The 57,671-nt window shown below is 26.6% G+C and carries 64 protein-coding genes and 3 pseudogenes (2 of these 67 cut by a window edge); 27 read left to right on the top strand and 40 right to left on the bottom strand.

Annotated elements, in window-relative coordinates:
• A pseudogene (locus ACQH23_RS08190) lies at positions 1-979 on the top strand (IS30 family transposase) (it extends 6 nt beyond the left edge of the window).
• A 121-nt stretch (positions 980-1,100) separates the two neighbouring features.
• Here the strand turns inward: ACQH23_RS08190 and ACQH23_RS08185 are convergent.
• From ACQH23_RS08185 to ACQH23_RS08160, 6 genes are all read right to left on the bottom strand, one after another.
• Positions 1,101-1,547: a hypothetical protein gene (locus ACQH23_RS08185; RefSeq protein ID WP_425377948.1), complete on the bottom strand. Its 447-nt coding sequence runs from the start codon at positions 1,545-1,547 to the stop codon at positions 1,101-1,103.
• Between the two features lie 2 nt (positions 1,548-1,549).
• A complete protein-coding gene (locus ACQH23_RS08180) occupies positions 1,550-1,696 on the bottom strand; it encodes a hypothetical protein (protein ID WP_425377947.1) in 147 nt (48 codons plus the stop codon).
• Positions 1,689-1,979: a hypothetical protein gene (locus tag ACQH23_RS08175; RefSeq protein WP_425377946.1), complete on the bottom strand. Its 291-nt coding sequence runs from the start codon at positions 1,977-1,979 to the stop codon at positions 1,689-1,691. The genes ACQH23_RS08180 and ACQH23_RS08175 overlap by 8 nt, the downstream gene beginning before the upstream one ends.
• A 13-nt stretch (positions 1,980-1,992) precedes the next feature.
• The gene (locus tag ACQH23_RS08170; RefSeq protein WP_425377945.1) at positions 1,993-2,160 is read right to left on the bottom strand and encodes a hypothetical protein; all 168 of its coding nucleotides are present in this window, start codon (positions 2,158-2,160) and stop codon (positions 1,993-1,995) included.
• A gap of 9 nt (positions 2,161-2,169) precedes the next feature.
• Positions 2,170-2,490: a hypothetical protein gene (locus ACQH23_RS08165; protein ID WP_425377944.1), complete on the bottom strand. Its 321-nt coding sequence runs from the start codon at positions 2,488-2,490 to the stop codon at positions 2,170-2,172.
• A gap of 516 nt (positions 2,491-3,006) precedes the next feature.
• Complete coding sequence (locus tag ACQH23_RS08160; RefSeq protein WP_425377943.1) at positions 3,007-3,246, bottom strand: hypothetical protein; 240 nt, start codon at positions 3,244-3,246, stop codon at positions 3,007-3,009.
• 491 nt (positions 3,247-3,737) lie between these two features.
• Here ACQH23_RS08160 and ACQH23_RS08155 point away from each other — a divergent pair, with 491 nt between their 5' ends.
• Positions 3,738-4,034, top strand: a complete 297-nt coding sequence (locus ACQH23_RS08155; protein ID WP_425377942.1) for an IS1/IS1595 family N-terminal zinc-binding domain-containing protein — start codon at positions 3,738-3,740, stop codon at positions 4,032-4,034.
• Positions 4,035-4,042: 8 nt separating this feature from the next.
• Here the strand turns inward: ACQH23_RS08155 and ACQH23_RS08150 are convergent, their stop codons facing one another.
• Together ACQH23_RS08150 and ACQH23_RS08145 are read right to left on the bottom strand one after the other, a co-directional pair.
• Positions 4,043-4,150, bottom strand: coding sequence for an IS3 family transposase (locus ACQH23_RS08150; RefSeq protein WP_425379282.1), 108 nt, complete (start codon positions 4,148-4,150; stop codon positions 4,043-4,045).
• Between the two features lie 63 nt (positions 4,151-4,213).
• Positions 4,214-4,723 carry a DDE-type integrase/transposase/recombinase gene (locus ACQH23_RS08145; RefSeq protein WP_425377941.1) on the bottom strand — a complete coding sequence of 170 codons (510 nt, stop codon included), beginning with the start codon at positions 4,721-4,723 and terminating at the stop codon, positions 4,214-4,216.
• A gap of 79 nt (positions 4,724-4,802) precedes the next feature.
• On the opposite strand from ACQH23_RS08145, the gene ACQH23_RS08140 reads away from it, so the two are divergent.
• Complete coding sequence (locus ACQH23_RS08140; protein ID WP_425377838.1) at positions 4,803-4,928, top strand: hypothetical protein; 126 nt, start codon at positions 4,803-4,805, stop codon at positions 4,926-4,928.
• Between the two features lie 162 nt (positions 4,929-5,090).
• On the opposite strand, the gene ACQH23_RS08135 is transcribed toward ACQH23_RS08140, so the two are convergent.
• The 3 genes from ACQH23_RS08135 to ACQH23_RS08125 are packed head-to-tail and all read right to left on the bottom strand — an operon-like array spanning position 5,091 to position 6,500.
• Complete coding sequence (locus ACQH23_RS08135) at positions 5,091-5,324, bottom strand: hypothetical protein (protein ID WP_425377940.1); 234 nt, start codon at positions 5,322-5,324, stop codon at positions 5,091-5,093.
• Between the two features lie 48 nt (positions 5,325-5,372).
• The gene (locus ACQH23_RS08130) at positions 5,373-6,203 is read right to left on the bottom strand and encodes a UPF0236 family transposase-like protein (RefSeq protein ID WP_425377939.1); all 831 of its coding nucleotides are present in this window, start codon (positions 6,201-6,203) and stop codon (positions 5,373-5,375) included.
• Positions 6,204-6,209: 6 nt separating this feature from the next.
• Complete coding sequence (locus tag ACQH23_RS08125) at positions 6,210-6,500, bottom strand: hypothetical protein (RefSeq protein ID WP_425377938.1); 291 nt, start codon at positions 6,498-6,500, stop codon at positions 6,210-6,212.
• A gap of 200 nt (positions 6,501-6,700) precedes the next feature.
• Here ACQH23_RS08125 and ACQH23_RS08120 point away from each other — a divergent pair, with 200 nt between their 5' ends.
• From ACQH23_RS08120 to ACQH23_RS08110, 3 genes are all read left to right on the top strand, one after another.
• Entirely contained in the window at positions 6,701-7,861 is a 1,161-nt protein-coding gene (locus ACQH23_RS08120) for an MFS transporter (RefSeq protein WP_425377937.1), read from the top strand.
• Positions 7,862-8,162: 301 nt separating this feature from the next.
• Positions 8,163-8,852: a M48 family metallopeptidase gene (locus tag ACQH23_RS08115; protein WP_425377936.1), complete on the top strand. Its 690-nt coding sequence runs from the start codon at positions 8,163-8,165 to the stop codon at positions 8,850-8,852.
• 251 nt (positions 8,853-9,103) lie between these two features.
• On the top strand, positions 9,104-9,910 hold the full coding sequence (locus ACQH23_RS08110; RefSeq protein ID WP_425377935.1) for an IS3 family transposase: 807 nt from the start codon (positions 9,104-9,106) through the stop codon (positions 9,908-9,910).
• A 9-nt stretch (positions 9,911-9,919) separates the two neighbouring features.
• Here the strand turns inward: ACQH23_RS08110 and ACQH23_RS08105 are convergent, their stop codons facing one another.
• Together ACQH23_RS08105 and ACQH23_RS08100 are read right to left on the bottom strand one after the other, a co-directional pair.
• A complete protein-coding gene (locus tag ACQH23_RS08105) occupies positions 9,920-10,516 on the bottom strand; it encodes a DDE-type integrase/transposase/recombinase (protein WP_425377929.1) in 597 nt (198 codons plus the stop codon).
• A 263-nt stretch (positions 10,517-10,779) separates the two neighbouring features.
• A complete protein-coding gene (locus ACQH23_RS08100) occupies positions 10,780-11,043 on the bottom strand; it encodes a hypothetical protein (protein WP_425377850.1) in 264 nt (87 codons plus the stop codon).
• Positions 11,044-11,110: 67 nt separating this feature from the next.
• Here ACQH23_RS08100 and ACQH23_RS08095 point away from each other — a divergent pair.
• Positions 11,111-11,449 (top strand): annotated as a pseudogene (locus ACQH23_RS08095) (IS3 family transposase); the annotation flags it as partial.
• Positions 11,450-11,587: 138 nt separating this feature from the next.
• On the opposite strand, the gene tkt reads toward ACQH23_RS08095, so the two are convergent.
• The 5 genes from tkt to ACQH23_RS08070 form a co-directional block, all read right to left on the bottom strand.
• Positions 11,588-13,552, bottom strand: coding sequence for a transketolase (tkt, locus tag ACQH23_RS08090; protein ID WP_425377934.1), 1,965 nt, complete (start codon positions 13,550-13,552; stop codon positions 11,588-11,590).
• A 293-nt stretch (positions 13,553-13,845) separates the two neighbouring features.
• Complete coding sequence (locus ACQH23_RS08085; RefSeq protein WP_425377933.1) at positions 13,846-14,622, bottom strand: tRNA pseudouridine synthase A; 777 nt, start codon at positions 14,620-14,622, stop codon at positions 13,846-13,848.
• Entirely contained in the window at positions 14,622-15,587 is a 966-nt protein-coding gene (locus ACQH23_RS08080) for an energy-coupling factor transporter transmembrane component T family protein (protein WP_425377932.1), read from the bottom strand. The genes ACQH23_RS08085 and ACQH23_RS08080 overlap by 1 nt, the downstream gene beginning before the upstream one ends.
• Positions 15,588-15,591: 4 nt before the next feature.
• Positions 15,592-16,509, bottom strand: a complete 918-nt coding sequence (locus ACQH23_RS08075; protein ID WP_425377931.1) for an energy-coupling factor transporter ATPase — start codon at positions 16,507-16,509, stop codon at positions 15,592-15,594.
• A complete protein-coding gene (locus ACQH23_RS08070; RefSeq protein ID WP_425377930.1) occupies positions 16,497-17,363 on the bottom strand; it encodes an energy-coupling factor transporter ATPase in 867 nt (288 codons plus the stop codon). The genes ACQH23_RS08075 and ACQH23_RS08070 overlap by 13 nt, the downstream gene beginning before the upstream one ends.
• 185 nt (positions 17,364-17,548) lie before the next feature.
• On the opposite strand from ACQH23_RS08070, the gene ACQH23_RS08065 reads away from it, so the two are divergent.
• The 3 genes and pseudogenes from ACQH23_RS08065 to ACQH23_RS08055 all read left to right on the top strand — a co-directional run bounded on the left by ACQH23_RS08065 (position 17,549) and on the right by ACQH23_RS08055 (position 18,672).
• Positions 17,549-17,689 (top strand): transposase family protein, encoded by a 141-nt coding sequence (locus tag ACQH23_RS08065; RefSeq protein ID WP_425377833.1) that lies wholly within the window; start codon positions 17,549-17,551, stop codon positions 17,687-17,689.
• An 89-nt stretch (positions 17,690-17,778) separates the two neighbouring features.
• Positions 17,779-18,054, top strand: a pseudogene (locus ACQH23_RS08060) (hypothetical protein); the annotation flags it as partial.
• Positions 18,055-18,075: 21 nt separating this feature from the next.
• Positions 18,076-18,672, top strand: coding sequence for a DDE-type integrase/transposase/recombinase (locus tag ACQH23_RS08055; RefSeq protein WP_425377929.1), 597 nt, complete (start codon positions 18,076-18,078; stop codon positions 18,670-18,672).
• Between the two features lie 231 nt (positions 18,673-18,903).
• Here ACQH23_RS08055 and ACQH23_RS08050 read toward each other — a convergent pair whose 3' ends face one another.
• From ACQH23_RS08050 to ACQH23_RS08040, 3 genes are all read right to left on the bottom strand, one after another.
• Positions 18,904-19,113, bottom strand: coding sequence for a DNA translocase FtsK (locus tag ACQH23_RS08050; protein WP_425377928.1), 210 nt, complete (start codon positions 19,111-19,113; stop codon positions 18,904-18,906).
• A 75-nt stretch (positions 19,114-19,188) separates the two neighbouring features.
• Complete coding sequence (locus ACQH23_RS08045) at positions 19,189-21,888, bottom strand: DNA translocase FtsK (RefSeq protein ID WP_425377927.1); 2,700 nt, start codon at positions 21,886-21,888, stop codon at positions 19,189-19,191.
• A gap of 95 nt (positions 21,889-21,983) precedes the next feature.
• Positions 21,984-23,651, bottom strand: a complete 1,668-nt coding sequence (locus ACQH23_RS08040; protein WP_425377926.1) for a ribonuclease J — start codon at positions 23,649-23,651, stop codon at positions 21,984-21,986.
• 340 nt (positions 23,652-23,991) lie between these two features.
• Here ACQH23_RS08040 and coaD point away from each other — a divergent pair, with 340 nt between their 5' ends.
• The gene (gene coaD, locus ACQH23_RS08035; RefSeq protein WP_425377925.1) at positions 23,992-24,414 is read left to right on the top strand and encodes a pantetheine-phosphate adenylyltransferase; all 423 of its coding nucleotides are present in this window, start codon (positions 23,992-23,994) and stop codon (positions 24,412-24,414) included.
• A 230-nt stretch (positions 24,415-24,644) separates the two neighbouring features.
• Here coaD and ACQH23_RS08030 read toward each other — a convergent pair whose 3' ends face one another.
• The 5 genes from ACQH23_RS08030 to ACQH23_RS08010 form a co-directional block, all read right to left on the bottom strand.
• Complete coding sequence (locus ACQH23_RS08030) at positions 24,645-24,884, bottom strand: hypothetical protein (RefSeq protein ID WP_425377924.1); 240 nt, start codon at positions 24,882-24,884, stop codon at positions 24,645-24,647.
• 387 nt (positions 24,885-25,271) lie between these two features.
• Positions 25,272-25,946 carry a 5'-methylthioadenosine/S-adenosylhomocysteine nucleosidase gene (mtnN, locus tag ACQH23_RS08025; protein ID WP_425377923.1) on the bottom strand — a complete coding sequence of 225 codons (675 nt, stop codon included), beginning with the start codon at positions 25,944-25,946 and terminating at the stop codon, positions 25,272-25,274.
• A 4-nt stretch (positions 25,947-25,950) separates the two neighbouring features.
• The gene (locus ACQH23_RS08020; RefSeq protein WP_425377922.1) at positions 25,951-27,048 is read right to left on the bottom strand and encodes a nicotinate-nucleotide adenylyltransferase; all 1,098 of its coding nucleotides are present in this window, start codon (positions 27,046-27,048) and stop codon (positions 25,951-25,953) included.
• 51 nt (positions 27,049-27,099) lie between these two features.
• On the bottom strand, positions 27,100-27,822 hold the full coding sequence (locus tag ACQH23_RS08015) for a hypothetical protein (protein ID WP_425377921.1): 723 nt from the start codon (positions 27,820-27,822) through the stop codon (positions 27,100-27,102).
• Between the two features lie 165 nt (positions 27,823-27,987).
• Positions 27,988-28,374, bottom strand: a complete 387-nt coding sequence (locus ACQH23_RS08010; RefSeq protein ID WP_425377920.1) for a hypothetical protein — start codon at positions 28,372-28,374, stop codon at positions 27,988-27,990.
• Between the two features lie 350 nt (positions 28,375-28,724).
• Here ACQH23_RS08010 and ACQH23_RS08005 point away from each other — a divergent pair.
• A protein-coding gene (locus ACQH23_RS08005; protein WP_425379331.1) for an IS3 family transposase occupies positions 28,725-29,839 on the top strand; the annotation gives its coding sequence in 2 pieces (ribosomal slippage) (positions 28,725-28,971 and positions 28,971-29,839; 1,116 coding nt in all).
• Between the two features lie 18 nt (positions 29,840-29,857).
• A protein-coding gene (locus ACQH23_RS08000; protein WP_425377919.1) for an IS5 family transposase occupies positions 29,858-30,660 on the top strand; the annotation gives its coding sequence in 2 pieces (ribosomal slippage) (positions 29,858-30,227 and positions 30,227-30,660; 804 coding nt in all).
• A gap of 1,068 nt (positions 30,661-31,728) precedes the next feature.
• On the opposite strand, the gene ACQH23_RS07995 is transcribed toward ACQH23_RS08000, so the two are convergent.
• The 4 genes from ACQH23_RS07995 to ACQH23_RS07980 form a co-directional block, all read right to left on the bottom strand.
• Complete coding sequence (locus tag ACQH23_RS07995) at positions 31,729-33,147, bottom strand: NADP-dependent glyceraldehyde-3-phosphate dehydrogenase (protein WP_425377918.1); 1,419 nt, start codon at positions 33,145-33,147, stop codon at positions 31,729-31,731.
• A 313-nt stretch (positions 33,148-33,460) separates the two neighbouring features.
• The gene (locus ACQH23_RS07990; RefSeq protein WP_425377917.1) at positions 33,461-34,057 is read right to left on the bottom strand and encodes a DDE-type integrase/transposase/recombinase; all 597 of its coding nucleotides are present in this window, start codon (positions 34,055-34,057) and stop codon (positions 33,461-33,463) included.
• Between the two features lie 260 nt (positions 34,058-34,317).
• The gene (locus ACQH23_RS07985; RefSeq protein WP_425377916.1) at positions 34,318-34,581 is read right to left on the bottom strand and encodes a transposase family protein; all 264 of its coding nucleotides are present in this window, start codon (positions 34,579-34,581) and stop codon (positions 34,318-34,320) included.
• A 187-nt stretch (positions 34,582-34,768) separates the two neighbouring features.
• Entirely contained in the window at positions 34,769-36,223 is a 1,455-nt protein-coding gene (locus ACQH23_RS07980) for an Mbov_0401 family ICE element transposase-like protein (RefSeq protein WP_425377915.1), read from the bottom strand.
• Between the two features lie 350 nt (positions 36,224-36,573).
• On the opposite strand from ACQH23_RS07980, the gene miaA reads away from it, so the two are divergent.
• Positions 36,574-37,500, top strand: coding sequence for a tRNA (adenosine(37)-N6)-dimethylallyltransferase MiaA (gene miaA / locus ACQH23_RS07975; protein WP_425377914.1), 927 nt, complete (start codon positions 36,574-36,576; stop codon positions 37,498-37,500).
• Positions 37,501-37,803: 303 nt separating this feature from the next.
• Here miaA and ACQH23_RS07970 read toward each other — a convergent pair whose 3' ends face one another.
• From ACQH23_RS07970 to ACQH23_RS07955, 4 genes are all read right to left on the bottom strand, one after another.
• On the bottom strand, positions 37,804-38,754 hold the full coding sequence (locus tag ACQH23_RS07970; RefSeq protein ID WP_425377913.1) for an IS30 family transposase: 951 nt from the start codon (positions 38,752-38,754) through the stop codon (positions 37,804-37,806).
• A gap of 89 nt (positions 38,755-38,843) precedes the next feature.
• Positions 38,844-39,191 (bottom strand): hypothetical protein, encoded by a 348-nt coding sequence (locus tag ACQH23_RS07965; protein ID WP_425377912.1) that lies wholly within the window; start codon positions 39,189-39,191, stop codon positions 38,844-38,846.
• 268 nt (positions 39,192-39,459) lie between these two features.
• A complete protein-coding gene (pepF, locus tag ACQH23_RS07960; protein WP_425377911.1) occupies positions 39,460-41,256 on the bottom strand; it encodes an oligoendopeptidase F in 1,797 nt (598 codons plus the stop codon).
• A gap of 500 nt (positions 41,257-41,756) precedes the next feature.
• Positions 41,757-42,188, bottom strand: coding sequence for a transposase (locus tag ACQH23_RS07955; protein ID WP_425377910.1), 432 nt, complete (start codon positions 42,186-42,188; stop codon positions 41,757-41,759).
• Between the two features lie 67 nt (positions 42,189-42,255).
• On the opposite strand from ACQH23_RS07955, the gene ACQH23_RS07950 reads away from it, so the two are divergent.
• Positions 42,256-43,206 carry an IS30 family transposase gene (locus tag ACQH23_RS07950; RefSeq protein ID WP_425377909.1) on the top strand — a complete coding sequence of 317 codons (951 nt, stop codon included), beginning with the start codon at positions 42,256-42,258 and terminating at the stop codon, positions 43,204-43,206.
• Here ACQH23_RS07950 and ACQH23_RS07945 read toward each other — a convergent pair.
• The 4 genes from ACQH23_RS07945 to ffh all read right to left on the bottom strand — a co-directional run bounded on the left by ACQH23_RS07945 (position 43,203) and on the right by ffh (position 45,672).
• Entirely contained in the window at positions 43,203-43,691 is a 489-nt protein-coding gene (locus ACQH23_RS07945; protein ID WP_425377908.1) for an IS3 family transposase, read from the bottom strand. The two genes, ACQH23_RS07950 and ACQH23_RS07945, sit on opposite strands and share 4 nt — an antisense overlap.
• 135 nt (positions 43,692-43,826) lie before the next feature.
• Positions 43,827-44,060 (bottom strand): transposase, encoded by a 234-nt coding sequence (locus tag ACQH23_RS07940; RefSeq protein ID WP_425377907.1) that lies wholly within the window; start codon positions 44,058-44,060, stop codon positions 43,827-43,829.
• Positions 44,061-44,128: 68 nt separating this feature from the next.
• Positions 44,129-44,233: an IS3 family transposase gene (locus ACQH23_RS07935; protein WP_425379330.1), complete on the bottom strand. Its 105-nt coding sequence runs from the start codon at positions 44,231-44,233 to the stop codon at positions 44,129-44,131.
• Between the two features lie 80 nt (positions 44,234-44,313).
• Entirely contained in the window at positions 44,314-45,672 is a 1,359-nt protein-coding gene (gene ffh, locus ACQH23_RS07930; protein WP_425377906.1) for a signal recognition particle protein, read from the bottom strand.
• A 165-nt stretch (positions 45,673-45,837) separates the two neighbouring features.
• On the opposite strand from ffh, the gene ACQH23_RS07925 reads away from it, so the two are divergent.
• Together ACQH23_RS07925 and ACQH23_RS07920 are read left to right on the top strand one after the other, a co-directional pair.
• Positions 45,838-46,146, top strand: a complete 309-nt coding sequence (locus tag ACQH23_RS07925) for an IS1/IS1595 family N-terminal zinc-binding domain-containing protein (RefSeq protein WP_425377905.1) — start codon at positions 45,838-45,840, stop codon at positions 46,144-46,146.
• 120 nt (positions 46,147-46,266) lie between these two features.
• Positions 46,267-46,797 (top strand): transposase, encoded by a 531-nt coding sequence (locus tag ACQH23_RS07920; protein WP_425379329.1) that lies wholly within the window; start codon positions 46,267-46,269, stop codon positions 46,795-46,797.
• A gap of 94 nt (positions 46,798-46,891) precedes the next feature.
• Here ACQH23_RS07920 and ACQH23_RS07915 read toward each other — a convergent pair whose 3' ends face one another.
• The gene (locus ACQH23_RS07915; RefSeq protein ID WP_425377904.1) at positions 46,892-47,071 is read right to left on the bottom strand and encodes a hypothetical protein; all 180 of its coding nucleotides are present in this window, start codon (positions 47,069-47,071) and stop codon (positions 46,892-46,894) included.
• Positions 47,072-47,128: 57 nt separating this feature from the next.
• On the opposite strand from ACQH23_RS07915, the gene ACQH23_RS07910 reads away from it, so the two are divergent.
• The 4 genes from ACQH23_RS07910 to yihA all read left to right on the top strand — a co-directional run bounded on the left by ACQH23_RS07910 (position 47,129) and on the right by yihA (position 50,484).
• Positions 47,129-47,941 (top strand): IS30 family transposase, encoded by an 813-nt coding sequence (locus tag ACQH23_RS07910; protein WP_425377903.1) that lies wholly within the window; start codon positions 47,129-47,131, stop codon positions 47,939-47,941.
• Between the two features lie 418 nt (positions 47,942-48,359).
• On the top strand, positions 48,360-49,061 hold the full coding sequence (locus tag ACQH23_RS07905) for a hypothetical protein (RefSeq protein ID WP_425377902.1): 702 nt from the start codon (positions 48,360-48,362) through the stop codon (positions 49,059-49,061).
• A 20-nt stretch (positions 49,062-49,081) separates the two neighbouring features.
• Positions 49,082-49,864: a TrmH family RNA methyltransferase gene (locus ACQH23_RS07900; protein WP_425377901.1), complete on the top strand. Its 783-nt coding sequence runs from the start codon at positions 49,082-49,084 to the stop codon at positions 49,862-49,864.
• Complete coding sequence (gene yihA / locus ACQH23_RS07895; protein ID WP_425377900.1) at positions 49,864-50,484, top strand: ribosome biogenesis GTP-binding protein YihA/YsxC; 621 nt, start codon at positions 49,864-49,866, stop codon at positions 50,482-50,484. The genes ACQH23_RS07900 and yihA overlap by 1 nt, the downstream gene beginning before the upstream one ends.
• A 625-nt stretch (positions 50,485-51,109) precedes the next feature.
• Here yihA and ACQH23_RS07890 read toward each other — a convergent pair.
• Positions 51,110-52,093, bottom strand: a complete 984-nt coding sequence (locus tag ACQH23_RS07890; RefSeq protein ID WP_425377899.1) for an IS30 family transposase — start codon at positions 52,091-52,093, stop codon at positions 51,110-51,112.
• Positions 52,094-52,577: 484 nt separating this feature from the next.
• Here ACQH23_RS07890 and ACQH23_RS07885 point away from each other — a divergent pair, with 484 nt between their 5' ends.
• The 6 genes from ACQH23_RS07885 to ACQH23_RS07860 all read left to right on the top strand — a co-directional run.
• Positions 52,578-52,880: a hypothetical protein gene (locus ACQH23_RS07885; protein ID WP_425377898.1), complete on the top strand. Its 303-nt coding sequence runs from the start codon at positions 52,578-52,580 to the stop codon at positions 52,878-52,880.
• Complete coding sequence (locus ACQH23_RS07880; RefSeq protein ID WP_425377897.1) at positions 52,873-54,333, top strand: PBSX family phage terminase large subunit; 1,461 nt, start codon at positions 52,873-52,875, stop codon at positions 54,331-54,333. Before ACQH23_RS07885 ends, ACQH23_RS07880 begins: the two co-directional genes overlap by 8 nt.
• Positions 54,333-54,611, top strand: coding sequence for a hypothetical protein (locus ACQH23_RS07875; RefSeq protein ID WP_253301740.1), 279 nt, complete (start codon positions 54,333-54,335; stop codon positions 54,609-54,611). Before ACQH23_RS07880 ends, ACQH23_RS07875 begins: the two co-directional genes overlap by 1 nt.
• On the top strand, positions 54,604-55,995 hold the full coding sequence (locus ACQH23_RS07870) for a hypothetical protein (RefSeq protein ID WP_425377819.1): 1,392 nt from the start codon (positions 54,604-54,606) through the stop codon (positions 55,993-55,995). Before ACQH23_RS07875 ends, ACQH23_RS07870 begins: the two co-directional genes overlap by 8 nt.
• Before the next feature lie 102 nt (positions 55,996-56,097).
• The gene (locus ACQH23_RS07865) at positions 56,098-56,751 is read left to right on the top strand and encodes a hypothetical protein (protein WP_425377896.1); all 654 of its coding nucleotides are present in this window, start codon (positions 56,098-56,100) and stop codon (positions 56,749-56,751) included.
• Between the two features lie 225 nt (positions 56,752-56,976).
• Positions 56,977-57,671: the start of a hypothetical protein gene (locus ACQH23_RS07860; protein WP_425377895.1), read on the top strand. It continues 1,543 nt past the right edge of the window; the window shows 695 of its 2,238 coding nt (coding positions 1-695); its start codon is at positions 56,977-56,979; its stop codon lies beyond the right edge, outside the window.

The raw sequence follows: 57,671 nt of genomic DNA, 5'->3' as shown, positions 1-57,671 counted from the left end.
AAATATACACATGTAAAATTTGATGAACGAAATTTATTTAAAGATTTATTATTTTCTGATATTTGTAAAAAGAAAAATGATTCAATTAATTTATCAGAAATAGCACGGCAAATGAATCGTGGAATTAATACTGTTAAAAGAGAAATAAAGCGATTTAAAAAGGTAGAAGATTATATGCCAGTTGAAGCACAAAAAGATTATAAACAAAAGCGAAAAAGGTCTATTAAAAAACTACCTACATTTACAGAAGAGCAGCAAGAATTTTTAAATTTACGATTTAATATTTTTGGTGATTCGCCAGCGGAAATTATTCATCGATTTTTAATAAAGTTTGGTGTCAAATTTCCTTCCTGTCTTAAAACTTTTTATAAATGAATTTATTTAGGTCTTTTGGGTTTGTTAAAGAAAAATTTATTAAATGGTGGCAGAAGAAATATAACAAAGAAAAGACCTGATAATCGCGGAAAATTAGATGATAAATTCAAATCAATATGAGATATTGAAAATAAAAAATCTAATGTTGGTTTTTTTTGAAATGGATACCGTAGTTGGAAAAGACCATCAATCTAGTTGTTTGGTATTAGTTGAACAAAATAGTAAAAATTATTTTGCAATTAAATTAGGAGAACATACTGCTAATGAGGTTTTAGAAAAACTTGAAGAATTAGTTAAAATTAATGGTTTGGTTGGAAAAATTAAAGGAATAATAACTGATAGAGGAAAAGAATTTAGTAAGTTTGAAGAAATAGAAAATATTACTGGTTCTAATATTTATTTTTGTGATCCGGGTTCACCAAAACAAAAACCATTAATTGAAAGAATGAACCGTGAATTTAGAAAACGGTATATTAAGGGAACGGATTTTAATAATGTTACTCAACAAGAAATAGATTGAGTAGTTAATGTTATGAATGAAAAATTAAGGCCTTGTTTGAATTGAAGAACATCTAAAGAAGTATTTTTAAATAATTTTAGATAAGTTTATTTTAAAAATTTAATAAATTATTTTTCAGTGTGCTTAAATATGCTTAAAATAGACTAAATTTACAAATATTTTAATTTTTTTAAAAAAATAGTTGCATTTATTTTAAATGATGTTATTATCATACTAACAAGAGACAGAATTTGCTGCTTGAATTTACATAATACATTTGAATAAACTGTTGTTGTTTTAAGTATTGAACTTGTATTAGGCTATTTTTAATTTCAATTTTATTATTTTGAAGTACTTTTTCTAAATTAATAATATTAACTCTAATTCGATTTACTTCATCTTTAAAATCTTTTATTAATTCTAATGGTTCTCTAAAAACAAAATCAATTTTACTAATAGCACTGGGTATATCTTTTAAATGTATATCTTGATAACCATTTAATCCATAATGATTAAGATGACGATAGATAAACTCTGCTAATTCTTTACCGTGATTATCAATTCAATTTTTAATTGGTAATGCTTTTAAACTTAATTCTTTAAAATCATTACCTTTTAAATAAAATGGATAGGTAATATTTTTAATTTGATTATTCAACTTTAAATCTGCCATAATTAAATTTCCTCCAAATCCATTTCACTTATTAAATTATCAATATATTCGTAAGCACTCTCTTCTGAACAACATTCTTCTAATGCGATATTAAATAAATCTTCTTCGCTATAAACATAACCACTTTCATCTTTTCACATATTATTCATAATTTATCACTTCGTAGTCTGCTTCTTCATCTTCTAAATAATCATCTATTAAACCTTTAACCTCATCAATTTCATATCATTTTAAATTTAAATCAAAATCTTTTGGCAATGAAATATTACCTACATGTCGCTCTTCATTACCAAATTTAAGATATAAATTTAATTCTCAACTCTTATCATAGTCACTATCAATTTGTGCATAAATAATATCTTTATTACTAATTTTTAATGCGTTATTATTAATTCATTTTTCATTTAAGTAATCACTAATACAATATGACATTTTCTTATTCCTCCTAATTATTTTTATTGTTTAATGCTCAATGTTCATCAGTCATATCTTCAAATGAAACTGGATAACTTTTAAGCATTAATTCATTCAATTTATTTTCTTTATTGCATTCTTTATGAAAACAATAATCTCAATATCTTTGTTTAAGACAAATTTTATTTAACTTTTTCATATAAACCTCCTAAATTATTTGATTGATTTTTTTCTCAATTTGTAATATTTTTCAACCATCTGATGCTAAATCTAAAATATCGTTAATTTTGTAATGTTGCATATAAGAAGCAATAACATCTCATTTATCTTCAAATAAATTTAAGTACATTTTTGCTCATTCTAAACACTGTAAATCATAATGATTTTTATTATGAGAAATACGACAATTAACAGGTTGACAATTCACTCAATCAAATGATGTTGTTATTTCATTTCAAGTTTTATTAATATATTTACTTTTATATTCTGTCATTATATTTCCTCCTATTTTTAATTCGCTGGCACTCACTCCCAAGTGAAAGTGCCAAAGCGAGAATTAGTTATATAAGTATTTATCTATTTATTTACTACGCCATCCGCTTCACTGGGGGTGAGCGGTGGCGATAATATATTTAATATTTGTTTATTATTAGATAATAGACAGTTGTTTTTATGAGGTAAAGCCAGAGAATTCTCTCTCTTCATCCGCACCATTTCAAGTCAAAACGTTCAGTTTTTAAAATAAATTCACTTGCACCTTGAAGAGCCTGGTGCTGGCTTTGTGGTTTGTAGAACCGCTGCCATCCTCGATGGGACAATATCTATCGCAAATTTATTTATAAAGTGGCCATCTCTATGTTTATTGTCGTTTGATGTTGACCTTGCACTTATCACGACTATCGCTTAGTTTAAATATAACCAGCGCCGATTTACATTTTTCCTCATACACTATTTCAGTACTTGCCTCGGCTGGCTGTGGGAATGAGCTTAAACTCATGTTCTTATGGAAGCACTTAGTTATTTAAAATAACCGTCCCACACTGCATTAAGTTGTTTTATAAAATCAAAGTTTAAAAGAACCAGTTTCTCAATCAAAGATAATTTTTGAATTTTCTAATTTTTTATAAAACCGCTTTTGTTTTTTATCTTTTGTACGATTTAATAAATCTTTATGTTTTTCACAAGTTCATAAAACTTTATTTGATAAAAATTCTTCGGTAATTAATGATATTGCTTTATAGCAATTATCAACATCACAGATTGTTTGTTGCGTATTAATTTCCATTACTTACTCCTTCCTTTAATATTAAGTTTTTTTATTTATTAGCCAAATTAATTAACTAAAACAGAGAAAGGACAACACCTTAAAATTGGAGAAAAAAAGGTACACTTTGTAAAAATTTCTAAGATATTTAATAAATGTGTAATACAACTTTTTCGTTAACTTAAAGTTGCGATAAAAAGTTTCTATTTTAAGAATTTAAGATGCTGCCCTTTCTCTGAATTAATTAATAATTATGGGTTTACAAATAAAAAAACAACCCTTTTTATTTAACAAGAGTTGTTTTTTGCCGGTTCATCGTACATGATACATTTTAATTATATTTTATAGAAATATTCTTAATAAGAAAAACCGGTATCGCAAGAAGTCTATTATATCTTTTTCTTTTCGGTTTGAATATCATTTATTCTTTAATTTTGTCGAAAACTATTGATATTTATAAAAATATACCTGAAATTAGGTATATTTTTAATATAAAGAGAGGTAAATAATTGATGGAAAAAATACTTGCAGAATTAATGAATAGTTTAACAAATGATCAATTTTTAGAATTTTATGAAAAAGTTAAAAAAGAAGCAGAATTAATCAAAAAACAAAAACGCTTAAATGAAATTGATCAAAAATTTAGAGATAAAGGTATTAAATGCCCTAATTGCAAATCTTATCATTGTGTTAAAAATGGTCATAATCCCGAAGGAAAACAAAAATATTTATGCAAAAAATGTCGGGCTAGTTTTGATGCTTTTCGTCATCATTTTACTTATTGAAGTTGGATTGGCAACCATTTTTAGGACACTTTTTATATGGACTGTTGTTTTCTAAATTCAACAGGTGTTAAATAATTTAAACGACCATGAATTCGAATATTGTTATATCAATGCACAAAGTCAAATAATTTGTATTTTAATTGGGTTAAATTTATAAATTTTTGCCCCTTGATAAATTCCGTTTTAAAACTTTTGTAAGTTGTTTAAGCCACAGCATTATCGTATGGACAGCCTTTATTGCTTAATGATCGTTTGATGTTAAAAGTATTTAAGATATTATCAATGATTTTATTTTTAAATTCATTATCCCGGTCAGTATGAAATAACGTAATTTGATTTAATGGTCTTGTAATTGAATAAAAGGCTTCTTGTCCTAGTTGGGCTGTTTTGTTTGTCCCGGCACTATAGCCAATTATTTCACGATTAAACAAGTCAATTAATAAACAAATATAATTTCATTTAGCACCAATTTGAACATATGTTAAATAACTAACAACAACTTCATTTGGTTGTTTATTATTAAATTCACGGTTTAAAACGTTGCTAATTTCGTCGTTATTAACCATTGACTTATGATTACGATATTTTAATTTGTTGTATTTAGATACTAACTGATTTTTAATCATAATTTGGCGAATTTTTCTTCGCGATAAGATAATATCTTTTCTGGTTAATAGTGGATAGGTTACAATAAGTTCTACTTTATATGCCACTAAAACTAGGACAAATCCTGATGCCAGTTATCGAAAATTAAATAAAATTATTAAATTACAAGCAAGTCTTAAAGAAGCCTTGGTTCATTATCATGGTTTAGGTTTTACTAACATTCAAAATTATTTAAATCTCTGAAAATGAAAATACCAACACAAAGGTTTAACACCAAACCAACAAGCAACGGTATTATATTTTAACATCTAAAAAAGTTAAAGAACAATAATAATCTTCCATCAAATTTGTTTTCAAATTGTCATATTGATTATTTTTTTGACTTTATCAAGAATTTTCTACAAAGGTAGCGTGTAAAATGTTGGGGAAAAGTTTTCAGCATTAAGTTCTAATAATAATTAGAAACTATTTTCTTTAAAAGATTTTTAGTATTGATAATGTAGAAGCGGTGAATATTGGTAAGTTATATTGTTTAACTTCTGGATTATTCATCTTTTTAAATATTCATCTTCAAGTAATTTGTTCATTTTTTACTTGAAGATTTTTAATTTCTGTTAGTTCTTGAAAGGGATTAATCCCATTAGCTTTTAATAACATTACTTTGTAAATCGTTTTTTCATTAAATATTTTTGGTTTTGAACGAAACATTACTTTAATAATTCGAGCAATATAACTTTCAATGCGACAACCAATATTTTATTGATATTCTCATTTTTGAATTGCTCCATAGTATGTTCTTAAATAATTAGATATTTCTTGTAACTTTCCTTTCGCTTCTTCGGTTTTAACAAGCTGATAAGCTCATTCAAGGTATTTTGTAACCTTGTTTCAGTTTAATTTTAAAATTGCTTTTCTAATTTTATTAAATAAATAACGTTTATAATATCGTGGACCACGGAGACAATCTTTAATTTTTTTAATAACATGGAAACGATCAATGATAAATTCAACATTGATGTGTTTTTCAACCGTTGAAATATATTGTGCACCATCACCAAGCACAATAATTTTAGCTGTCTCGGGTGATTCATAATTTAAGTTAATAAATTCTTTAATTCCTTGTCAGTATTTTTTAGAGTTAATTTTTTTAACTTCATTAGTCATTGTTACTAGAAATTTGACATTATGCATTGTTTTTCGTATTGTTTTAGGATCTTTATAACCAGTATGAAAGACGGTTAAACGGATTCTTTTCTTAATTTTTAATCGTTTTTTGATTTGATAACTAATGGCATTGCGATATGCTTCATCGGTTTCAATATAAATAACCCCATCATGTTTTAGTTTTGTATCTGGTTCATCTAGCATTAGTTCTAACAAATGTTTAATATCAAACCGTTTAATAAGGTTAAAAATTGTTTTTTTTGTTATGTTAGCATTCCGATACATATTACAAATATCTTGATAACTAAAATTTATGCCTAATTTGCTGATTATTTCTAACGAAAAATCATAATCAAGTCGCTGATAACTTTCAATCCCTAATTGAATATAAAGTAAAAATACCGTTTTTGGTTTTTTTGCCACTTGAAATTATGGTTTTAAGATATATTTTCGTCGTTTAAAAGTAACTTCACCATTACGAAAAACCAAAGTTCGTTGATAAAATACTTTTGGAATATAACGTGCTTTGCGTCAGTCCTTATTAAAAATATAGTTATCAATATATTCAAAAATATTTTTAAATAGTATTCAAGCTTCATAACTAATTTCATTGTTTAAATAGGATAATAGTGCTGTATTGGGGCTAATTTCATTAATTAAATCAATAAAAGAGTTATTATTTTCGTTTAAAAACTCTTGGATTCTAGTTATAATATTCATAGGATAGTTTTCTTTCTAATTTTTTTCAAACCTAATTATACTGAAAAATTTCTTTTTTATTTTCCCCAACTTTGGCAACGCAATCTTCTACAAAATTAAAGCATATTTTATTATTGGTTTTGATAGAAATAAGGTATAATTACGATATATATTTAATAATATATGTATGGTTTGTTATGGTTAAAAGATAGGTGAAAAAAATGAAGAAATTACGAAGAGTTTCATTAACTTTTTTAACAATTGGAGGAATTTTTAGTACGTTACTATTTGGATTATTAATTATTTTAAAAAATAAAATTAGTAGTCAAATGTTTCTTTATGATGCTGCATACATGTTATTAGAAGATATTGGTAGTTTAGTTTTACAGTTTTCAAATAGAAGAGTATATGATAATAATATGATGGCAAAACCAGAATTATTCAGTGGTATTTTAATAGCAATTTCTGCTTTTTTAGTGTCAATGTATTTAATTCCAAATTATTTAAGAAAAAATAATGCTTATAAAGGATTTGGAGCTAGTTTAGCTTTTATTATTGGTATAGCGAGTGTTATTTTATTATCAATGGTTGTTTTTCTTGCTGGACAACCAGATAATTTAAACAAAGGTTTAAATATTTTTAAATTAGATCATAACTTTAATACGGGAATTATTTTATTATTTATTGGACCAGTTTTAACTTTCCTTGGTGGTGTTTTAGCAATAGTTTATTATGGAAAAATTCAAAAAATGAAAGTATTAACCCAAGATCAACAAAATTGTTTGTCAGCAATTAATTTAAAAACTGATAAAATTGGAGCACGTGGCGTAACACCACAAAAAGAGATGGTAAGTTCTGCTGAGCTTTCTGCCGTTGAAGAACGAACACCAACAGTTAATAAAACAGTTTCATCAACGAATGATTTAAAAGCGAAGATGGCTCGTAATGCTATTTTACATGAAGAAGGCGAGGCCCATCTTCTTTCAGAGGAAGAAAATAATAGTAATATGCATAATTCAAATGGAGCAATGCGAGTTGGCAAAGAGGGCCAATATTTACATACAATTAAAGATGGCGAAGGAATTGTTGATGAATCACCAGCAGGTTTATTGCTTGAAAAAGAAGGTAATTTTGTACAAAAAAGCGATATTATTAAACACCACGATTATTCAGCACCAATTTTTAGTGAAGGTACAGGATCATCAAGAGGAAGTTCATCTTCGCATAGTTCAATTATTATTCCAAAATCAAATCAACATATGCCATTAGATACAACAAAATTAGCTGAACGAATTGGCTCAATGCCACAACCCCAAGTGGAAAACAACGAATTAATCCGAATGCGTGTGTTTATAGTTCGTATAATGGGAAAGTTTTTTTAGGTGATATTGATAAAATTTGAACTGCCGGGAAAAAATATCGCGAAGATATTACTAAAAAACCAGCAACGAAGCATTCTTTTCAATCATCAAATTTAGATGATAATCTTGATGATTATAATGACAATGATGACAAAATAGATGATAATCATTAGACTTCTTGCGATACTAACAAAAATAAAAAAATTAAATTAAACTTTAAAATAAGCATTTTTAAAAATTTTAATTGCTTTTTAAGCATAAATAATCAGGTATCGCAAGAAGTCTAATAATTAAAGCAAATTATGATAGGGGGAGGGACAGCATGGCATTGCAAAAAGTGCTACCGTATCAGGGCAATTTAATTAAATATGATTTAATTATTAAAGAACAAAAGAATATTGTGTTGAATGTTAATAATGGCAAAATTAAAGTATCAGCCCCTAGCTATGCGCATGATTGGGAAATTGAAGCTTTAATTTATAAAAATATTAAAAAAATTATTACCGTAATTGATGTTCACGATAATTATCGGAAAATTGTTATTAACCCTAATGGCACGGGTTATGTTTATGTTTTTAATGAAAAATATTCATTGCAATTGACCCAAGAAAATGTCCATACAAAAATTATTAATCGCCAAGTATTCTTATTAAAAGACGCTGGTAGTTATGATGAAAATGTTAAAAAGTTACATAGTTTTTTAAAACAAAAATTTAGTTATAAATTTGAACAATTATTAAATAAATGAGCAAAAACGATGAATTTGTCTTATAAAAATTTAACAATTAAAACAATGATTCGCAAATGAGGTGTTTGTTATCCCCAAACTGAAAAAATTTTTTTAAATACCAAATTAATTCATTTTAATCCAACGGTATTAGAATATGTTATTATTCATGAGTTATCCCATTTAGTTCATCATAATCATTCGAAACCATTTTGATATCATGTTGAAAAATATATGCCAAACTATCGCGAAAAGGTTGAAATTTTAAAAAAAGCAGGAATTTAAAATGGTGCACAGTTTCAGATAACTGAGAATTTTAATTCAAAAATGCTTTCATTTCATATTGAAGTGGTGGCATTTTTAAATTTAAAATTTTTCTTTTTTCATTATAATGAATTATATAATTATCTACAATATTTTTTACTTCTAAAATATTGTAGATAATTATATAATTCTGGATAGGTTACAATAAGTTGGACCATATTTATGTGGACTTTCAAATAAAATATAATTATGAAGAAAGTAGGAATATAAAAATGGGAAGAAATTCATACACCGATGAATTTAAAAAACAAATTGTTTTACTTTATCAAAATGGTAAAACCATTCTTGAAATTTTTAAGGAATATGGGATGTCAAAATCAGCCGTATATCAGTGAATTGAAAAATTAAATAATTATGGATCTTTTAAAGCAAAAGATAACCGCACTGTTGAAGAAAATGAACTTGATTGCCTTGCGGAAAGAATTAATCCAATTACGAATAGAAAACGACATTTTAAAGCAAGCGGCACTGATAATCGGCAAAAAACAGAAATTATTAACAATAATAAAGAAAAATATTCCGTGCGAAAAATGGGTCAAATATTAAAGATAGCAAAATCAACATATTGCTATCAAATTAATAAATACGCTACGGTTGATGTTAATAATTATGAACAAGAAGTTATCAGTGCATTTAATGCTAGTCGCAAAATTTATGGAGCTCGTAAAATTAAAGCTATTTTAACCAGAAAAGATATTATCTTATCGCGAAGAAAAATTCGCCAAATTATGATTAAAAATCAGTTAGTATCTAAATACACCAAATTAAAATATCGTAATCATAAGTCAATGGTTAATAACGACGAAATTAGCAACGTTTTAAACCGTGAATTTAATAATAAACAACCAAATGAAGTTGTTGTTAGTGATTTAACATATGTTAAAGTTGGTGCTAAATGACATTATATTTGTTTATTAATTGACTTGTTTAATCGTGAAATAATTGGCTATAGTGCCGGGACAAACAAAACAGCCCAACTAGGACAAGAAGTAGACTGCACCCCGTTTAGTAAGTATTAATAAAAAGGTTTACAAACTTTCATTTATTATATCTTTTTCTTTTTGGTTTGAATATAATTTATTTCATTTTTTAACATCATTAATATATTCATTATGAGATTTATAATTTTTATTATGGATTGTTCCTTTTTTAAGTAATGAATGAAAACTTTCAATAATAATGTTGTCTGCACAATGATAATTTTTACCCATTGAAATTATAATTTTGTTATCTAAACATTTACTATTATAATCTTTAGATGTATATTGATATCCGTGATCTGAATGAATTATTGTTTTATTTAGATCTTTTTTTATTTTTTTAATTTTATTAATTGCAGCATTTAAATTATCAATTACAAGTTTGTTATTATTAAATTTTGATCATTTTACATCAATAATTTCTTTAGTATATCCATCAATTATTGTTGATTGATAATGTTTTTTACCATTTCAAATTAAATAAGTTACATCAGTAAATAAAATTGAAAATCTTTCTTTAATATCATTAAAATTACGATTTACTAAATCAGGATATTTAATTATATTTTTATTTCTATTTTGTTTTATTAATATTTTTCTACGCATACGCTTTACATATTCAGCTTGAATATTATTTTCTTTCATAATTCGTAATACTTTCTTAGCGTTATAAACAATGCCATAATCTTCTTTTAAATATTTGGTAATTCGACGATAACCAAATTGTTTTAAATTTTCTTCATAGACTTTTACAATATTTTTTAATGATTCACTACCCTTACCACCATTACTTGAATAATTTTTATATTTATCTCAATAACTACGCTTTAAATTTGTTACATCAAGTAATAAATTTAGTGGATATTTATTAATGTTTTCTTTGATAAAAAATACAATTTTTCTTTTATTTAATTGTAAAAGTCATGAAGCTTTTTTAGTAATTCATACCTAACTTTGTAATAGTTTAAATCTCTTTTTTTAAATGATTCTTTTGGACCTTTATTGGTGTTTAAAATCCCTTTCTTAAAATTTTCATACCATGAAGCAACAGTTTTTTTATTAATTGCATATTTTTTTGCAATAAAACTTATACTATTATTTTTAACCTCTTGTCCTATCCTTTTTCGAAAATCTGCTGTATATTTATTAAATTTTTGTCCTTTTCTTGCCATATAAAAATGCACCTCCTTTAAAAGTTTAGCAAAGACTTTTTTTCTTTACTTACTTTTTTGGGTGCAGTCTAAAGCCTTTTATTCAATTACAAGACCATTAAATCAAATTACGTTATTTCATACTGACCGGGGTAATGAATTTAAAAATAAAATCATTGATAATATCTTAAATACTTTTAACATCAAACGATCATTAAGCAATAAAGGCTGTCCATACGATAATGCTGTGGCTGAAACAACTTACAAAAGTTTTAAAACGGAATTTATCAAGGGGCAAAAATTTATAAATTTAACCCAATTAAAATACAAATTATTTGACTTTGTGCATTGATATAACAATATTCGAATTCATGGTCGTTTAAATTATTTAACACCTGTTGAATTTAGAAAACAACAGTCCATATAAAAAGTGTCCTAAAAATGGTTGCCAATCCATTCATTATAATGAAAAAAGAAAAATTTTAAATTCAAAAATGCTTTCATTTCATATTGAAGTGGTGGCATTTTTGAATTAAAATTCTCAGTTATCTGAAACTGTGCATTGTTACGATAATTGCATTTTTTTATTAATAGCATTAACAATATTTTCAACATTAAAGCCAAAATATTCTAAAACATCTTGGAATGGGCCTGATTTGCCAAATGTATTAATTCCAAAATTTAACCCCTTATTTGAAGTATAACGTTCTCATCCAAAAGTTGTTCCTAATTCAATTGAAGCAATTAGAGCGTTTGGTTCTAATAATTTTGTTTTATACTCAGCATCTTGTTGTTCTAATAATTCTCAACATGGCATTGATACGACCTTTACTTTAATTTTTTTATCATGCTCCAATTTTTGCGCCACAGCAATAGCCATGCTTACTTCACTACCTGTTCCTAATAATACAACATCATTGTTATTATCTTCACCATAGACTTGATAAGCTCCTTTTTTAACCATTTCAACATTTGAATGTTCTAATTCTGGTAAATCTTGCCGAGTAATTAAAATAACACTTGGCGTATGCTTTGCTTGTAAAGCTGTATGATAAGCCCCTAATGTTTCATTAAAATCAGCGGGACGAAAAACATTTAAATTTGGTTGACTACGCAACATTGCCAATTGTTCAATTGGTTGATGAGTTGGTCCATCTTCACCAACAGCAATTGAATCATGGGATAACACATAAATAACGGGGATTTCCATTAATGAACTTAACCGAATTGCTGGTTTCATATAATCCGCAAAAACAAAGAATCCACTTGCAAAAGGTGTTAATCCGCGATGAAGACAAATTCCATTATTAATGGCGGCCATTGCAAATTCACGGACCCCATATGCTAAATTACGCCCTTTACGATTTTCAACACTATAAACGCCATCAGCCCCTTTTGATTTAGTACTGCCACTTAAATCAGCACTACCTCCAATTAAACTTGAAATCATATTTGAAAGACGATCAAGAATTGCTCCACTACTAATCCGTGTTGCTTGGGCTTTAATTGGTTTTAAATCACGCAAATCTTGCGGATTAAAATTAAAATTACCATAAACTGCATCATCAAGTTCTTTCCCTAAGGCTGGATTTTCTTTGCAAAATCCCTGATACATTTTTAATCATTCATCATGCTTATTAATTCCCCGTTGTTTAACATTAACATCAAAATCATCATATACTTCACTAGGAACTTCAAATGGTTTGTAGTTTCATTTTAACATTTTGCGAATTGTCTCAATATCAGCTCCTAATGGTACACCATGAACTGCCGATGTTCCTTGTTTAGTTGCACCATAACCAATAACAGTTTTTACTTCAATTAAAGTTGGTTTATCACTTTTTTTAGATTTAATAATTGCTTGGTCAATTTCTTCAACATCATTACCATCTTTAACAAAAAGATAATTTCAATTCGCTGCTTTAAAACGATTTCCAATATTTTCACTTTGCGCAACATTAACCATATTATCTAATTGCACATCATTTGAATCAAATAAAACAATTAATTTATTTAATTTTCAATGTCCCGCTAAAGAAATTGCTTCTTGCGTAACACCTTCTTGTAAATCACCATCACCACATATAACATAAGTATAATGATTATAAAGCGGATATTTTTTTGTATTGTATTTTGCTGCTAATTGAGTTTCTGCCAAGGCTAATCCTACTGCCGTTGCAATTCCTTGTCCAAGCGGACCAGTTGTAACATCAACTCCGGGAGTTAAATGTGATTCAGGATGGCCAGGAGTAATTGATACAACTTGGCGAAAATTGCGTAAATCATCAATATTAAGATCAAAACCTGATAAATGCAATAAACTATATAATAAAGCACTCCCATGCCCAGCTGCCAAAACAAATAAATCACGATTTGTTCATTTATCTACTTGTGGATTAACAACTAAATGTCTTGTAAATAAAGTATAGGCCATTGGTGCCGCCCCAAGAACAATTCCTGGATGACCTGAATTTGCTTTATTAATTGCTTCAACTCCCAACATTTTAATTGTATCAATCGATTTTTTCATTCTATTTGTCTCCTTTTTATACAGTAATTAATTAATACTCACAATATCATTGTACAACGAATTAAAAAAAAGAACTTGATAATTTAATTTTAATTTTGTCGAAAAATCTTGATATTTATAAAATATACCTAAAATTAGGTATATTTTATAAATATCAAGATTTTTCGACAAAATTAAAGACAAAATGTATGTGGTTTCTACAGTTTTTATGATAAAAGTTCTAAATTTAAAGATACTATCCGATGAATAATGCAAATAAATTTATGTTTTTTAACAAAAAATAAAAAAACACTTTATGAGAAATAAAGTGTTGCATTTGGTTTACAATTTACATATTTAATTTTTTTTAAACATAAACCATATGGTTTTGCACAGTATCTTGTTGTTCCCCCCGCTGGTGGATGTTTTAAAACCATTTTTAATTCCATTAAACTAACTTGTCCTCAATAACATGCCAAAATATTTTGTGTTAACATCCTAATTTGATAACGAATAAAACTTGGTCCCACAAAATGAATTTCTATTTTTTTGGCTCTATTTCGTTTAACTCAAATTTTTTTAATTGTTCGTTGCGTTGCAATATTTTCGTCCGCTTTAACACTGGAAAAAAAAGCAAAATTATGAGTCCCAACAAAAACTTGACTAATTTTATGCAATTTTTTCACATCTAGCAAACGATCCACTTTTAATTCATAACGATGATTAAAAATATCATATGTTCGATCATTAATCGTATAAACATATTCTTTGACTTTGGCTGTCCGAACACTAAAATTTTCGGGAACAACTTGGTATTTTTTAATATTAATATTTGGCGGTAAACTTTTACTAACTATCTTAATAAAAAAACCTAAGTGACGTGGTTGAAACGGTAACTTCACTAATACCTTTTGATCACAAGCATGAACCCCTGCGTCGGTTTTACTAGCTCCTAAGGTTCAAATTTTTTGCTGACAAATTCCAAAAAATGCTTTCTCTAATTTAAATTGAATTGTTCGAGCATTTTTTTGTTTAACTCAACCGCTATAATCATAACCATCATATTCAATACTTAATAATAAATATAACATTATCACCTTAAAACAAATTCATCAATATGAGGAATCCGAATACGTAAAAATCCTGTTGAAATTTTGCCAAATGTTAAGCCACTTGGTCCTCAATGTAAAACTTCATAAAAGGTTTCATATTGACCAATTGTTACTGATTGCGCAATAATAACACTGGCAACCCCAACCCCAAAAATAAATAATAAGATATCCGGAAAATGAATGCGATAATGACGATAACGTGTTCGTTTCGCATGGGGGTCATATCCGCGAGCATCCATTGCATAAGCTAAATCTTCTGCTTTTTGAAAGGATGATACTAATAATGGAATAATCAAAGCTGTTGTTGATTTAATTTTGTCTTTAAAGTGTCCATTCTTAAAATCAACTCCTCGTGAAGCTTGGGCCTTCATAATTCGTCCTGCTTCTTCAATTAATGTTGGGATCATACGTAAAGCAATTGAAATAATTGTTGATAAAATATGAACTGGGAACCGTACTAATTTTAACGGACTTAATAAATCTTCTAAGGCTAATGTTAAATCCAATGGGCGAGTTGTGGCAGTTAAAATTGTCGTAATTAAAATCATTAAATAAATACGACACGCCATATAAAGGGCATTAAAAAAGGCTTTTTCGGAAAAAGCAAATCAACTTTTTCCCCCTGCGGCAACTGGGCCAGTTGCCGTTGCTTTGCCCCCTCAATGTCAACCAATATAACCATCCGTGACTAAAAAACAATTAATTAATAATAAAATAATAAACATAAATAAAATTGGTTTTAACAATGCTCGTAATAATCTTGGTGGTAATTTCGCTAAAAAGAACAAAGTAAAAATCGTTACCCCTAAAATAGCATAGCCAGTAAAACCATTTGAAAAAAAGATTGATACCATTAATGATAACAACATAAATAATTTTACCCGTGGATCCATTTTATGAATTGGGGAATTATAAGCAATATAACGTCCAAATGATATGCACATCTTTTTATTCCTTTCTTTTTTGTTTTTTATGGTGAATAATTTCTTTTGCTAATTGATCAATATTTCGAATATTAACATCCGTTAAATCAAGCCCTTTTTTTTGTAATTGATAAATTAAATTATAAATCTTCGGTGGTTCAATTAAAAGGGTTTGTAATAAATCTTTATCTTTGAAAATTTTAAAAGGCGTTCCGACTTTTAAAACACGGCCTTCTTTTAAGGCAATAACCTCATCAGCAATTTCTAAGACATGATCCATATTATGCGTTACTAAAATAATTCGTTTATTTTGTTCTTTATTAATTTGGGAAAACAACTTAATAAAGTCTTCTTCCCCCTCGGGATCTAACCCTGCTGTTGGTTCATCTAAAATTAAAGTATTACCCTCCATTGCTAAAATCCCAGCAATAGCAACGCGGCGTTTTTGTCCTCCCGATAAGTCAAACGGTGAGCGTTCTAAATAACTTAATGATAAGCCAACCATTGTTATATATTTTTTGGCGTTTTCTAGAGCCACTTCTTTACTTTCACCCAAATGAACTGGACCAAACATAATATCTTTTTCAATTGTTTCTTCAAATAATTGATATTCCGGAAACTGAAACACTAGTCCAATTGATTTTCGTAATTGTTTAATATTCTTAATCCGTTTTTGTTTTGCGGTAATAATAAAACCATTCGCATCAACAACGCCTGTTGTGGGAATTAATAATCCATTAATATGTTGAATTAATGTTGATTTACCACTTCCCGTTGACCCAATGATAGCGGTAATTTTACCTGGTTTAATAATCACATTAATGTCTTGCAACGAGACATATTCGTATGGCGTTTTGGGCGCATAAACATAAGAGACATCAGTGAAGGTAATATCAACATTTTGTAACGCTTCAATTTTAGGTTTATTTTTTACTTTTGACATATTTCATCCACCAATTCTCTAAGATCTAGTGTATTTTTTACTTCTAATCCATTTATTCGTAAACTATCAACGACACGTGAGACAAAGGGAACATCTAAATGAATTGATTTTAAAAACTCTTCATCATATAAAATTTCATGTGGTTTACCACATTTGACCATTTGTCCTTTGTTCATCACAATGACCTTATCAGCATTTAAAATTTCATCCATATCATGGGTAATTGAAATAATTGTTTTTTCCCGTGATTCTTTTAAATCAACCATAATTTGTTTAATTTCTTTGCGTCCCTTTGGATCTAACATACTTGTTGCTTCATCAAAAATAATAATATTTGGGGCTAAAGCTAATGCCGAAGCAATTGCTACCCGTTGTTTTTGTCCTCCCGACAGCATTAAGGGTTCATGGTCAAGAAAATTACTCATATCAACTTTGGCGACCGCTTTATCAATAATTGCTTGCATATCTTTTTGGGGAATTTGACGATTTTCCAAACCAAAAGCAATATCATCGCGAACTGTTGACCCAATAAACTGATTATCCGGATTTTGAAAGACAATTCCTAAAAATTTACGAATTCCAGTAATTGTTGATGAATGAACTTCATTTCCAAAAACTTCAATCTTCCCTTTTTGTGGTCGTAAAACCCCAATAATAATTTTACTAATCGTTGATTTTCCACTGCCATTATGACCAATGATTGTAACATACTCCCCATGTTTAATTTCAAAACTAACTCCGTCAACCGCATTAGGGTGATTTTCACGGTAGCGAAATTCAACATCAGTTAATTTTAATGAAATATCATTTAGTATTTTTAATTTTACAGTAGTTTTCTTTGCTTTTTTTACCATCTTTTCTCATCCTTAATGTTTTTGCATAATAGTTTAATTATATACTTAATATTTAAAAAATATTAATTGAAATTTTTTAATTTTGTAGAAAACTCTTGATAAAGTCAAAAAAAATAGACTGCACCCAAAAAAGTAAGTAAAGAAAAAAAGTCTTTGCTAAACTTTTAAAGGAGGTGCATTTTTATATGGCAAGAAAAGGACAAAAATTTAATAAATATACAGCAGATTTTCGAAAAATGATAGGACAAGAGGTTAAAAATAATAGTATAAGTTTTATTGCAAAAAAATATGCAATTAATAAAAAAACTGTTGCTTCATGGTATTAAAATTTTAAGAAAGGAATTTTAAACACCAATAAAGGTCCAAAAGAAAAAAGAGGAAAAAGAGATTTAAACTATTACAAAGTTAGGTATGAATTACTAAAAAAGCTTCATGACTTTTACAATTAAATAAAAGAAAAATTGTATTTTTTATCAAAGAAAACATTAATAAATATCCACTAAATTTATTACTTGATGTAACAAATTTAAAGCGTAGTTATTGAGATAAATATAAAAATTATTCAAGTAATGGTGGTAAGGGTAGTGAATCATTAAAAAATATTGTAAAAGTCTATGAAGAAAATTTAAAACAATTTGGTTATCGTCGAATTACCAAATATTTAAAAGAAGATTATGGCATTGTTTATAATGCTAAGAAAGTATTACGAATTATGAAAGAAAATAATATTCAAGCTGAATATGTAAAGCGTATGCGTAGAAAAATATTAATAAAACAAAATAGAAATAAAAATATAATTAAATATCCTGATTTAGTAAATCGTAATTTTAATGATATTAAAGAAAGATTTTCAATTTTATTTACTGATGTAACTTATTTAATTTGAAATGGTAAAAAACATTATCAATCAACAATAATTGATGGATATACTAAAGAAATTATTGATGTAAAATGATCAAAATTTAATAATAACAAACTTGTAATTGATAATTTAAATGCTGCAATTAATAAAATTAAAAAAATAAAAAAAGATCTAAATAAAACAATAATTCATTCAGATCACGGATATCAATATACATCTAAAGATTATAATAGTAAATGTTTAGATAACAAAATTATAATTTCAATGGGTAAAAATTATCATTGTGCAGACAACATTATTATTGAAAGTTTTCATTCATTACTTAAAAAAGGAACAATCCATAATAAAAATTATAAATCTCATAATGAATATATTAATGATGTTAAAAAATGAAATAAATTATATTCAAACCAAAAAGAAAAAGATATAATAAATGAAAGTTTGTAAACCTTTTTATTAATACTTACTAAACGGGGTGCAGTCTAAAACCTTATAAAATATAGATATTTTCAAGAAATACATTTTATCAAAAACCCAATAAAATAAGGGTTTTATTAAAATATCAAGAGTTTTCGACAAAATTAAAGTTGAACTTTATCTTTCCAATCTATCTTTAATTATATATAAAAATTATAAATACACAAATAATTAATTGGTTTTTTTCAAATTATATGGGCTTTATCAATAGCCCCCATCACTATACGGATTATCATCTAAATCAATATTTTGAACATAAACATCCCGTGGTTTTGCACCATTTAGGGGACCAATAATCCCGTTTTCTTCTAACGCATCAATTAAACGACTATCTCGATTATAACCAATTGAAAATTTTCGTTGAATCAACGATGTTGAAGCCTTCTGATTTAAAATAACAAATCGTTTCACTTCTGGATACAAACTGTCAATATTATCGCTTTCATTGTTGCTACCACCATCACTATTGATTTCAATATTTAAAAACTATTCATCATAATCAGGTTCTTGTTGCTCACGACAGAAATTAACTAACCGTTGAATTTCATCATCGGAAATAAATGCCCCTTGTGCCCGAGTTGGAATATTTTGCCCCGCTAGTACATATAACATATCACCATAACCAATTAGTTTTTCAGCGCCCCCTTGGTCTAAAATTGTCCGTGAATCACTCGCTGAAGTAACCGAAAAGGAAATTCGCGAAGGAATATTTGTTTTAATTATCCCAGTAATAACATCCGTTGATGGTCGTTGCGTTGCAATCACCATGTGAATTCCAGCCGCACGCGCTAATTGGGTAATTCGCATAATTGAGTCTTCAATATTTTTCCCCGCTGTCATCATTAAATCAGCTAGTTCATTAATCACTACCACAACATATGGTAACCGATCTTTCGCTGAAACTTTTTTATTAAATGTTTCAATATTTCGAACACCGCGTTCAGATAGCATACTATAACGAAGTTCCATTTCCGCAATTATTTTTTTTAAAGCTGAATTTGCTAACTTGGTATCAGTAATAACAGAAACTAATAAATGCGGTAAATTATTATAAACTGCTAACTCAACTTGTTTTGAGTCAATTAATAATAATTTCACTTCTGATGGTTTTGTTCGTAAGATTAATGACGATAAAATGGTATTAATGCAAACTGACTTTCCACTTCCAGTTGAACCAGCAACTAATAAATGGGGCATTTTATCTAATTCAACAAAAATAATTTCACCATTGACACTTCGACCAATTCCAACTAATAATTTACGGTCTTGTTTTTCTAATGGTAATCGTTCCATAATTTCACGTAAAGTTACCTTATTACTAATTTCATTAGCGATTTCAATTCCAACGGCTGATTTCCCTTGAATTGAAGCTTCAATCCGCACATTTTGCGTGGCTAAAGCATATTTTAGATCACTCTCTAAATTCATAATTTTATTAACTTTTACCCCTGGTTGCATTTGTACTTCAAACTTGGTAATTGTTGGACCAATATTAATTCCTTGCACACTAGCGGCAATATTAAATTGTTGAAAAAATTGATTAATTTTAACGGCTTTCTTTTGTGCAGCAAGTTTATTTTGTTCATTATTTCGCCGATTATCTTTCTTCGGACTTAATAAATCTAAATTAGGTAATTTATAATGTGGATTATTAAAAGAACTACGACGTGGCCCGGGCTGACTAAATTTCTTATTAACTTCAATTGATTTTGGCTTCGCAACACGGTGCGGTGGTTGATACGGCATTTCAAAATGTTGTTGATTCATTATTGGTGGTTCATAACTAGGGTAATACTCTTCTTGATATGGTTCTAAGTCACATTCATATTCTTGATTACTCTGGCGATGATAAATTCCAGCATTAGGTTCAATTGGCTCATATTGTTCTAATGGCGGTGAATCATATTCTTCAGTGATAAAATGTTCAACATAAAATGATGTTTGTTTTAAAGAATCTGGATTATCATTACGGTTAATTTTTCCAAAAGGTGTAATATCAGTTGCCGAATTTAAATTATTACGAGCAGCATCAATATTAACATTTTTGCCATACGGTGAACCATAAAATGGTAAATCATCAATATCTTTATTAAGATAAGCATTATTATTGCTCCGACGATTACGCGGTTGAATGTATTGATCTGGTGTTAATTGCATTTTTGCGCGGTGCGGTGGTTGAGGAGAAAGGGGTGGATAATCATTAAAAGGTTCTTTGTGCCCTATTGGTCCTGGACCATGGGGATTTTGATTATCAAAACGAACATAATTTTGTTTTGTTTTTTTCTTCCCAACGAAATCATCCGCGATTAAATCATCAATTAAATGTTGATCATGTAACGCGGTGTATGATGGCATTTGAATTGTAATATCAGAGGATTCTGTTGTATGCATTACTTGGCGCGCGGAAAACAATTTTTCATCGGGAATATTATAAGCTTGGTAGATATTTTGTTTTTGACGACGATTCGCTGACAAACATAACACACAAACCCCTTGTTGTTGTCGTTCATTTTTTTGTAAAAACATCCCAATCGCTGTTCCTGTTATTACTCAACTTCCTCATAATAGAAAAACTGATAAACACAAAATTAACAATCCAAAAATAGTTGTATAACTAGCAATTCCGGCTAAAAAGTTCCCAATCATTCCGCCACCAGCGTATAAAGTAATTCAAGAACCATTAAACCCAACAAAAGTAATCGGATGGGTTGGATTAGAAGTAAAAATGGAAGCATCTTGTCAACGTTCAAGATAGTTATTCATAACATTTAAAAAAACACCGCGATGAAAATACGCCATTTGGCCAATAGCATATTGATAAATCAGTAACACACCGCTAACTAATCAACACGATAAAATAATAAAAGTTATGACCATACAAATGACACGGACTTTTAAGCGAATACGAACGCCAATAAAAATCGCAATTCCTAAGATTAAGCATACTAAATACATCAAATACTTAAATCAACCAAAAGCAAAAGTAAATAAAACATCGTCAATAAATTGTCCAATTAAAGTAATGCGCCCTACTGCAAGAATAGTAAAAAACGTCACTAATAATGCCCCAATTACTCACCCGATGGAATCATTACGACATTGCTTTTTTTCGACTTTTAAGATTGCAGTTTTCTCATTTTTATCATTTATCAACTGATCATCATAAGATTTTTTTTCATAGTGCAAGCCCTCCTAAAATTCTAAATATTTAGAAATTACTTTAAATATGACCATACATTTAAAAGTTTCAAATATTTATCTACTATAAATATATCATAAAATTAAATTTCATTCACAATTGCTAAAATAATTGGTGTTTTCCCAGTTTCCGTTTTAACAAATGAACTAATTGTTGATCTAATTTCATTTTTAACTTCATTAATATCATACATTTCCCCAACGGTAACTTTTTTATAATGTTTTTCAATAATATCAATGATAACTTTTTGCATTTTACGGAAAATATCATTATTTTCTTGAATATAGATTACTCCTCGCATTTGCGTATCAATCGAGGAAACTAACTCTTTTGTTTTGCTATCAATTGAAACACCAATAATAACAACACCATCAGTTGCTAATTGTTTACGTTCATTTAAAACCACGGCACCAATATCACCAACACCAATTCCATCAACATATAAATCAGCTGTTTTAACTTTATTAGATGTTTTCTTATATTCACCATCAATAAATTCAAGTCCTTCTCCATTATCAACAATAAAAATATGTTCTGGATTAATCCCAGCTTCAATTGCAGACATTTTTGCTTGCACAAAGTCTTTATATAACCCTTTTACTGGAACAAAATATTTTGGTTTAATAATTGAACTCATTAATTTAACATCTTCATAACTTGCTGTCATTGTTCAAACTTTTTTGTCTGATAAAACAATGATTTTAGCAACAGTTCGTGCTAATTCATCTAAAACATTAGCATGGTTTAATTCACTGCCTGGATTTGGTGGTGTTGCCAAAATAATTGTGTCACTTTCTTTAATATCTAAAATATCATCATTTCCTGACGCAATTTTAATTAAACGACTATATAATCGTTCACCACTTCCAGTTACAATAATTAATGATTTCTCTTCTTTAACGGCTTCTTGTAATCCTTTTAAATTAATCCCATTAAAGTTTAGTTTTTTACTATCCGATAATACTTTCAATGATTCTAATAATGTTTGACCATAAATTCCAACGGAAATATTATTTTCCCGTACTAAATCAAATAACTCACTAATTTTGTGCAAATCTTGATCAAAACAAGCTAAAATAATCCGTCCCTCTGTTTCTTTCACGGCACGTTCAATGTAGTTTTTAATTTTATGGTTTGGAGCTGTATAACCACGACGCGAAACTGATGAAGCCTCTGATAAAAATAATAACACTTTATTTTTATCAATAATTTGATTTAAATGTTGAAAATCAGTTGCAAAGTTAGGATCAGTTTTTGCATCAAAAATATAATCACCAGTATAAATAATTGTCCCATTTGGCGTATGTAAGGCAAACCCAAAACTATTTGGCATATTTGTTGTTGTTGAAAAAACTTCAACTTTACATGACCCAAAATAAAGGATATCCTTTGCATTAATAAGATTAAAACACTCTTCTTTTCCTCGCACTTTAAAGCGTTGCAAATGGAATTTTAAAATATTACACGCTAAATCACTTCCATAAACTGGTAATGCTAATTCTTTTAAAATATAAATAATTGCTTCAGAACATTCATTCGAAGGTTTTGTAATAAAAACTCCCTTAATTCGGGCACGGTTCTCCTTTAAATAATCAAAATTTGGAATTACTACATCAATTCCTAAAATTCCTCGTTCCGGGTTTTTTGTTCCTGCATCAAAAATAAAAATATCTTGTTCTACTTCAATACAATATAAATTTTTACCTCGCTCGTCTAATCCACCAAGAGCGAAAAATTTAATTTTTGCCATAATTAAAATCGTCTACTTTCTATTCCTTTTTTATTAATTAATACTTATTTACATTTTATTTCTTAAATGCATTTATATATTTTTCTCTTAATAAATCTAATTTCTCTAAAAAATGTAATCTTAGTCATTATACATTACTATTAAAAAAATATCCAAATAATCGGAAAAATATCATATTGCTATTATAATAACACACTTTTTAAGTTAAAATAATAATATTCTTCTTTAACTTTGTAGAAAACTCTTGATATTTTAATAAAACCCAATAAAATAAAGGTTTTATTAAAATATCAAGAGTTTTCTACAAAGTTAAAGATATTTAAAAGGATGTGAAAAAAGATTGAAAGCAATTTTTCCCGGTAGTTTTGACCCAATCCATGAAGGTCATCTTAACATTATTAAAAAAGCAGGGGCTTTATTTTCTAAGTTATATGTTGTTATTACTAATAACTTAGAAAAGCAACAACAAACAGATATTAATATTCGTGCTAAGCAAGTTGCTCTTGCTTGCCAAAATCTTAACTTAAATGTGGAAATTTTAATTAATGATCAAATGTTAACTAGTGATTTTTCCAAACAATTAGGCACTAAATACATTATTCGGGGGTTACGGAATAATAATGATTTAAAATATGAAATGGAACTAGCTTTTGCAAATAAACAATTAAATCAAAATCTTGAGACAATTTTTTTTATTGCTGACTATGGACTAAATGAAATTTCCTCAACCTTTTTAAATCAAATTAAGCGGTTAAAAAAATAAAAAGAAATATTGTTTAGACTGCACCCTGTTTAGTAAGTATTAATAAACAGGGTGCAGTCTAATACCAACACAAAGGTTTAACACCCAACCAACAAGCAACGGTATTATATTTTAACATCTAAAAAAGTTAAAGAACAATAATAATCTTCCATCAAATTCGTTTTCAAATTGTCATATTGATGATTTTTTTTTACTTTATCAAGAGTTTTCAACAAAATTAAAACACTGCATTAAGTTGTTTTATAAAATCAAAGTTTAAAAGAACCAGTTTTATCATCAAAGATAATTTTTGAATTTTCTAATTTTTTATAAAACCGCGTTTGTTTTTTATCTTTTGTACGATTTAATAAATCTTTATGTTTTTCACAAGTTCATAAAACTTTATTTGATAAAAATTCTTCGGTAATGAATGATATTGATTTATAGCAATTATCAACATCACAGATTGTTTGTTGCTTATTAATTTCCATTACTTACTCCTTCCTTTAATATTAAGTTTTTTCATTTATTAGCCAAATTAATTAACTAAAACAGAGAAGGAACAACACCTTAAAATTGGAGAAAAAAAGGTACACTTTGTAAAGATTTATAAGATATTTAATAAATGTGTAAACAACTTTAAGTTAACGAAAAAGTTGTAATAAAAAGTTTCTATTTTAAGAGTTTAAGATGCTGCCCTTTCTCTGAATCAATAAATAACTTGGTTTTATAAATAAAAAAACAACCCTTTTTATTTAACAAGAGTTGTTTTTTGCCGCTTCATCGTACATGATACATAATCTTCCACCAAATTCGTTTTCAAATTATCATATTGATTATTTTTTTTATTTTATCAAGAGTTTTCGACAAAATTAAAGCTAATTATTAAATAATTCTTTACAAATTAAATCCCGAATTAAAATATCAGCTTGTGCTAAATTTTTGTTAAATTGACTAGTTGAACTTTTTTTATCTGGTTGTAAATAATCTGTAACAATTTTAATACTAACAATTGGAATATGGTATTTTGCAGCGACTTGGAAAAACGCATTCCCTTCCATATCTACAACATCAATTTTATTTTTGAATTTAGTTTTAATATGGTTAAAATACTCTAATTTATCAAGAAAAATATCACTGCTTCCTAACACAATTTGTTTAATTTTAGAGACTTTTGTTGTTATTGTTGTTAACAATTTTGGGTCACTATGATAACTAGCGGCTTCACCAGGAATTTGGCCCATGCTATAACCAAATTCCTGCGCATCAGCAAAAGTACAATAAGATTCTGTAATCGCTAAAACTGCCAATGGTTTAATTGCTGCTTTTAATGATCCAACTGTACCAATATTATAAATTGCTTTAATTGCATAATCATTAATTATTGTTGTTAAAGTCATTGCTGCATTTACTAACCCAATCTTACTAATTGCAAATAACCAATCACCTTTTTGATATAACTTAATATGGGAATATTTAACAATTTCGGTTGGTTGTAAAGCATTAAGGGTTGCTGATAATTCTTCTTTCATTGCACTAATAATTAAATTCATTTCTTTATTTATCCTCTCTCCAATGTTGATAAGTTAATTGAATGTTCTTTCCTAAATGTTCAAGACCATGTTGAGCCACTGCTCACTCAAATTGAGCGACTAACAATTCTTGAAATGCTTTTTTTAAATCTTGTTGGGCTAATGTTCGATAATAATCAATCTTCGGATAATCTCGTTCACAACTAATTTTATCAGCAACAAATATTAACATTTCAAACATTGTCATCTGTGGTCAACCAACAGTATGTCACTTAACTGCTGATAAAATTTCTTCATCAATAAATAATAAATCATATTTTAAATGACAATAATCAGTATAAGAGTGTCACGTTGGCAAGGGCTCTGATAAAAAAGATGGTAAATATTTTTTTAAATACGCCTGTTGTTTTTCTTCTGTTCATTGTTTTGTGACATCATGATAAGTCCCGGAAATTAAAGCTTTTTGCGGATCTAAATGATAAATTAACGCTAATTCTTGTGCTTTTTGACCAACATTTAAACAATGTTGATAGCGTTTCGCATCCATATTTTGTTTTAAACGTTCTGGCAAATATAATAAATTATTATTAATATAATTAGTAATCATTGGTAATTGCAAAGCTATATTTTTTCCTTCGCGTAACATTGTTGATGATAAATTTAAATTATCATGAAATGGAATTAAAATTGGTTGATATTGTTTTAAAATTGCTTGATCAATCTTTTCATTTCGCTGAAAAATAATAAAAGTTTGCATTTTTGTTAATTCCTCAATATTATTTCATTTATCTAACGTCGCCAACTGATCAGACCCAATCATAAAATAAAATTGATGATTAGGAAATTGGTGTTGTAATTTTAAAACAGTATCATAAGTAGTGCTAGGCTTTTTATTTTCTAATTCAATCGCATTAATTTTAACATATGGTAAACTACTAACTGCTAAAGTAATCATTGCAAGACGATCATTAACTGGTGATAGTTTCCGTGTTTTAAACGGATTTTGATTTGTTGGAATAATTCAAATTTCATCAATATCTGTTTTTGTTTTAACAAGATTAATCATTGTTAAATGATCAGTATGAAAAGGATCAAAACTACCACCAAATAAAGCTATTTTCATCGATTTTTCCTCTCCAATCTAAAATTAAAATAAACAAAAATAAAGGGAAAATTATTCATCTTTATTTTTAATTCCCAACTCAACTAAAACATCTTCCACTGTATCACGAACAACTTGTTGAAATTGTTCAACAGATAAAGTAATGGTAAGATTATCTTTTTCCTCAATATTATTCAAAGGATTATTTGGTAATTTTTGTTTTAAACTCGTAATTTCTTCTTTATCGCCAGTAATTGTAATTTTATTTTTTTTCCCTACTTTGTTATTCTTTTTTACTTCTAATGGTTCACCATTTTGGTTTAATTCTAATTTATCATCATCACGATGAAAAATTTTAATTCGTTCCATAATATATGTCATACGATCATTAAAATTACGTTCTTTAATACGATTTAACATTTGTTGAAATTCATTTGGTTGGATTTGGGAACTATCACATAAATTTTTTAATTGTTCTAAGCGTTCTAATAAATTTTCATGTTCATTCACATTATTTTTTTCTTTGTATTTATTGATTTGATGACGAGCATTTTGCACAAGATAATGGATATTGTTAACATCTTTTGATTCTTGTTTTAACTCTTGTTCTTCATTATCTTTTATTTCCGAATTTGGTGATTTTGTTGGTGTTATTGATTTAGCTAAATCATTTGTAAATGGTTCATCGATAAAAATAATCCCGCTAAATCCTTCAATTTCGTCATCAAAAGTATTAACTGTTGCTAAATTTACTATTCTTGCATCGGTTTTTTTTCGTCTTCATCATTTAAACATATCTCTTGCCTCTAATTCTATATATATTATATAATAAACTATTAAAATTTCTTTTTAATTTTGTTCTTTAATTTTGTTGAAAACTCTTGATAAAGTAAAAAAAATCATCAATATGACAATTTGAAAACGAATTTGATGGAAGATTATTATTGTTCTTTAACTTTTTTAGATGTTAAAATATAATACCGTTGCTTGTTGGTTTGGTGTTAAACCTTTGTGTTGGTATTTTCATTTTCAGAGATTTAAATAATTTTGAATGTTAGTAAAACCTAAACCATGATAATGAACCAAGGCTTCTTTAAGACTTGCTTGTAATTTACTAATTTTATTTAATTTTCGATAACTGGCATCAGGATTTATCCTAGTTTTAGTGGCATATAAAGTAGAACTTGTTTGTTTTGCTACTAATAAATATAATGGTTGCATATTAGAAATAATAATGGAATTTTTGTTAATTAATTTTGTATTCATATTTTCAATAATTCACTGTTTTTGTAATCGTTTGGTATTAGTGGATTGAACAAAAATATTATTATTAGTATCAACCGCCATTTGAATACAACATTTAGTGTTAGTGGAAAATGGATCAAGATTAGTTTTTCGTTTATCAAATTTATTTTTAAAATTACCTTTATGGATTTCTTTAATAAATGTTTCATCGATTTGTATTTGGCCATTTAATTTTTTAAATTTTAATTAAGTATTTTATAATTGTTTTGATTGCATTAATTTTTGACGATTATAAAATACTTAATTAAAATTTAAAAAATTAAATGGCCAAATACAAATCGATGAAACATTTATTAGACTTCTTGCGACACTATGATTGGATAGGTTACAATAAGTTGGACCATATTTATGTGGACTTTCAAATAAAATATAATTATGAAGAAAGTAGGAATATAAAAATTGGAAGAAATTCATACACCGATGAATTTAAAAAACAAATTGTTTTACTTTATCAAAATGGTAAAACCATTCTTGAAATTTTTAAGGAATATGGGATGTCAAAATCAGCCGTATATCAGTGAATTGAAAAATTAAATAATTATGGATCTTTTAAAGCAAAAGATAACCGCACTGTTGAAGAAAATGAACTGATTGCCTTGTGGAAAGAATTAATCCAATTACGAATGGAAAACGACATTTTAAAGCAAGCGGCACTGATAATTGGCAAAAAATAGAAATTATTAACAATAATAAAGAAAAATATTCCGTGCGAAAAATGGGTCAAATATTAAAGATAGCAAAATCAACATATTACTATCAAATTAATAAATACGCTACGGTTGATGTTAATAATTATGAACAAGAAGTTATCAGTGCATTTAATGCTAGTCGCAAAATTTATGGAGCTCGTAAAATTAAAGCTATTTTAACCAGAAAAGATATTATCTTATCGCGAAGAAAAATTCGCCAAATTATGATTAAAAATCAGTTAGTATCTAAATACACCAAATTAAAATATCGTAATCATAAGTCAATGGTTAATAACGACGAAATTAGCAACGTTTTAAACCGTGAATTTAATAATAAACAACCAAATGAAGTTGTTGTTAGTGATTTAACATATGTTCAAGTTGGTGCTAAATGACATTATATTTGTTTATTAATTGACTTGTTTAATCGTGAAATAATTGGCTATAGTGCCGGGACAAACAAAACAGCCCAACTAGGACAAAAAGCCTTTTATTCAATTACAAGACCATTAAATCAAATTACGTTATTTCATACTGACCGGGGTAATGAATTTAAAAATAAAATCATTGATAATATCTTAAATACTTTTAACATCAAACGATCATTAAGCAATAAAGGCTGTCCATACGATAATGCTGTAGCTGAAACAACTTACAAAAGTTTTAAAACGGAATTTATCAAGGGGCAAAAATTTATAAATTTAACCCAATTAAAATACAAATTATTTGACTTTGTGCATTGATATAACAACATTCGAATTCATGGTAGTTTAAATTATTTAACACCTGTTGAATTTAGAAAACAACAGTCCATATAAAAAGTGTCCTAAAAAGGGTTGCCAATCCAATTATTACTATTAACAGGAATAAAACAAAATACTTTTAATAAAATGTTAGATATTTTAAAAGAAGCCGAGTTAAAAAAATTTAAAAAAGGCGGAAAAGATAATAAATTATCATTAGAAAATCGTTTATTAATGACTTTATCATATTGAAGAGAATACCACACTTATTTTCATCTTGACAAAAGTTTTGGCATTAGTGAGAGTAATTGTTATCGTAATATCAAATGAATTGAAAACACTTTAATTAAACATCCTGACTTTCAACAACTTGATGGGCAAAAAACATTAATAAATAAATATTTTAATGATAAAACAATTATTATTGATGCAACCGAAACAGCAATCCAACGCCCAAAAAAAGACAAAAAAAATACTATTCCGAAAAAAAGAAAAAACATACTATCAAAACACAAATAATCATCGAAAAAGAAAACAAAACTATTATTGCAACAAATTTTGCTTGTGGTAAAACCGATGATTTTCGTTTATTTAAAGAAGCAAAAATACCGCTTTTAAAAGCTAGCAAAGTAATAGTTGATACAGGTTATCAAGGCTTGCAAAAAATGTATCGGAATGTTTTGATTCCGCATAAAAAAACAAAGCAAAAACCTTTAAATAACGAACAAAAACAGCATAATAAACTAATTTCACAAATGAGAATCGTTATTGAAAATGTTTTTGATATCCTTAAAAAATTTAAAATTATTACTGAAAAATATCGCAATCGTAGAAAAAGATTTGCTTTAAGATTTAATTTAATTGCTTCAATCTATAATTTTCAATTGTTATTATAAATAAGACAAGAAGTTGAATGAAAATTAACTTTAAATAATAAAATCATTTTTTGTTGTGCCAAAATAATGCATCGCTTATAAAGGCTATAAGAATTAAATTAATAAGAGGTATAAATTCCTATTTGTATTTTTTCTTTATGAATTAATTTGCAATGATTATCATAGTATCGCAAGAAGTCTAATAAAAATGTTGCTTCATAACTTTTGCCAGGAAAATGCAATTGAATTTTTGAAAAATTTAACATAATTTTTAAATTTTTTAATAACTTAGTTATAATTATAAATGTAATTAAGGTAAGGTGTAAATATGACTCAAAGTCATCAAAAGGAACAACAACAAATTATTCAGTATGTTTTAAAAATGATTAGTTTGAAGACAGTTGATTTAAAGTTATTAAACCCAAATATTACATAGCAAGATGTTACTAATTATTTATTAAAAATAATTTTAATTGATAAAAAAATCATTGATGTTAGTGATGCAGCTTATTATATTTTTAATATTAAACTTAATCGGATTATTGAATTTATGAATAATCAAAAAATTACTGATCCGTATTTATCATTAGATGATTTTAAAGATATGTTTATTAAATAATAAATAATAACTTTAATTTTGTCGAAAACTCTTGATATTTAATATTTAATATTTTAATAAGACCTTTATTTTATTGGGTTTTTAATAAAATGGACTTTTTACAAATTTCTATATTTTATAAATGTTTTTTTAGACTGCACCCCAAAAAGTAAGTAAAGAAAAAAAGTCTTTGCTAAACTTTAAAGGAGGTGCGTTTTTATATGGCAAGAAAAGGACAAAAATTTAATAAATATACAGCAGATTTTCGAAAACTGATAGGACAAGAGGTTAAAAATAATAGTATAATTTTTATTGCAAAAAAATATGCAATTAATCTTTAATTTTTCAGAAAACTCTTGATATTTTAATAAAATCCTTATTTTATTGGGTTTTTTATAAAATATATTTCTTTAAAATATCTATATTTTATAAGGGTTTTTGACTTTATCAAGAGTTTTCGACAAAATTAAAATTAGGTTTTAAAAGAAAAGTTAATAATTAATTACTAACCCTTTAAAACGAGTAACGGAATTAATTGTTTCTCGAATTCCTTGGACCCCTTGTCCTGAATCATGAATTCCTAAAAATGGGAAAGAATCAGGACCACGTTGTGTTCGTCCATTAATATTTACTGTTCCCGTTTCTAATTTATTTGCAATATTAAAAGCGGCATTAATATTTTTCGTAAAGATACATGCTTGTAATTTAAAGTTTGATTCATTTGCTAAAGTAATCATTTCCGCGACATTTTTACAACGAATAATTGGTAAAACTGGCCCAAATGGTTCTTCTCATGCTAAGCGCATTGCTGGGGTAACATGATCAATTAAAGTTGCACTAAGTAAGTTATCTTTTCGTTCATTGCCAATAACTAATGTTGCTTTTTTGGCTAAAGCATCATCAATTAATTCTTGGACAAATTCAGCTGCTTTTAAATCAATCACTGGGATAATGGCCTTATTATCTAATGGCGAACCTGCTTCCAACTTGCTAACTTCTGTTTTTAATAATTTTACTAATTCATCCGCAACAGTTTCATCAATGAATACACGTTTTATGGCCGTACAACGTTGCCCAGAATAAGCATAAGCTCCAGCAATAATCTCTTTTACTGCTTTTGTTAAATCAGCATCTTTCAATACTAAAGCGGGATCTTTCCCTCCTAATTCTAATACTAAGTCTTTACTATGTCCTAATGTCCGAATATGATTACCAACGGCAACTGACCCAGTAAAGGAAATAACATTAATTTCAGGATTTAAAACTAATAAATCACCAATATCACGGCCACGTCCAGTTACTACATTAAAAACACCTTTTGGAAAGCCAACTTCATGGGCTAACTTTGCCATATATAACCCTGTTAAACTACCATTTGTTGCTGGTTTAAAGACAACACTATTTCCTACCACCAAACTTGGGGCAATTTTAGCAACACTTAAATTAACCGGATAATTAAACGGGGAAATTGCTAAAACAACACCTTTTGGAACGCGCGAAAAAATTCCCATTTTGTTTTTAACATTTCAACCATCACCAGTTAATGTTTCAGGAAAAATTCGTTTTGCTTCTTCAATTGTATAATCAATATATTCAATACTACGTTCTACTTCTACTTGTCCATCTTTTAAACTTTTCCCAACTTCATACGCCATAATTTTAGCAAGTTCGGTTTTATGACTCGCTAATAATTCTGCTCATTTACGAAGATAACTAATTCGTTCAAATAAGGTTAATTTTGCTCATCCTTTTTGCGCTTGGCGCGCTGTTTTAAAAGCTTCATTAATTTCTTTCTCTTTTAAAGCTGGAACACGACCATACGGTTTATTATTAATTGGTGAAATTATTTTTAATCAATCCCCATTGTTTACTAATTCACCATTAATTAATGCATTTAATTCCAAATTCATTTCTAACGCCTCTTTTCTTCTTGCATCACTCTATTCATATTTTATGCTTTTTTTAAAATTAGGCGCTGTGTAGATACAAACGGCAAATTTATATCTTGTTAAATTAATAATAAAATATTTTTAATAAATTGCAAGTATTTTTTCAAAAAAAATATTTTTTTGTTATCTCATTTCATTTTAAGTACATTTAAGCACACTAAAAATAATTTATTAATTTGTATCATGTACGATGAAGCGGCAAAAAAACAACTCTTGTTAAATAAAAAGGGTTGTTGTAGACTGCACCCCGTTTAGTAAGTATTAATAAAAAGGTTTACAAACTTTTATTTATTATATCTTTTTCTTTTTGGTTTGAATATCATTTATTTCATTTTTTAACATCATTAATATATTCATTATGAGATTTATAATTTTTATTATGGATTGTTCCTTTTTTAAGTAATGAATGAAAACTTTCAATAATAATGTTGTCTGCACAATGATAATTTTTACCCATTGAAATTATAATTTTGTTATCTAAACATTTACTATTATAATCTTTAGATGTATATTGATATCCGTGATCTGAATGAATTATTGTTTTATTTAGATCTTTTTTTATTTTTTTAATTTTATTAATTGCAGCATTTAAATTATCAATTACAAGTTTGTTATTATTAAATTTTGATCATTTTACATCAATAATTTCTTTAGTATATCCATCAATTATTGTTGATTGATAATGTTTTTTACCATTTCAAATTAAATAAGTTACATCAGTAAATAAAATTGAAAATCTTTCTTTAATATCATTAAAATTACGATTTACTAAATCAGGATATTTAATTATATTTTTATTTCTATTTTGTTTTATTAATATTTTTCTACGCATATGCTTTACATATTCAGCTTGAATATTATTTTCTTTCATAATTCGTAATACTTTCTTAGCATTATAAACAATGCCATAATCTTCTTTTAAATATTTGGTAATTCGACGATAACCAAATTGTTTTAAATTTTCTTCATAGACTTTTACAATATTTTTTAATGGTTCACTATCCTTACCATTACTTGAATAATTTTTATATTTATCTCAATAACTACGCTTTAAATCTGTTACATCAAGTAATAAATTTAGTGGATATTTATTAATGTTTTCTTTGATAAAAAATACAATTTTTATTTTATTTAATTGTAAAAGTCATGAAGCTTTTTTAGTAATTCATACCTAACTTTGTAATAGTTTAAATCTCTTTTTCCTCTTTTTTCTTTTGGACCTTTATTGGTATTTAAAATTCCTTTCTTAAAATTTTCATACCATGAAGCAACAGTTTTTTTATTAATTGCATATTTTTTTGCAATAAAACTTATACTATTATTTTTAACCTCTTGTCCTATCATTTTTCGAAAATCTGCTGTATATTTATTAAATTTTTGTCCTTTTCTTGCCATATAAAAATGCACCTCCTTTAAAAGTTTAGCAAAGACTTTTTTTTCTTTACTTACTTTTTTGGGTGCAGTCTAGTTTTTTTAGACTGTGCACAGTTTCAGATAACTGAGAATTTTAATTAAAAAATGCTTTCATTTCATATTGAAGGTAGCGTGTAAAATGTTGGGGAAAAGTTTTCAGCATTAAGTTCTAATAATAATTATAAACTATTTTCTTTAAAAGAGTTTTAGTATTTGATAATGTAGAAGCGGTGAATATTGGTAAGTTATATTGTTTAACTTCTGGATTATTCATCTTTTTAAATATTCATCTTCAAGTAATTTGTTCATTTTTTACTTGAAGATTTTTAATTTCTGTTAGTTCTTGAAAGGGATTAATCCCATTAGCTGTCAATTGTTTTAATAACATTACTTTGTAAATCATTTTTTCATTAAATATTTTTGGTTTTGAACGAAACATTACTTTAATAATTCGAGCAATATAACTTTCAATGCGACAACCAATATTTTCTTGATATTCTCATTTTTGAATTGCTCCATAGTATGTTCTTAAATAATTAGATATTTCTTGTAACTTTCCTTTCGCTTCTTCGGTTTTAACAAGCTGATAAGCTCATTCAAGGTATTTTGTAACCTTGTTTCAGTTTAATTTTAGAATTGCTTTTCTAATTTTATTAAATAAATAACGTTTATAATATCGTGGACCACGGAGACAATCTTTAATTTTTTTAATAACATGGAAACGATCAATGATAAATTCAACATTGATGTGTTTTTCAACCGTTGAAATATATTGTGCACCATCACCAAGCACAATAATTTTAGCTGTCTCGGGTGATTCATAATTTAAGTTAATAAATTCTTTAATTCCTTGTCAGTATTTTTTAGAGTTAATTTTTTTAACTTCATTAGTCATTGTTACTAGAAATTTGACATTATGCATTGTTTTTCGTATTGTTTTAGGATCTTTATAACCAGTATGAAAGACGGTTAAACGGATTTTTTTCTTAATTTTTAATCGTTTTTTGACTTGATAACTAATGGCATTGCGATATGCTTCATCGGTTTCAATATAAATAACCCCATCATGTTTTAGTTTTGTATCTGGTTCATCTAGCATTAGTTCTAACAAATGTTTAATATCAAACCGTTTAATAAGGTTAAAAATTGTTTTTTTTGTTATGTTAGCATTCCGATACATATTACAAATATCTTGATAACTAAAATTTATGCCTAATTTGCTGATTATTTCTAACGAAAAATCATAATCAAGTCGCTGATAACTTTCAATCCCTAATTGAATATCAAGTAAAAAGACCGTTTTTGGTTTTTTTGCCCCTTGAAATTCTGGTTTTAAGATATATTTTCGTCGTTTAAAAGTAACTTCACCATTACGAAAAACCAAAGTTCGTTGATAAAATCCTTTTGGAATATAACGTGCTTTGCGTCAGTCCTTATTAAAAATATAGTTATCAATATATTCAAAAATATTTTTAAATAGTATTCAAGCTTCAGAACTAATTTCATTGTTTAAATAGGATAATAGTGCTGTAATAGGGATATTGGGGCTAATTTCATTAATTAAATCAATAAAAGAGTTATTATTTTCGTTTAAAAACTCTTGGATTCTAGTTATAATATTCATAGGATAGTTTTCTTTCTAATTTTTTTCAAACTTAATTATAATGAAAACTTTCTTTTTTATTTTCCCCAACTTTGGAAACGCAATCTTTACATTTGTTATTCTTCTTGAAAAGGAAGAAAATGTGATAAAATATAATTGTCCGCAAGGACAGTTTTCTGCGTTTATAATAACGTTAAGATGTGTTTGGGGTTATTAACCGCTATATAAATCAACTCTACACCCAAGCATTTAAAGCGGTTCAGAGTTATTTTAAAGATAAAGCAAAAACTAACAAATTGATGTTAGTTTTTTAATTTGCAAAAAATGGATTATCCGCTAAAATTGATAGTGAGATTAGTGAGGTTTTGGTAATGAGTAAAAAAGTTATTTTAATTGTTGGACCAACAGGGAGTAGTAAGACTGACTTATCAATTAAGATTGCCCAAACATTGGATGGGGAGTGTGTTAATGCTGATGCAACCCAAATTTTTAATGGTTTAAATCTTGCCACCAATAAAATAACACCAGCGGAACAAGCGGGAATTTCACATCATTTATTATCAACAGTTGATTTAAAAGATAATTATTCAATTAAGATTTATCATCAAGAGGGACGTAAAATATTAGAGCAATTGTGATCTAAAAATAAGCTTCCGATTGTTGTCGGGGGCAGTGGTTTATATATTAATGCATTATTAAAAAACTATCGCTTTTCTGATCAGGGGCGTGATTTAGAATTGGTTAAAGAATATGAACAAATTTCTAATGATACTTTATGAGAAAAGTTAGCCACAATTGATCCACAAGCAAGTGCAAAAATTCATCCGAATAATCGCAAACGAGTTTGACGGGCATTAGAATATTATTACCAAACGGGGACTTTAAAATCATCGAATGATCATCATCACAATGATTGGTATGTTGAGCCGTATATTATTGGATTATTACCCGATAAAATCGAACTTCACCAACGCTTACATGACCGGGTATTACAATTAACAGCGCGTGGTTTGTTTGCCGAAGTTACTGCAGCATATGAGTATTGTGACTATGATTTAACCAAGCAAAGTATGAAAATTATTGGTTGTCCGGAAATTGTTCGTTATTTAAACGGTGAACTTTCACATGAAGCAACATTAGATGCAATGGTACAAGCTAATAAGATTTATGCTAAAAAACAAATAACATGGTTTAAACATCAATTAAAAAATGTTCATTGATATTCATTTCATTATGCACAATTTAATGATCTTTGTCAACAAATTATTCTTGATTTAAAAAATAGTAATAATATTTAAAATATATCACGGAGGGATTATCAAACGTTGAAATTATTGATTGTCATGTGGCGTTGTGTACGATGAATCGGAAAAAAACAATTCTTGTGAGATTGTTTTTTTATAATTCCTGAATTAGACTGCACCCAAAAAAGTAAGTAAAGAAAAAAAGTCTTTGCTAAACTTTTAAAGGAGGTGCATTTTTATATGGCAAGAAAAGGACAAAAATTTAATAAATATACAGCAGATTTTCGAAAAAGGATAGGACAAGCGGTTAAAAATAATAGTATAAGTTTTATTGCCAAATTGTAAAGTTAAGTGCAACTAAATTATTTTTCTAACCAAATATTCGATTGGCGAAAGATAATTTAGTATTTTTCTTGGTCTTTGGTTTAAAGACAATATAAATTTATGAACTGCATTTTTAGTAGTATTTGAAAAATTAAATTTTTTAGGAAATTTTTCTCTAATTAAACCATTAGTATTTTCATTAGTACCTCTTTGTCAGGGTGAATATGCATTAGCAAAATAAATTTTCACATTTAAATTTTTTTCAAGTTGTTGTCAATTAGCAAATTCTTTACCACGATCAAATGTTATAGTCTTAACAAGATTATTTGGAAGAATTGATAAATAATGGCTAATATTTTCGTTAATAACTTTAGTAGTTCTATTTTCAACTAATATTGCTAAAGTAAATCTTGATGTTCTTTCAACTAAAGTTATTAAACATGATTTACTTTTACCTCGTGATGATACTACGGTATCACCTTCTCAATGACCAAGAGTTACGCGATTATTAACATTAGCATTTCGTTCTTTAATTGATTTACCATTAAATTTACCCCGATTTTCTTGATATTTTCGTTTCTTACCTTTTCTTCTTAAATTTTTATTAGTAACTTTTTCAAGTAATCCAGAATAAATTCAATTGTAAATTGTTTTAAAACTAATAATTCATTCTTTATGAAAATTTTTAATTCTGCCATAAATTTGTTCGGGTGATCAACCTAATAATAATTTTTGTTGTACATATTTTACTAATTCTCTATTTTTAAACTTATGAAAATAAATATGTGATTGTTTTCTATTTTCTGCTTTATTTTGTGCAATTAATGAAAAATAATGATTATTATCTTTATTTCTATTAACTTCTCGAATAATAGTACTAATACTTCGATTAATATTTTTAGCTATTTCACTAATTTTTATTTTAAACTTCAATTGATTCTCAATATAAATTCTTTCATCTATGCCAAGATGTTTATATCCCATATAAAAACTCCTTGCTTTATTTTTTCTAAAATAAACTTAGCATCATAAAATTTTTATATGAGATTTTTTGCAATTTTATTTACTTGCACTTACAAGTATAATTCAGCATTTAAGGACATTAATTTGTATAAAACTGAATATGAAATGTTTATTCCTTCATTTTCGATTAATTTTTCTTTGAAATGAGTAAAATTAAAGCCAATATATTTAGTTTTATATAAATTTATAATCTTTTCACAAATTTGTGGATTTGTTTTATTGTGAGCTATCCTTCCACGAGAATGGTGAGCAAATGATTGACTATTTTGTGGATCATAAAGTTTTATAAGTTGTTCAATGCGACGAATTGATAAGTGTAAAATATTTACAGCTCTTTGCTTTGATATTTTATTGTTAATAATTTTTTCAATTGTTTTGTATTTATGTTGTTCTTTCATTGTTAGTTTTCTTTCCATTGTTATCACCATTTTTAATTTTAAATGGTTGCGAAATTTTTGCTAGATAACTATTACGAAATTATCACAAGATAAGGACATTATGGTGGAAGATTATTATTGTTCTTTAACATCTAAAAAAGTTAAAGAACAATAATAATCTTCCATCAAATTCGTTTTCAAATTGTCATATTGATGATTTTTTTTGCCTTTATCAAGAGTTTTCGACAAAATTAAAGAATATATTTACAATTCAGAAATTAAAATCAAATTAGTTTAATAATTCGGTAAGATTATCAATCATTTCTGTTAACTTTATCAACAAGCCACTATAAACATTCGGATCAGTATAATCAATCCCAATATCTTTTAAAATTGCTAATGGTTCTTTACGACCACCTTGTTTTAAAAAATTCAATAAATGCTCTGGATGTCCATTAATAACATCATTATACAATTTAAAAGAAGCAACAATACATGTGGCGTATTTATAAACATAATATGGTGAATTAAAGAAATGTAAAATTCGTGGTCAACCATATGTTTTTTTTTGTGGTTCATATTTATCAAAAACAGTATACCCAAACTCATCAGCTTTTTGAACAAAAAGATCGGCTAATTTATCCGCATCTAATGGTTCATTATTTTCAACCATTTTGTGGGCTGTTCATTCAAAATCAGCAAAATGAATTTGGCGAAAGAATGTTGCCATAATTTCATCAATTCGATTTTGTAATAAATAAATTTTTTCCTCTTTGCTTACCGCATTTTTATATAAATAATCAAATAATAAATGCTCATTAACTGTTGAAGCAACTTCCGCTAAAATAATTGGATAATTATTCAATGGATATTTATTATTTAAATCTGCTAATAAGGTATGGACTGAATGACCCGCTTCATGTGCTAAGATATTAACTGACCCAATTGTATCATCTCAATTCATTAAAATAATTGGTTCAACACCAGAACCACCCGATGAATAAGCACCATTACGTTTATTAGTATCTTCAAAATAATCAATGCGATGATCACTTCATACTAATTCTAATTGCTTTAAATATTCATCACCTAATAATTGCAGTGATTCACGAATCATTTTCTTTGCATCTTCAACAGTATATTTTTTATCCAATGAAGCAATATTTGTCACTAATTTTAAACTACGATCAGTTGGATAAAACTTTTTAAATTTAAAATATTTTTTTAATAGTTCATTATATTGAACAAATAAATGGCTATTTTCACAACCATATTTAATTAAACTAGTATAAATTTCTTCAGAAACATCATCATTACTCAATGACGCTTGCAAAGTGTTTTTATAACCGCGTAAATGTACCGACTCAACACTCTGTTGAATAATTCCTTCATAAATTCGGGCAAAAGAATGTTTTTTATCAACTAAATGCTTAGTAAATAATTGTGCTGTCTTAATTCGAAGTTCTTGATCCGCTAATGGGTCTGATTTTTCCATAATTTCACTATGTATTGAATTTGTTAATTCTATTTTCTTCCCTTGATAATCAATAAATATTGGTTTTTTATCAGCATATGCCAATAAATCATATAAATCATAAGCAAGGTTTCGTGATCGTGTTACTAATGCTAAAATCTCTTCATCACGTTCTGACAAAATATATTTTGCACTTTTAAAAAACTTACGGTAACTATATTCATGCGCATGAAGGTCAGAGTCTTCTTTAAGTCATGTCATAATTGTTTTTTCTCCAATTGCTTTTAATTCTGGTGCAACAAAAGCTAATTGACTTGCAATTTGATTTAAAGTATTTGAATAAATTCCGCCCAATTCTTGATATGATAAGTCAGTTGTATCAATATCTCCCATGTGAAGATATTGCGCCATTTTATTGGCAATTAAGTCAATTTCTTCGTCTAATAAAATATATTTTTTAAAAGTTGTTGCTTGATTTAATTTTCCTTTAAAGCTAATAATTTCTTCTAATTTTTTTACAATTTTTGCTAAATCTTTTTTTCAAGCCTCATGATTCTGATATAAATGACTAAAATCTCATTTATATTGTGGTGATGCTTCATTTCGTTTCATTATTTTCTCCTCTTTCTTCTAAATCCATCTTTTTATATTATAACGGAAAACAAAATATTTTATTTAATTTTTCCTTTTAATTTTGTCGAAAACTCTTGATAAAGTCAAAAACCCTTATAAAATATAGAAATTTTATTTAATTTTGTCGAAAACTCTTGATATTTATAAAATATACCTAAAATTAGGTATATTTTTAATATAAAGAAAGGTAAATAATTGATGGAAAAAATACTTGCAGAATTAATAAATAGTTTAACAAATAATCAATTTTTAGAATTTTATTAAAAAGTTAAAAAAGAAGCAGAATTAATCAAAAAACAAAAACGCTTAAATGAAATTGATCAAAAATTTAGAGATAAAGGTATTAAATGTCCTAATTGCAAATCTTATCATTAGACTTCTTGCGATACCGGCTTTTTTTATTAAGAATATTTTATAGAAATATTCTTAATAAAAAAAGCCGGTATCGCAAGATGCACAGTTTCAGATAACTGAGAATTTTAATTAAAAAATGCTTTCATTTCATATTGAAGTGGTGGCATTTTTAAATTTAAAATTTTTCTTTTTTCATTATAATGAATTATATAATTATCTACAATATTTTTTACTTCTAAAATATTTTTACAGTGTGATAATTCTGAGTTCTCGGTTTTAAGAATTGAAAATCAATTTTCAATCGGTGAATTATCTAAACAATTGCCTCTTCTTGACATACTTATATTTATACCGTGTTTTTTTAATAATTTTTCATAAGCTTTTGAAGTGAAATGAATACCTTGATCAGAATTAATAGTTAATTCACCTTTGATTATTTTTCTTTTAATAATTGCTTCTTTGATACAATTATTTACTCAATTTACTGTTGGAGTTGTTGTTAAAGAATAATTTACTAGCTGAATTATACTTGTAAGTGCAAGTAAATAAAATTGCAAAAAATCTCATATAAAAATTTTATGATGCTAAGTTTATTTTAGAAAAAATAAAGCAAGGAGTTTTTATATGGGATATAAACATCTTGGCATAGATGAAATAATTTATATTGAGAATCAATTGAAGTTTAAAATAAAAATTAGTGAAATAGCTAAAAATCTTAATCGAAGTATTAGTACTATTATTCGAGAAGTTAATAGAAATAAAGATAATAATCATTATTTTTCATTAATTGCACAAAATAAAGCAGAAAATAGAAAACAATCACATATTTATTTTCATAAGTTTAAAAATAGAGAATTAGTAAAATATGTACAACAAAAATTATTATTAGGTTGATCACCCGAACAAATTTATGGCAGAATTAAAAATTTTTATAAAGAATGAATTATTAGTTTTAAAACAATTTACAATTGAATTTATTCTGGATTACTTGAAAAAGTTACTAATAAAAATTTAAGAAGAAAAGGTAAGAAACGAAAATATCAAGAAAATCGGGGTAAATTTAATGGTAAATCAATTAAAGAACGAAATGCTAATGTTAATAATCGCGTAACTCTTGGCCATTGAGAAGGTGATACCGTAGTATCATCACGAGGTAAAAGTAAATCATGTTTAATAACTTTAGTTGAAAGAACATCAAGATTTACTTTAGCAATATTAGTTGAAAATAGAACTACTAAAGTTATTAACGAAAATATTAGCCATTATTTATCAATTCTTCCAAATAATCTTGTTAAGACTATAACATTTGATCGTGGTAAAGAATTTGCTAATTGACAACAACTTGAAAAAAATTTAAATGTGAAAATTTATTTTGCTAATGCATATTCACCCTGACAAAGAGGTACTAATGAAAATACTAATGGTTTAATTAGAGAAAAATTTCCTAAAAAATTTAATTTTTCAAATACTACTAAAAATGCAGTTCATAAATTTATATTGTCTTTAAACCAAAGACCAAGAAAAATACTAAATTATCTTTCGCCAATCGAATATTTGGTTAGAAAAATAATTTAGTTGCACTTAACTTTACAATTTGGCACTATTAAATTACTAAATAAATCCTTGATTGCAAATAAATATACTCATTCTGTGATTGTTTTAACATACGTAATATCAATTGATCACTTTTGATTAGTTTTTTCAGCTTTAAAATTACGTTTTAATAGATATTTATGTCGAATATGTTCATTTGTCATTTTTAAGAAATGATTAATTTTTTTTCTTGTTTTAATTCTTACACTATAAATTCTATTAGCTAATTTCATATAACGATAAACTGTTGAATTCGACACATTAATTTTTTGCTCTTCCAAAGATAATTTAATTTGTCTGTGTCCTTTAATACTATTTTCTCTATGAATTGCTTTAATTATTTCATATATTGAATAATCAATATTTGGTTGATATTCATCACAATTTTTTGAATATTTATTTCAAGTATCATATGAAATTCTTAATTCTTTTAAATATCATGATAAAGTAATTTTTGAAACTTGCAATTCTGATTTAATAAAAGCAATTTGTTTTCTAATGTTTGTTTTTGTTTTTATCTTTGGAAGAGCTTCAAGCTTTTTTAAAACCTCATTCTCAGATTTTATTCTTTCATTTTCTTTTTTTAATAAATAGTTTTAACGTTATAAGGGTTTTTTAAACTTATTTAATTCAAAATCTTTTCGCTTTTTTCGTTCTTTTAGAATTTCTTTATTTTGTTGAAATTTATTTACTCATTTTGAAATAGTTGCTAAACTAATATGATATTCTTTTGCTATTTCACTATAAGATTTATTGTTAATTGAATATTCATTAACAATTTTTTCTTTAAATTCAAAAGAATGATCTTTAGACCCTTTTATTTTACCTTTAGCCATATAAAAATGTTTCTCCTAACTTTATATATTAATAATAATCTAGAAAAATTTTTATTTATATATCTCAGTTAAAAGAAACATTGCACCGGTATCGCAAGAAGTCTAATAGGTGTTAAATAATTTAAACGACCATGAATTCGAATATTGTTATATCAATGCACAAAGTCAAATAATTTGTATTTTAATTGGGTTAAATTTATAAATTTTTGTCCCTTGATAAATTCTGTTTTTGAAACAGAATTTATCGTAGTAGTTAATTAAAGCCCATTCCGCTTAAACCACCCATCCCAGGAATATTTGGCATTCGCCCAGATTTAATTTGACGAGCGATTTCATCAACTTGTTTTTTTGTTTTTTCAAATTTATTAATTAATTCATTATATTCTTTCTCAGTTCGTCCTGATCCTTTTACAATACGGTTTTTACGAGATAAATTCTTTAAGAGGCGGGGTTCGCGCCGTTCTTTCACAGTCATTGAAGATAATAATACTTCAGTTACTTTTAATTTGCATTCAGCATCAGCAATCTTTTCATCACTTAACTTTGACATTCCGGGTAGTAATTTCATAATTCCCCCCATTTTCCCCATTTTTGAAATTTGGCGCATTTGGTTTAACAAGTCTTGCATATCAAACTGTCCCATCATCATCCGGTTCATTGTTTTTTTTATATCGCGTTCATCTAAAACGTCTTTTGCTTTTTCAATTAAGGTTTGAACATCACCCATTCCAAGAATCCGGTCCGCCATTCTATCAGGATAAAAGATTTGTAAATTGCTCATTCCTTCACCAGTTCCAATAAAAGTAATTGGTAATTTTGTTAAATGCGTAATTGATAAGGCTGCTCCCCCCCGAGCATCACCATCTAACTTCGTTACAACTACGCCGGTTAATTTTAATAACTGGTTAAATTCAGTTGCAACATTAATAATGTCTTGTCCAGTCATTCCATCAACAACTAATAAGATTTCATCGGGAATAATATTATTTTTAATTTCTTTTAATTCTTGCATTAATTCAGCATCAATATGTAAGCGTCCAGCAGTATCAATTAAAATAACATCGTTTTTGTTTGCTTTCCCATACGCAATTGCTTCTTGTGCCGTAGCAATGGGATTTTGAGTTCCCCGTTCAAAAACTTCAATATTTAAATTTTTTCCAATAGTTTTTAACTGGTCAATCGCCGCTGGTCGGTAAATATCACAAGCAACTAATAACGGTTTTTTATGATATTTCTTTTCCGCTAACTTCGCAATTTTTCCAGTCGTTGTTGTTTTTCCACTTCCTTGTAATCCAATCATCATTACAATTGTTGGTTTTGAAGCAAAAGATAATTCTTTCGCGGTTTTCCCAAAAATATTAACTAATTCTTCATGCACAATTTTAACCATCATCTGTGATGCATTTAATCCGTCTAAAATATATTCCTCATGAGTTTTAGCTTCAACAGCTTTAATAAAATCTTTCACAACTTCATTATTAACATCCGCTTCTAACAACGCTAAGCGAATTTCACGCATTGTTTCAGTAATAGCATCGGATGTTAAAATTGATTTTTTCATATTTTTCTCGATTGATTTCTTCAATCGATTTGCTAAAAAATCTCCAATCATATCTTTTTCTCCTTTATTTTTATAACAAAATCAATCATATTAATTATACTAAAACTAACATAAAAAAGAACAAAAATTCTCTTTAATTTTGTAGAAAAATATTGATATTTATAAAATATACCTAAAATTAGATATATTTTTAATATAAAGAGAGTTAAATAATTGATGGAAAAAATACTTGCAGAATTAATAAATAGTTTAACAGATGATCAATTTTTAGAATTTTATGAAAAAGTTAAAAAAGAAGCAGAATTAATCAAAAAACAAAAACGCTTAAATGAAATTGATCAAAAATTTAGAGATAAAGGTATTAAATGCCCTAATTGCAAATCTTATCATTGTGTTAAAAATGGTCATAATCCCGAAGGAAAACAAAAATATTTATGCAAAAAATGTCGGGCTAGTTTTGATGCTTTTTGTCATCATTTTACTTATTGAAGTCATTTAAATTATGAACAATGAAATTTGAATTAATAAATTTCATTGTTAGGACAATCTAGTAAAGTAATTTCCCGTTTTATTAAAACAACACCCAAAACAGCTTGATATAATCGTCAAAAATTAATGCAATCAAAACAATTATAAAATACTCAATTAAAATTTAAAAAATTAAATGGCCAAATACAAATCGATGAAACATTTATTAAAGAAATCCATAAAGGTAATTTTAAAGATAAATTTGATAAACGAAAAACTCATCTTGATCCATTTTCCACTAACACTAAATGTTGTATTCAAATGGCAGTTGATACTAATAATAATATTTTTGTTCAATCCACTAATACCAAACGATTACAAAAACAGTGAATTATTGAAAATATGAATACAAAATTAATTAACAAAAATTCCATTATTATTTCTGATATGCAACCATTATATTTATTAGTAGCAAAACAAACAAGTTCTACTTTATATGCCACTAAAACTAGGACAAATCCTGATGCCAGTTATCGAAAATTAAATAAAGTTAGTAAATTACAAGCAAGTCTTAAAGAAGCCTTAATTCATTATCATGGTTTAGGTTTTACTAACATTCAAAATTATTTAAATCTCTGAAAATGAAAATACCAACACAAAGATTTAACACCAAACCAACAAGCAACGGTATTATATTTTAACATCTAAAAAAGTTAAAGAACAATAATAATCTTCCATCAAATTCGTTTTCAAATTGTCATATTGATGATTTTTTTTATTTTATCAAGAGTTTTCGACAAAATTAAAACATTTTATTAAAAGTATTTTGTTTTATTCCTGTTAATCGTAATAATTCTTTATCATTAAGAAATTTAAAGTTATCATTTTTCATAGTTTTATATCCGCCTAATTTATATTTTTTATTTTTAATTGCTGAATTATACTTGTAAGTGCAAGTAAATAAAATTGCAAAAAATCTCATATAAAAATTTTATGATGCTAAGTTTATTTTAGAAAAAATAAAGCAAGGAGTTTTTATATGGGATATAAACATCTTGGCATAGATGAAAGAATTTATATTGAGAATCAATTGAAGTTTAAAATAAAAATTAGTGAAATAGCTAAAAATATTAATCGAAGTATTAGTACTATTATTCGAGAAGTTAATAGAAATAAAGATAATAATCATTATTTTTCATTAATTGCACAAAATAAAGCAGAAAATAGAAAACAATCACATATTTATTTTCATAAGTTTAAAAATAGAGAATTAGTAAAATATGTACAACAAAAATTATTATTAGGTTGATCACCAGAACAAATTTATGGCAAAATTAAAAATTTTCATAAAGAATGAATTATTAGTTTTAAAACAATTTACAATTGAATTTATTCTGGATTACTTGAAAAAGTTACTAATAAAAATTTAAGAAGAAAAGGTAAGAAACGAAAATATCAAGAAAATCGGGGTAAATTTAATGGTAAATCAATTAAAGAACGAAATGCTAATGTTAATAATCGCGTAACTCTTGGTCATTGAGAAGGTGATACCGTAGTATCATCACGAGGTAAAAGTAAATCATGTTTAATAACTTTAGTTGAAAGAACATCAAGATTTACTTTAGCAATATTAGTTGAAAATAGAACTACTAAAGTTATTAACGAAAATATTAGCCATTATTTATCAATTCTTCCAAATAATCTTGTTAAGACTATAACATTTGATCGTGGTAAAGAATTTGCTAATTGACAACAACTTGAAAAAAATTTAAATGTGAAAATTTATTTTGCTAATGCATATTCACCCTGACAAAGAGGTACTAATGAAAATACTAATGGTTTAATTAGATAAAAATTTCCTAAAAAATTTAATTTTTCAAATACTACTAAAAATGCAGTTCATAAATTTATATTGTCTTTAAACCAAAGACCAAGAAAAATACTAAATTATCTTTCGCCAATCGAATATTTGGTTAGAAAAATAATTTAGTTGCACTTAACTTTACAATTTGGCAATTATATTTTATAGAAATATTCTTAATAAGAAAACCCGGTATCGCAAGAAGTCTAATAAAATGTTTAAAAGATTATTTAAATGCCCAAGTAAAGTAAATATTATGATTAAGAAAAAGCGAACTAATTTCCTTTATTTAAAGGTAAATAAGTTCTTTATTACTTAATTAATTTTTGAATTATGCCTTTACTTACTAAATTATCCAAGATAAAATTATAGATAGTAATTGATTTTAATTGTAAAGGAGGTTTCGTTTATGCCGTCATATTATACAGAGCAAATTTTAAAATTAAAGCAACCAAGATTAAAAGCGCCCTTAACGGAGTTAGAAATTAATGTTATTGTAACAGCTTTTAAGCATTTAGTTTGTAAAGTTAAAAAAGATTCAATTGTAATTAAACACCACAAATTTGGTTATGAAATTTTTCGTAGCAAAGCGGATGATAAATATTGATCATATGCCGTTACTTTTACTGAACCTCTTAGTCCATTAAAACCAATTTATAAACATCATTGAATTGGGAATGCTTTTATTGGTTATGGCTATGATACATTAGAAGCAACAATCGACCAAACTTTTAAAATGATGAAACAAGGACCAACTGCTCAAACCAATTTCCGCGATTATTTAGCTAGTTGAGATGAAAAAAAAGAACGGATTTTTTTAACTTGAGAAGAAAAAGAATGACCTTTTGAAAAATATCAAAAGTTTCAACGATGATATGAAAAAAATAAGGTTAAAATTATGGCGAAACAAGTTGGGGTTAAGGATACTGAAGATTATAATAAAGAAGCTAGTAACAAAACTGGTTTAGCAGTTTTGTTAGGGAAAATGCAAGACCCACCAAAACGCCCCCGGGCAATGGCTGTGGTAATGCGGGAAACAATGAAAACAAAACAAAAATGGGATGATCCCAAAACGAAAAAATATTTAGTTGGTTTTATGTATGTTAATTAAAAGAGAAAGAACACGACACTATGGATTATCGCGAAATTAATTCGACCCAAAATGAACATATTAAATTATTAGCGAAATTAAAAGAAAAAAAATATCGGAAAGAGTTTAATTTAGCCTTAATTGAAGGTTTAAACATTATTGATGAAGCATTACAGCGTGGTATTTTGGTTGAAATTTTAACAACAAAAACAAATCACCTAAAATTAAAAAATCTGAATGGTTTTTTATTAACAATATCTTCCGAGCCAATTTTAGCGAAATTAAGTCAAAGTAAAAACAACCAAAATATTATTGGCGTAATTAATTTACAGAAACTTAGTCAACAAAATAATTTTGACTTTAGTCAAAATATTCTTTTATTAGAAAACATTCAAGATCCTGGTAATTTAGGGACATTAATCCGAACTGGCCTTGGTTTTGGTTTTACTAATATTATTTTATATAATCATTCTGTTGACCTTTTTAATGACAAAGTCTTACGGGCTAGTCAAGGCGCTATTTTTAAAACGGCTATTAAAGAAGTCAATTTAAATGAAATTAAAACATTACAATTAAAACAGTATAAAATAATTACAACGGGGTTAAAACAAGAAAGAATTTTGTTGCAAGATTGTCAGTTTAATCCAAATAAACGCTATATATTAGCCTTAGGAAATGAAGGGCATGGTCTTTCAACCACTTTGCAAGCGATTAGTGATTATAATGTCCAAATTAAAATTAATACTCAGCTTGAATCATTAAATGTTGCCCAAGCAGGAACAATTTTAATGTATGAAATTAATCGCCAGATGGAGGAGAAATAATGTTTAAGTTTAAGAATGCAAATTATATTACCTCAGCGGTTAATAAGGCGGGTTGAATTAATGATGATTTATTGGAAATTGCTTTTTTAGGGAAAAGTAATGTTGGTAAATCAAATTTTTTAAATATGTTAACAAATCACCGCCAATTAGCAAAAGTTTCGCAAACGCCTGGAAAGACAAGAATGTTAAATTTTTTTGCAATTAATAATAATCAATTTCGCATTGTTGATGCTCCGGGCTATGGTTTTGCAAGAGTGAATAATCAACATAATACTGGTTTTGCCAAAATGATGGAGGAATATTTAACACAACGCAATAATTTAAAATTTGTTTGTTTATTAGTCGACTTACGGCACCCGCCAACACAAGATGATTATGAAATGTATCAATATTTAAAACATTTTAATATTTTAACAGTTTTAATTGGAACAAAACTTGATAAGGTAAAAAAGAATGATATTCAAAAACAAGAAAAAATTATTAAATCGAAATTAAATTTTGCTGATAGTGATTATTTTATTAAAACATCAAGTCGGAATAAAATTTCCCGCGATGAATGTTGAATATTATTTGCAAAATTATTAAATTACCTGAATTGTAAAATTAAATGGAACAGTTAAACAAATAAAAATATTGTGTTAAAATCCAAATTTAAAAAAGGATAAATAACACAATGTATAAAAAAATCACAATATAAAAATTAATTTCAATTCAACAATATCAAAATTTTAATTATTCAATTAGAAAAACAGCTTATGAAATAAATCAAAGTAAAACAACTATTCATAGAATTTATAAAATGTTGGCTGCTGGTTTAACACCAATTGAAATTTATGAAAATATTAATAAAAACAAGAAAAAAGCCGGCCGCAAACAAAAAACATTAGACTTCTTGCATAACCTATAAAAAACAATAAAAATTTAAAGTTTGACTAATCAAATTAAACTTTAAAATAAGCATTTTTTATAAAAATTAAAATATTTTTTAACAATTAACTATTTTATTCAATAAGTCTATTATAAAATTAAATAAATAATTTATTAGTTTTCTTGCGATACCGGGTTTTCTTATTTTGTATTATGTAAATTCAAGCAGCAAATTCTGTCTCTTGTTAGTATGATAATAACATCATTTAAAATAAATGCAACTATTTTTTTAAAAAAATTAAAATATTTGTAAATTTAGTCTATTTTAAGCATATTTAAGCACACTGAAAAATAATTTATTAAATTTTTAAAATAAACTTATCTAAAATTATTTAAAAATACTTCTTTAGATGTTCTTCAATTCAAACAAGGCCTTAATTTTTCATTCATAACATTAACTACTCAATCTATTTCTTGTTGAGTAACATTATTAAAATCCGTTCCCTTAATATACCGTTTTCTAAATTCACGGTTCATTCTTTCAATTAATGGTTTTTGTTTTGGTGAACCCGGATCACAAAAATAAATATTAGAACCAGTAATATTTTCTATTTCTTCAAACTTACTAAATTCTTTTCCTCTATCAGTTATTATTCCTTTAATTTTTCCAACCAAACCATTAATTTTAACTAATTCTTCAAGTTTTTCTAAAACCTCATTAGCAGTATGTTCTCCTAATTTAATTGCAAAATAATTTTTACTATTTTGTTCAACTAATACCAAACAACTAGATTGATGGTCTTTTCCAACTACGGTATCCATTTCAAAAAAACCAACATTAGATTTTTTATTTTCAATATCTCATATTGATTTGAATTTATCATCTAATTTTCCGCGATTATCAGGTCTTTTCTTTGTTATATTTCTTCTGCCACCATTTAATAAATTTTTCTTTAACAAACCCAAAAGACCTAAATAAATTCATTTATAAAAAGTTTTAAGACAGGAAGGAAATTTGACACCAAACTTTATTAAAAATCGATGAATAATTTCCGCTGGCGAATCACCAAAAATATTAAATCGTAAATTTAAAAATTCTTGCTGCTCTTCTGTAAATGTAGGTAGTTTTTTAATAGACCTTTTTCGCTTTTGTTTATAATCTTTTTGTGCTTCAACTAGCATATAATCTTCTACCTTTTTAAATCGCTTTATTTCTCTTTTAACAGTATTAATTCCACGATTCATTTGCCGTGCTATTTCTGATAAATTAATTGAATCATTTTTCTTTTTACAAATATCAGAAAATAATAAATCTTTAAATAAATTTCGTTCATCAAATTTTACATGTGTATATTTTTGCATTTTTCTGTCTCCAATTCTTTTTAAAATATTTATAACATTAAATTAAAAATTATTGACAATTATTTTTATAAGTATATAATCTAAGTGATAAACAGTAAGTAAATTCTGTCTCTTAAAGCTGTTTATAAAAAATAAAGTAATTAAGTTTACTGCAATGTTTCTTTTAACTGAGATATATAAATAAAAATTTTTCTAGATTATTATTAATATATAAAGTTAGGAGAAACATTGCGGTAATTAAGTTTACTTTTTTTTATTTTGATGTAAAATATAAATGATAAAAAAAGAACCGCGATGGTTCTTTTTTATATTTTCAGATATAGTTTACTCTTTTATTTAATCATATTCATTAAATAATAGCAATTTTAGTATGCAAAAAGGAGTAAAAATGAAAGAATTTAATCCAAAAACAGCAAGTTTACGAACATTTTATCGTAAAATATAGCAGTTTTGACGTGATAAATCACCTAATATCCCCTATACTTTGAATGATTTAACCAATAAATTAAATCTTTCTCGCCATTGAAGACAAGAAATTTATCGGAGCGAGAAGATAGTTCCTTTACTTGAAAAACAAGTTGATAAAATAGAAAGTGAACTTATTAAACAAATGGTTAAAACGCCAGAAGGTACTAGGTTATATTGACAGCGTGCATTTAATTATAAATATTCACTACAAGAAAAAGAACTTGAAAAAGAATTAAACTTAAATAATCAACAACCAATAATTGTTAATTTACAAACGGATATTAGAGATATTAAAAAAGAAACTGAAAATAATGCTTAATCATTTTACTTATTTATTAGAAACTCCTTATTGGTTATTACAAAATAGTAATATTGGTAATAAATATCCATTTGTTAAGAAATATGAATTAGTTAATGAAATTAATCAAATTGGAACACGATATAGCGGTAAGACTATATCAAATATTAAAATGTTTGGTGAATTATTAAAAATTAGTTTATTAATTAAAGAACCAATTTGTATAATTGCTAGTATGTATTGGAGTAAAGATTTAAAAGATAGTGTCTTTCAAAATATATGAAATATGTTAGATGAAAATAATATACCTTATAGTATTAATTTATCAAATTTTACTTTTACTTTATCAAATGGTAGCAAAATATATTGTAAAGGTTTACATTCACCAAGTCGAAAAGAAAAATTAAAAGCCTTTGCTGATTTGAATAAGTATAAATTATTAATTGATTGAAGAGAAGAATGTGACCAATTTCAACAAAAAGATTTAAGTGATTTAGAGTTTGCTATTCGTGGTTATCAAAATAAAATAACAATTAATACGTGTAATCCTGAAAGTTTAAAAAGATATATTGTTGGCTATTGTAATGAATTATTATCTTTTAATGAAGAAATAATGCGTATTAAATATGAACAAATTAAATATATTGAAAAATGAAATATGAAAATTATTATTCATTATTCTAGTTGAAGATTAAATTATGAATTGCCACAAGATAAAGTTAATGAACAATTAAGATTAGAACAATTAGATATTGAAAGAGCAAGAGTATGGAGTTGAGGATTGCCCGGTAATACTAGTGGTTCAATTTTTGCAAGATATATTGATATTATGCAAGCAACAGATATTATTCAACCAACGAAATTATTAGGTGGTGTTGATATTGCTAACGCGACCAGTCCTAAGGGACATACAACATCAGCTAGTTTTTGACTATATAATTCATTTGATAAAAAAGCTTATAAATCTTCTGAGTATACGCATTCAAATGCTACACAGCAATTTAAAACAGAATTAGAACAAGTAAAAGATATTTTAGAGTTTTATAACAATCAATTAAATCAATATTTTAATTTAATACAACAAGGTATATCAATAAATGTTGATGATAGTGCATATTCAACATTACAAAGTTTAAATAGAGAAAAATATAATTATACTTTTGGGCAATATATGACATTTAAACCAGCACAAAAACAGAAATTTAAAATAAGACATCGGATTGAAGCATTTACAATGTTAATAAATACAAACCAATTAAAATGATTATGAGAAAAATGTCCTGTCAGTAAAACACAATATGAATTAATTCAATGAGAAGATAAACCAGATGCCAGAGAAGAACGAATGTTAGACTTATATGATGATACATTTGATAGTGATTTTTATGCTTTACATTTTGAATTAATACCAATGGTTAAACATAATAATTCAGCAGATTATAAATTATGACAACAAAGGGAGTGAATAACTTAATGAAAAAAGATATTTATGTAATCCATGATGAACGTGTAATAAATGCAAAAAGACCTTATATGTCTGTTTGTGGACAAGTTAAAAAAAGACTTTGTCAAGAATTAAAAAAAGATAATATCGCAATATGTAAATTAAATTTATATAACGAATATATTAAAAAATATCAAAAAGTTAAAGTATGTGTTCAAGTTTTAGCAAATGAGCCAAATTTATTAACAGTAAATATTATTAATTATGCACTTATCTTAAAATTAAAGGAGCAAAATAACCATGAATAATACTTTCCCTAGTTTACCAAACTTAAGTGATATTAATAGTGTTTTAAAATTTTATAATTATGATTGAACAATTAATTTAGCAAATATTATTGCTCGTCATCAAATGCGATTAATAAATGGTAAAGATATTTTATTTAAGTCTCATCGTAAAGATATTTTAGAAAAATTAAATTGATGATATGAAAATTATAAAATAAAAGAAAAGTTAGATAAAAACGAATTAACAGCAAGTTTAATGGGTAAAACTATTTTTGGTTTATTAGAAACTAGTGATGGCAATATTGATTTATGAATTAACCCTTTTAACTTTACATCTCGTGTAAGTAAAATAAATGAAATTGAACAAGGGGCTGATATTTGATTAAATTATCATCAATCAGACAGTGGATTTATTTTAAATTTAATTTGTACCAAAGATAAAATAGTTATTAAAGGTTGACCAAAAAATAACGAGGTAGTTGTTGGACAAAGTAAAACACAAATTAAAGATGATGTTAGACCTATTTTAGTTCAAGAATTTAAAAATAAATTAGGTATAGTACCTTTTTGAGAAATGATTAATGAACCTAATCCGTTGTTCTTATCAACTTCAACTACATTAAATCCATGACCTACGATGGCAAATTGTTATAAATTACAATTTGATTTAGAAGATAGTTTTAATATTAAATCAAAAGAACGATGAGCTAATCGTACGCACTGATATGGGGTATTAGATGATGGTTTAATGAATGCTTACAATATGGGAAATAAAAAAGCATTACAAGATGTATTTGATGATATTTTCATTCAATCAGGTCAAACGGCAGCAGATGGGACATCATCACAATCTTTACAAGTAGTACAAGGTGCACCAACCTTAGAAACATATACTGAAGATCAAAAATCAATTATTGAACAAGTATATTTAGCATGTCATTTTTCTAGTCCTTTTGGTGATAAATCAGATAATGACCAGAATAAAACACAGTCATTATTAACTAAAACAAAAGACTTAGAAAAACAAGCATATTTACAAGCATATCGTAAGCAATATTATACTAAGATGTTTGATACTGTTTTAAAATATTATGGTTTATGAGATGGTATTGGTGAACGGCCTTATGGTTTTGATTTTATTAGTGCTAGTTTAGTTGACCAAATGCGACAAAATGAATTAATTACTGCTAGATTAGATAATGGCACAATGGAACCAATAAGAGCTATAACTGAATATGACAATATTGATGAATTAGAAGCAACAAAATATTTTGAGAAAGTAGAAGAATGACAAGATAAAATGCAAGCCAAAGAAATCGAACATAATAATAAATTACTAGAATATGATGAAACTGGTAATAATCAAAACGCCTTACAAGGTAGAACGGAAATAAAGGAGAATTAAAAAATGAGTAGAATTAACCCAGGAGTTATCTAAGAACTAAGAAGACAAGCCCACGATACTTTAATAGATATAAGAGAAAATATAAAAGATAATAGACATTGAATGGTATTTCCTTTTAATGTTTATAGTTCATATATTCCTGATACTGAAACAGGTTGAAAACCTAATAACGCAAAGCCTAGTGATTATGGTAGTTATTCAAGAATATTTGATAATATGGAAAGTACGATTGCTCAATGACAAGATAGTTTAAAAATAGTTCAAAAACATAAAGGTGAAGAAATTAATATCTTAACAATTGATGATTTTAGTAAACAATCAATTAATTCAACTATATGAGCAAATAATGAAACACCTTTCGCGATAAAATTAAAAGATGAAAATAATAATGTTTATTGAAAATTAATTGATGGTGAAAACATTTATGATATTAATAGAATGTTAGCATACTTAAAGCAATATAAATTAAGTTATTTTATTAATAATGATAATAAAGCCGATAATTTTTATACAAAAGATGTTAAGGTTGGTAAATATTGAGATGCTTATATGATTGATGATAGAAGTTCAATTCAATTTGGAGAAGCTAAATTTGAACAAGTATTTACCCAACAATCAACTGAAAGACAATATACCTTATTAATTTTAGATGAAGATGCAAGTAAATTAAATATTAATGATTATTATAATTTTTATACGGTTTTTAATGACCATGGATTAAATATTGGTGGAGGTAATATAAATATTGCTCCCTAAGATAGACAATGATTATATCCATCAAATGTTATTAATTATTATTCACCTTATGATGGTAGTTTTTTATGACAAGAAATCACCTTTTCAAGTATTAATGACAAAATTAGTAATAGTGGTTTATCAGTACGACAATTTATTCAAACATCAGCACCTGGGGAAGGTTATTGTTTTCCTAAAATAACTTATAATGAGAAAACAAATAAAGGAATTGTTGAATTAGATGAGATGTTATTAAAAGACCCTGGTGTTAGAGCAATGGCCGTTAAATTTTATGGTAATCCGATCTTTTTTGATATGCCAGTTATTGGTCGACCAATTATTAAAGGTCAATTTAATCCAAAAGTAATGAATTCACGAGATTTATTAATGTATAACATGTATCCGTGTCCGCCTGACAAAGTTAATACTTATGCATCACCTGAAGTAAGTTGATATAACATTCAAGGGATTCAACCAACAATGATAACTGGTTATGAAAACTGAAAAAAAGATATGGAAAGTAGATATGATTTTTGAAAGCAAAAAAATAGTGAGGGTATTGTTATAACTGACCAAGAAAGTTCGACAGCTACCAATCCTACTGTTGGAAAAACAATTAAAGAAGAAAATAATGACTCTAAATTTTATTGGTCTAAAAATTGAAAAATAACGCCACCAAGTAAAATAAAAGTAAATAGTGGTGACGTTAATAATATTATTAGTACCCAAGTATCATCATATTTTAGAAGAAAAGATGAATTTGGTAATACTGTTGGTAGTGTTCAAATTGAATACAATAAAATGGGTTCATGTAATGTTTGAGATATTTTAAATATGAATAATTTTATTAATCGCCAAATTACTGTCTTACCTTTAAACTATACTCAAAAGTTAGTTTTTAATCCTTTTACGATACCAGGCGGAGTTGGTAAATTCTTAAA

It is taken from the genome of Spiroplasma endosymbiont of Polydrusus pterygomalis, assembly GCF_964030635.1.
Lineage (GTDB): Bacteria > Bacillota_I > Bacilli_A > Mycoplasmatales > Mycoplasmataceae > Spiroplasma.
Note: the sequence above shows the minus strand (reverse complement) of the source record. Positions and strands in the feature narration are given on the sequence as shown.